This is a genomic window from Rhodoferax sp. GT1R46, assembly GCF_056521285.1.
Genome location: NZ_JBWMBC010000001.1, coordinates 227,624 through 284,652, shown reverse-complemented (window position 1 = coordinate 284,652; position 57,029 = coordinate 227,624). Strand labels below are relative to the sequence as shown.

54 protein-coding genes (2 of these 54 running past the window's edge) are annotated in these 57,029 nt (G+C 61.6%); 18 read left to right on the top strand and 36 right to left on the bottom strand.

What is annotated here, in order from left to right:
- Positions 1-1,620 carry the 5' portion of a long-chain fatty acid--CoA ligase gene (locus AC097W_RS01380; protein WP_479600458.1) on the bottom strand. Its footprint begins 69 nt before the window's first position, so the window shows 1,620 of its 1,689 coding nt (coding positions 1-1,620); it begins with the start codon at positions 1,618-1,620; the stop codon falls past the left edge of the window.
- Positions 1,621-1,988: 368 nt separating this feature from the next.
- Between AC097W_RS01380 and AC097W_RS01375 the strand changes: the two genes are divergently transcribed.
- The 4 genes from AC097W_RS01375 (at position 1,989) to AC097W_RS01360 (ending at position 6,183) form a co-directional block, all read left to right on the top strand.
- Positions 1,989-3,017 (top strand): amino acid ABC transporter substrate-binding protein, encoded by a 1,029-nt coding sequence (locus tag AC097W_RS01375; RefSeq protein WP_479601277.1) that lies wholly within the window; start codon positions 1,989-1,991, stop codon positions 3,015-3,017.
- Between the two features lie 115 nt (positions 3,018-3,132).
- Positions 3,133-4,308, top strand: a complete 1,176-nt coding sequence (locus AC097W_RS01370) for an amino acid ABC transporter permease (protein WP_479600457.1) — start codon at positions 3,133-3,135, stop codon at positions 4,306-4,308.
- An 18-nt stretch (positions 4,309-4,326) separates the two neighbouring features.
- Positions 4,327-5,430 (top strand): amino acid ABC transporter permease, encoded by a 1,104-nt coding sequence (locus tag AC097W_RS01365; RefSeq protein ID WP_479600456.1) that lies wholly within the window; start codon positions 4,327-4,329, stop codon positions 5,428-5,430.
- 9 nt (positions 5,431-5,439) lie between these two features.
- Positions 5,440-6,183: an amino acid ABC transporter ATP-binding protein gene (locus AC097W_RS01360; protein ID WP_479600455.1), complete on the top strand. Its 744-nt coding sequence runs from the start codon at positions 5,440-5,442 to the stop codon at positions 6,181-6,183.
- A gap of 12 nt (positions 6,184-6,195) precedes the next feature.
- Here the strand turns inward: AC097W_RS01360 and AC097W_RS01355 are convergent, their stop codons facing one another.
- Positions 6,196-7,671, bottom strand: coding sequence for a flavin-containing monooxygenase (locus AC097W_RS01355; RefSeq protein ID WP_479600454.1), 1,476 nt, complete (start codon positions 7,669-7,671; stop codon positions 6,196-6,198).
- Positions 7,672-7,717: 46 nt separating this feature from the next.
- A complete protein-coding gene (locus AC097W_RS01350; protein WP_479600453.1) occupies positions 7,718-8,536 on the bottom strand; it encodes a M14 family murein peptide amidase A in 819 nt (272 codons plus the stop codon).
- A 122-nt stretch (positions 8,537-8,658) separates the two neighbouring features.
- Here AC097W_RS01350 and AC097W_RS01345 point away from each other — a divergent pair, with 122 nt between their 5' ends.
- Both AC097W_RS01345 and AC097W_RS01340 read left to right on the top strand, forming a co-directional pair.
- Positions 8,659-9,177, top strand: coding sequence for a flavin reductase family protein (locus AC097W_RS01345; protein ID WP_479600452.1), 519 nt, complete (start codon positions 8,659-8,661; stop codon positions 9,175-9,177).
- A gap of 19 nt (positions 9,178-9,196) precedes the next feature.
- The gene (locus tag AC097W_RS01340; protein WP_479600451.1) at positions 9,197-10,108 is read left to right on the top strand and encodes a DMT family transporter; all 912 of its coding nucleotides are present in this window, start codon (positions 9,197-9,199) and stop codon (positions 10,106-10,108) included.
- Between the two features lie 53 nt (positions 10,109-10,161).
- On the opposite strand, the gene AC097W_RS01335 is transcribed toward AC097W_RS01340, so the two are convergent.
- The 3 genes from AC097W_RS01335 to AC097W_RS01325 all read right to left on the bottom strand — a co-directional run bounded on the left by AC097W_RS01335 (position 10,162) and on the right by AC097W_RS01325 (position 16,522).
- Positions 10,162-12,528, bottom strand: a complete 2,367-nt coding sequence (locus AC097W_RS01335; RefSeq protein WP_479600450.1) for a DUF1631 family protein — start codon at positions 12,526-12,528, stop codon at positions 10,162-10,164.
- Between the two features lie 23 nt (positions 12,529-12,551).
- Positions 12,552-14,213 (bottom strand): energy-dependent translational throttle protein EttA, encoded by a 1,662-nt coding sequence (gene ettA / locus AC097W_RS01330; RefSeq protein ID WP_479600449.1) that lies wholly within the window; start codon positions 14,211-14,213, stop codon positions 12,552-12,554.
- Between the two features lie 77 nt (positions 14,214-14,290).
- Positions 14,291-16,522, bottom strand: coding sequence for a DUF1631 family protein (locus AC097W_RS01325; protein WP_479600448.1), 2,232 nt, complete (start codon positions 16,520-16,522; stop codon positions 14,291-14,293).
- A gap of 289 nt (positions 16,523-16,811) precedes the next feature.
- Here AC097W_RS01325 and AC097W_RS01320 point away from each other — a divergent pair, with 289 nt between their 5' ends.
- Together AC097W_RS01320 and AC097W_RS01315 are read left to right on the top strand one after the other, a co-directional pair.
- A complete protein-coding gene (locus AC097W_RS01320) occupies positions 16,812-18,578 on the top strand; it encodes a DEAD/DEAH box helicase (RefSeq protein ID WP_479600447.1) in 1,767 nt (588 codons plus the stop codon).
- Entirely contained in the window at positions 18,490-19,149 is a 660-nt protein-coding gene (locus AC097W_RS01315; RefSeq protein WP_479600446.1) for a Rossmann-fold NAD(P)-binding domain-containing protein, read from the top strand. Before AC097W_RS01320 ends, AC097W_RS01315 begins: the two co-directional genes overlap by 89 nt.
- Here AC097W_RS01315 and AC097W_RS01310 read toward each other — a convergent pair.
- The gene (locus AC097W_RS01310) at positions 19,146-19,529 is read right to left on the bottom strand and encodes a cupin domain-containing protein (RefSeq protein ID WP_479600445.1); all 384 of its coding nucleotides are present in this window, start codon (positions 19,527-19,529) and stop codon (positions 19,146-19,148) included. The genes AC097W_RS01315 and AC097W_RS01310 overlap by 4 nt on opposite strands.
- A gap of 103 nt (positions 19,530-19,632) precedes the next feature.
- On the opposite strand from AC097W_RS01310, the gene gloA reads away from it, so the two are divergent.
- A complete protein-coding gene (gene gloA / locus AC097W_RS01305; protein ID WP_479600444.1) occupies positions 19,633-20,043 on the top strand; it encodes a lactoylglutathione lyase in 411 nt (136 codons plus the stop codon).
- Between the two features lie 10 nt (positions 20,044-20,053).
- Positions 20,054-20,881: a M90 family metallopeptidase gene (locus AC097W_RS01300; protein ID WP_479600443.1), complete on the top strand. Its 828-nt coding sequence runs from the start codon at positions 20,054-20,056 to the stop codon at positions 20,879-20,881.
- A 7-nt stretch (positions 20,882-20,888) separates the two neighbouring features.
- On the opposite strand, the gene AC097W_RS01295 is transcribed toward AC097W_RS01300, so the two are convergent.
- From AC097W_RS01295 to senB, 9 genes are all read right to left on the bottom strand, one after another.
- The gene (locus AC097W_RS01295; RefSeq protein WP_479600442.1) at positions 20,889-21,179 is read right to left on the bottom strand and encodes a DUF1330 domain-containing protein; all 291 of its coding nucleotides are present in this window, start codon (positions 21,177-21,179) and stop codon (positions 20,889-20,891) included.
- 33 nt (positions 21,180-21,212) lie between these two features.
- Positions 21,213-21,854, bottom strand: coding sequence for a bifunctional 4-hydroxy-2-oxoglutarate aldolase/2-dehydro-3-deoxy-phosphogluconate aldolase (eda, locus tag AC097W_RS01290; RefSeq protein ID WP_479600441.1), 642 nt, complete (start codon positions 21,852-21,854; stop codon positions 21,213-21,215).
- A 14-nt stretch (positions 21,855-21,868) separates the two neighbouring features.
- Complete coding sequence (gene edd, locus AC097W_RS01285) at positions 21,869-23,725, bottom strand: phosphogluconate dehydratase (RefSeq protein WP_479600440.1); 1,857 nt, start codon at positions 23,723-23,725, stop codon at positions 21,869-21,871.
- Between the two features lie 96 nt (positions 23,726-23,821).
- The gene (locus AC097W_RS01280) at positions 23,822-24,385 is read right to left on the bottom strand and encodes a nucleotidyltransferase family protein (RefSeq protein WP_479600439.1); all 564 of its coding nucleotides are present in this window, start codon (positions 24,383-24,385) and stop codon (positions 23,822-23,824) included.
- A gap of 4 nt (positions 24,386-24,389) precedes the next feature.
- Positions 24,390-25,427 carry an XdhC family protein gene (locus tag AC097W_RS01275; protein ID WP_479600438.1) on the bottom strand — a complete coding sequence of 346 codons (1,038 nt, stop codon included), beginning with the start codon at positions 25,425-25,427 and terminating at the stop codon, positions 24,390-24,392.
- Positions 25,428-27,551 carry a xanthine dehydrogenase family protein molybdopterin-binding subunit gene (locus AC097W_RS01270; RefSeq protein WP_479600437.1) on the bottom strand — a complete coding sequence of 708 codons (2,124 nt, stop codon included), beginning with the start codon at positions 27,549-27,551 and terminating at the stop codon, positions 25,428-25,430.
- A gap of 11 nt (positions 27,552-27,562) precedes the next feature.
- The gene (locus tag AC097W_RS01265) at positions 27,563-28,027 is read right to left on the bottom strand and encodes a (2Fe-2S)-binding protein (RefSeq protein ID WP_479600436.1); all 465 of its coding nucleotides are present in this window, start codon (positions 28,025-28,027) and stop codon (positions 27,563-27,565) included.
- 157 nt (positions 28,028-28,184) lie between these two features.
- On the bottom strand, positions 28,185-30,476 hold the full coding sequence (selD, locus tag AC097W_RS01260) for a selenide, water dikinase SelD (RefSeq protein ID WP_479600435.1): 2,292 nt from the start codon (positions 30,474-30,476) through the stop codon (positions 28,185-28,187).
- A gap of 5 nt (positions 30,477-30,481) precedes the next feature.
- Positions 30,482-31,477, bottom strand: a complete 996-nt coding sequence (senB, locus tag AC097W_RS01255; protein WP_479600434.1) for a selenoneine biosynthesis selenosugar synthase SenB — start codon at positions 31,475-31,477, stop codon at positions 30,482-30,484.
- A gap of 11 nt (positions 31,478-31,488) precedes the next feature.
- Here senB and senA point away from each other — a divergent pair, with 11 nt between their 5' ends.
- Positions 31,489-32,769, top strand: a complete 1,281-nt coding sequence (senA, locus tag AC097W_RS01250) for a selenoneine synthase SenA (RefSeq protein WP_479600433.1) — start codon at positions 31,489-31,491, stop codon at positions 32,767-32,769.
- A gap of 49 nt (positions 32,770-32,818) precedes the next feature.
- On the opposite strand, the gene egtD is transcribed toward senA, so the two are convergent.
- The gene (gene egtD / locus AC097W_RS01245; protein ID WP_479600432.1) at positions 32,819-33,820 is read right to left on the bottom strand and encodes an L-histidine N(alpha)-methyltransferase; all 1,002 of its coding nucleotides are present in this window, start codon (positions 33,818-33,820) and stop codon (positions 32,819-32,821) included.
- Between the two features lie 110 nt (positions 33,821-33,930).
- Between egtD and AC097W_RS01240 the strand changes: the two genes are divergently transcribed.
- Both AC097W_RS01240 and pdxH read left to right on the top strand, forming a co-directional pair.
- On the top strand, positions 33,931-34,572 hold the full coding sequence (locus AC097W_RS01240; RefSeq protein WP_479600431.1) for a glutathione S-transferase family protein: 642 nt from the start codon (positions 33,931-33,933) through the stop codon (positions 34,570-34,572).
- 37 nt (positions 34,573-34,609) lie between these two features.
- The gene (gene pdxH / locus AC097W_RS01235; protein WP_479600430.1) at positions 34,610-35,248 is read left to right on the top strand and encodes a pyridoxamine 5'-phosphate oxidase; all 639 of its coding nucleotides are present in this window, start codon (positions 34,610-34,612) and stop codon (positions 35,246-35,248) included.
- A 4-nt stretch (positions 35,249-35,252) separates the two neighbouring features.
- Here the strand turns inward: pdxH and AC097W_RS01230 are convergent, their stop codons facing one another.
- From AC097W_RS01230 to AC097W_RS01205, 6 genes are read right to left on the bottom strand one after another with little or no spacing between them, the layout of a single operon-like run.
- Positions 35,253-36,215 carry an AEC family transporter gene (locus tag AC097W_RS01230; RefSeq protein WP_479600429.1) on the bottom strand — a complete coding sequence of 321 codons (963 nt, stop codon included), beginning with the start codon at positions 36,213-36,215 and terminating at the stop codon, positions 35,253-35,255.
- Positions 36,216-36,227: 12 nt separating this feature from the next.
- A complete protein-coding gene (locus tag AC097W_RS01225; protein WP_479600428.1) occupies positions 36,228-36,755 on the bottom strand; it encodes a DUF3299 domain-containing protein in 528 nt (175 codons plus the stop codon).
- Positions 36,756-36,780: 25 nt separating this feature from the next.
- The gene (locus AC097W_RS01220; protein ID WP_479600427.1) at positions 36,781-37,029 is read right to left on the bottom strand and encodes a hypothetical protein; all 249 of its coding nucleotides are present in this window, start codon (positions 37,027-37,029) and stop codon (positions 36,781-36,783) included.
- Between the two features lie 21 nt (positions 37,030-37,050).
- Positions 37,051-38,253: an ABC transporter permease gene (locus AC097W_RS01215; RefSeq protein WP_479600426.1), complete on the bottom strand. Its 1,203-nt coding sequence runs from the start codon at positions 38,251-38,253 to the stop codon at positions 37,051-37,053.
- Positions 38,254-38,283: 30 nt separating this feature from the next.
- Complete coding sequence (locus AC097W_RS01210) at positions 38,284-38,946, bottom strand: ABC transporter ATP-binding protein (protein WP_479600425.1); 663 nt, start codon at positions 38,944-38,946, stop codon at positions 38,284-38,286.
- Positions 38,943-39,467 carry a Fur family transcriptional regulator gene (locus AC097W_RS01205; RefSeq protein WP_479600424.1) on the bottom strand — a complete coding sequence of 175 codons (525 nt, stop codon included), beginning with the start codon at positions 39,465-39,467 and terminating at the stop codon, positions 38,943-38,945. Before AC097W_RS01205 ends, AC097W_RS01210 begins: the two co-directional genes overlap by 4 nt.
- 108 nt (positions 39,468-39,575) lie before the next feature.
- On the opposite strand from AC097W_RS01205, the gene AC097W_RS01200 reads away from it, so the two are divergent.
- Genes AC097W_RS01200 through AC097W_RS01185 form a run of 4 tightly spaced genes read left to right on the top strand, consistent with a single transcriptional unit; the run spans position 39,576 to position 42,364 of the window.
- Complete coding sequence (locus tag AC097W_RS01200; protein ID WP_479600423.1) at positions 39,576-39,743, top strand: hypothetical protein; 168 nt, start codon at positions 39,576-39,578, stop codon at positions 39,741-39,743.
- Positions 39,744-39,748: 5 nt separating this feature from the next.
- Positions 39,749-40,525: a metal ABC transporter ATP-binding protein gene (locus AC097W_RS01195; protein WP_479601276.1), complete on the top strand. Its 777-nt coding sequence runs from the start codon at positions 39,749-39,751 to the stop codon at positions 40,523-40,525.
- Positions 40,525-41,424 (top strand): metal ABC transporter permease, encoded by a 900-nt coding sequence (locus AC097W_RS01190; RefSeq protein ID WP_479600422.1) that lies wholly within the window; start codon positions 40,525-40,527, stop codon positions 41,422-41,424. The genes AC097W_RS01195 and AC097W_RS01190 overlap by 1 nt, the downstream gene beginning before the upstream one ends.
- Positions 41,425-41,452: 28 nt before the next feature.
- A complete protein-coding gene (locus tag AC097W_RS01185) occupies positions 41,453-42,364 on the top strand; it encodes a metal ABC transporter substrate-binding protein (RefSeq protein WP_479600421.1) in 912 nt (303 codons plus the stop codon).
- A 49-nt stretch (positions 42,365-42,413) separates the two neighbouring features.
- On the opposite strand, the gene AC097W_RS01180 is transcribed toward AC097W_RS01185, so the two are convergent.
- From AC097W_RS01180 to AC097W_RS01155, 6 genes are all read right to left on the bottom strand, one after another.
- Positions 42,414-43,721, bottom strand: a complete 1,308-nt coding sequence (locus AC097W_RS01180; RefSeq protein WP_479600420.1) for a TAXI family TRAP transporter solute-binding subunit — start codon at positions 43,719-43,721, stop codon at positions 42,414-42,416.
- Complete coding sequence (locus AC097W_RS01175; RefSeq protein WP_479600419.1) at positions 43,718-44,329, bottom strand: hypothetical protein; 612 nt, start codon at positions 44,327-44,329, stop codon at positions 43,718-43,720. The genes AC097W_RS01180 and AC097W_RS01175 overlap by 4 nt, the downstream gene beginning before the upstream one ends.
- 39 nt (positions 44,330-44,368) lie before the next feature.
- Positions 44,369-44,911, bottom strand: a complete 543-nt coding sequence (gene msrA, locus AC097W_RS01170; protein ID WP_479600418.1) for a peptide-methionine (S)-S-oxide reductase MsrA — start codon at positions 44,909-44,911, stop codon at positions 44,369-44,371.
- 74 nt (positions 44,912-44,985) lie between these two features.
- Positions 44,986-46,281, bottom strand: a complete 1,296-nt coding sequence (locus tag AC097W_RS01165) for an acyl-CoA dehydrogenase family protein (protein WP_479600417.1) — start codon at positions 46,279-46,281, stop codon at positions 44,986-44,988.
- 69 nt (positions 46,282-46,350) lie between these two features.
- Positions 46,351-47,523: an AI-2E family transporter gene (locus AC097W_RS01160; RefSeq protein WP_479600416.1), complete on the bottom strand. Its 1,173-nt coding sequence runs from the start codon at positions 47,521-47,523 to the stop codon at positions 46,351-46,353.
- Positions 47,520-50,543: a PAS domain-containing protein gene (locus AC097W_RS01155; RefSeq protein ID WP_479600415.1), complete on the bottom strand. Its 3,024-nt coding sequence runs from the start codon at positions 50,541-50,543 to the stop codon at positions 47,520-47,522. Before AC097W_RS01155 ends, AC097W_RS01160 begins: the two co-directional genes overlap by 4 nt.
- A gap of 154 nt (positions 50,544-50,697) precedes the next feature.
- On the opposite strand from AC097W_RS01155, the gene AC097W_RS01150 reads away from it, so the two are divergent.
- Complete coding sequence (locus AC097W_RS01150) at positions 50,698-51,435, top strand: Crp/Fnr family transcriptional regulator (RefSeq protein WP_479600414.1); 738 nt, start codon at positions 50,698-50,700, stop codon at positions 51,433-51,435.
- Between the two features lie 26 nt (positions 51,436-51,461).
- On the opposite strand, the gene AC097W_RS01145 is transcribed toward AC097W_RS01150, so the two are convergent.
- The 7 genes from AC097W_RS01145 to AC097W_RS01115 form a co-directional block, all read right to left on the bottom strand.
- Positions 51,462-52,424, bottom strand: coding sequence for an extracellular catalytic domain type 1 short-chain-length polyhydroxyalkanoate depolymerase (locus tag AC097W_RS01145; protein ID WP_479600413.1), 963 nt, complete (start codon positions 52,422-52,424; stop codon positions 51,462-51,464).
- A gap of 127 nt (positions 52,425-52,551) precedes the next feature.
- The gene (locus tag AC097W_RS01140) at positions 52,552-52,734 is read right to left on the bottom strand and encodes a CsbD family protein (RefSeq protein ID WP_479600412.1); all 183 of its coding nucleotides are present in this window, start codon (positions 52,732-52,734) and stop codon (positions 52,552-52,554) included.
- A 159-nt stretch (positions 52,735-52,893) separates the two neighbouring features.
- The gene (locus AC097W_RS01135; protein WP_479600411.1) at positions 52,894-54,126 is read right to left on the bottom strand and encodes a beta-ketoacyl-[acyl-carrier-protein] synthase family protein; all 1,233 of its coding nucleotides are present in this window, start codon (positions 54,124-54,126) and stop codon (positions 52,894-52,896) included.
- Positions 54,123-54,410 (bottom strand): acyl carrier protein, encoded by a 288-nt coding sequence (locus tag AC097W_RS01130; RefSeq protein ID WP_479600410.1) that lies wholly within the window; start codon positions 54,408-54,410, stop codon positions 54,123-54,125. Before AC097W_RS01130 ends, AC097W_RS01135 begins: the two co-directional genes overlap by 4 nt.
- Positions 54,407-55,720, bottom strand: a complete 1,314-nt coding sequence (locus tag AC097W_RS01125) for an NAD(P)/FAD-dependent oxidoreductase (RefSeq protein WP_479600409.1) — start codon at positions 55,718-55,720, stop codon at positions 54,407-54,409. The genes AC097W_RS01130 and AC097W_RS01125 overlap by 4 nt, the downstream gene beginning before the upstream one ends.
- Entirely contained in the window at positions 55,720-56,457 is a 738-nt protein-coding gene (locus AC097W_RS01120; RefSeq protein ID WP_479600408.1) for a methyltransferase, read from the bottom strand. The genes AC097W_RS01125 and AC097W_RS01120 overlap by 1 nt, the downstream gene beginning before the upstream one ends.
- A 28-nt stretch (positions 56,458-56,485) precedes the next feature.
- On the bottom strand, positions 56,486-57,029 hold the 3' end of the coding sequence (locus tag AC097W_RS01115) for a type III polyketide synthase (protein WP_479600407.1). The gene runs 563 nt beyond the window's last position; the window shows 544 of its 1,107 coding nt (coding positions 564-1,107); its start codon lies beyond the right edge, outside the window; its stop codon occupies positions 56,486-56,488.

Here is a 57,029-nt window from a genome sequence, read left to right as displayed (position 1 = left end):
CACAAACTGCACCTGGCGCGGCACTTTGTAGACCGCCATGTTCTCACGACACCAGTCGATGATGTCCTGCTCGGTTACCAGGTCCTGGTGTGTGGACCGCAATACCACCACCGCCTTCACGGACTCGCCGCGGTAGCTGTCCTGCGTCGCGATGATGCAGGCTTCCTGGATGGCCGGGTGGCGGTACATCAGAGCCTCCACCTCGGCGGGCCAGACTTTGAAGCCCGACGCGTTGATCATGCGTTTGAGGCGGTCGGTCAGAAAGAAGTAGCCATCTTCATCGACCCGGCCCAGGTCACCCGAGCGGAAAAACGACTTTCCATCCATCTCGACAAATGCAGCCGCCGTGGCCTCGGGCCGCTTCCAGTAACCCCGAAACACCTCGGGGCCGTGCAGGATGATTTCACCCTGCTCGCCTACCGCCATCTCCTGCAGGGTGTCAGGGTCCACCACTCGCGCGTCGGTGCTCATGAAGGGGATACCCAGACACTGCTGCTTGGGCGCGTCGGGCGGGTTGCTGTGCGAGGGGGCGGCGGTTTCCGTCAGGCCATAGCCCTCCACATAACGCAAATCAAACTGCTCCAGCAGGCGCTGCGCCACCGCCTGCGGCATGGCTGCGCCGCCACCGCCGATGTAGACCAGACTGGACAGGTCGTAACTGCCGAAGTGGGGGCTGCCCATGAGATCAATCACCATGGTGGGGATGTTGGTCCAGTGGGTCACCCGCCAGCGCGAGATCAGGCGGCCTGCCAGATCGCGGTCCCAGCGCGGCATGACGATCAGCGTCGCGCCGCTGCGGATGCTGGTGTGCATCACGCTGACCATGCCAGTGATATGGAACATGGGCACCACGACCAGCACCACATTTTCAGCCGTACCGTTGCCCCACAAACCGCTGGCCACCGCGTTGTGCATGATGCTGCTGTGCGGGTGCATGCAGCCTTTGGGGAGGCCGGTGGTGCCGCTGGTGTAGGGAAGAATAGCCAGATCGGCAGGGCCGACCAGCAACGCGGGCAAGGCTCCGGTTGCCGCCATTGCCTGATGCCAGTCCAGCACCTGTCCCCCCAGCAGTGCGGGTGGTGTGTGCCGGGTCAGCAACCAATCGTTCCAGGCGGCTGGCGGCGCATCGGCGCCCGACACGGTGGCGTCAAACGCATCCGTGAAATGCGTGACGATCAGATGGGCCAGGCGGTCCTTCGCGTCCAGTGCGTCACTGGCACGGGCCAGCTCGGCGGCCAGGTCCGCAGTGGTGATGGCCACCTTGGCATCGGGGTCGGTGATGTAGTGCTTGAGTTCTTCGGAGCGGTTCATCGGATTGACCGGCACCACCACTGCGTTGGCCCGCAGAATCGCAAAGTGGGCAATGATGAGCTGTGGGCAGTTCTGCATGCTCAGCACGACCCTGTCACCCTTTTCGACCCCTAGCCCCCGTAAACACTGCGCAAGGCGCTCTGCTTTTTGTAGCAGACCGGCATAGGTCAAAACCGTTCCGAAGAACACCAGCGCCGCTTTGTCCGGGTAACGCCGTGCGCTCGTCTCCAGGTTGTCCCACAAGGACGTGGCCGGGACCGTGATGGCGTGGGGCAGCCGTTTTGGCCAAAACTTGAAATGTGCGCGCACAAAGACTCCTGAAACGAATGAACCCTGCAAGGGTATCGCGCACCGACCGGGGCCGCATCCGGGTCGGCCCCAACGCACCCACCTTTGAAGTCGCGTGTGCGACGCCGGAAAACCCGTATTTCACAAGGGACATGCAAGATGTTTGCGCACGAAAATGGCACGGATTGTGCATAGTCACTTGGGTCGCTCCAACAGGAACTGGGAGTTTCGTATTTAGATATGCAAATTCCGCATGGTATCCCCGTGCAAACCCGGGGGGGCGCCGCGACAATGCAGGACTAACATCCTGCCTGAGTTGACGCCCGGCCGAAACATGGCTGGCGTTATTTCCTAATATGAACATTGAAGTTGGAGAACGATTCATGACCATGAAACAAGCCAAATTGGCCGCCGCAGTAGTCGCATCTTTGGGCGCACTGCTGGCCATGCCCGCGCACGCAGGCAAAACGCTGGACGCCATCAAGTCGCGGGGGCAAGTCGTTTGCGGCGTCAATACCGGTCTGGCCGGTTTTGCCGCAGCGGACTCTGCTGGCAAGTGGTCTGGCATGGATGTGGACGTGTGCCGTGCACTGGCAGCGGCGACCCTGAGCGATCCCGAAAAGGTCAAATACGTGCCCCTGAACGCCCAACAGCGTTTCACGGCTCTGCAGTCCGGCGAAGTGGACATTCTGGCGCGCAACACCACGTTCACCCTGACCCGTGATGCGTCACTGGGCCTGAGTTCCACCGTGACCAACTACTACGACGGCCAGGGTTTCATGGTGCCCGTCAAGAGCAAGATCAAGAGCGCCAAGCAGCTCAAAGGCCAAACCGTGTGCGTGCAGTCCGGCACGACCACCGAGAAAAACCTGACCGACTACTCCAAGGCCAACGCGCTGGCGATCAAGCCGGTGGTGTTTGAAAAACTGGAAGCGGCAGAAAACGCCTACTTCACAGGGCGTTGCATTGCGTACACCACCGACGCGTCCGGTCTGGCGTCCACCCGCAACAAGGTTGCCAAGGACCCCAAAGAGCACATGATCCTGCCTGAGCTGATCTCCAAAGAGCCACTGGGCCCCATGGTTCGCCGGGGTGATGACGAGTGGTTTGCCGTTGTCAAATGGGTCATGTATGGCCTGATTGAAGCCGAAGAGTATGGCGTGACACAGGCCAGCGTGGAACAGATGAAAGCCAGCACCGACCCCGTCGTACAACGTCTGTTGGGTGGCGGCAATGAAGACACCGGCAAACTGCTGGGCTTGGACAAGGCATGGCTGGCACGCGCTATTGCAGCGACCGGCAACTATGGCGAGATTTTCGAGCGCAATGTAGGCCCCAAGTCACCGCTGGCTCTGCCACGTGGCCTGAACAACCAGTGGAACAAGGGTGGTTTGATGTACGCCTATCCGGTGCGTTGATTCTTCGCTGAACGCTAGCCGGGGCGAATGCTGCTGTTGGTACAAATCGTTTGTACTGGCAGCAGTTTTTTTTGTCCTTTTGACTGATCCAGTCCACTTTTGACACGGCACGACCATGACGCAGAAGTCCCCACCCAAAAAGAAAAACTGGTCCTGGCGCAGTGAGGCATTCAGAGGCCTGATCTACCAGGCCGTCGCCATCGGGCTGATTGTTGCGGTCGTCTGGTTTCTGGCGCACAACACACTGAACAACATGAAGATCCGCGGCATCCAGAGCGGGTTTGACTTTTTGAGCGGCCCCGCCGGTTTTGATATCGGGGAAAGCCTGTATCCGTTTGATTCGGCCCAGCCCTACTGGCAAGCTTTTCTTGTGGGTATTACCAACACACTGCGGGTGGCCATCCTTGGCATCATCCTGACCACCATTTTGGGCACACTGCTGGGTGTGGGCCGATTTTCGCGCAATGCCCTGGTACGCGGTGTTTGCTACGGCTATGTCGAGCTGTTTCGCAACGTGCCCGTGTTGCTGCAACTTCTGATGTGGTACCTGCTCTTCACCGAAGTCCTGCCCGCCTCTGCCGACGCCTGGGTAATAGGCCCTGTCTTTTTGAGCAAGGGCGGTCTGAGTTTTCCGGTACCCGTCTGGGCGATTGGCCACTTGTGGGCGCTGTTCGGATTGGTCGCTGGCTGCGCGCTGGCTGTTTTATACCGCAAATGGGCGTTCAAGCGATTTGAAGCCACCGGTCAACTCAGGAGCATGTTCTGGACTCCTCTGGCGATCGTATTGGCAGGTGGCGTTCTGGGCTGGCTGGCTGGCGGGGCGCCAAGCACTTTTGACTCTCCCATTAAAGGTGATTTCTCCATCGAAAACGGAGGCTCGCTGACGCCGGAATTTCTATCGGTTCTGATTGGCCTCACGGTCTACACGGCTGCGTTTGTTGCTGAAGTGGTTCGCTCCGGCATTCAATCCGTGGCGCGTGGCCAGGGCGAGGCAGCGGCTGCGCTGGGCTTGAACCCGAGCCAGTCCATGCGACTGGTGATGCTGCCGCAAGCCTTGCGCGTCATCATTCCGCCCATGACGAACCAGTTTTTGAATTTGACCAAGAACTCCTCACTGGCCGTCGCGATTGGCTACCCGGACGTCGTGTCCATTGCCAACACCGCGCTGAACCAGACCGGGCGGGCAGTGGAATGCATTGCCATCGTCATGCTGGTGTATCTGACCACTTCATTGAGTACCTCCCTGCTGATGAATTGGTACAACACGCGCTCCGCGATTCAGGAACGTTGATCGGAATACGGCCACACCATGACTGCACAAACATTCCAACCTATCGCCGCGCGACCGGCACCGGTCAAAACCGAGGGCCTTGTCGCGTGGATGCGCTTCAATCTTTTCGCCGACTGGGTGACCACGCTGATGACCGTTGTCATTGGTGGCACCCTGCTCTACCTGATCCCGCAATTTCTCGGCTGGGCCATTTTCCGGGCCTCCTGGCAGCCCAACTTTGATGCCTGCCGTGTGGAAGGCGTGGGCGCCTGCTGGGGCGTGGTGGCAGAGAAGTACCGCATTATTTTGTTCGGACGGTATCCCTTTGAAGAGCAATGGCGCCCGCTGGTGGCCACCGGGTTGATGTTGAGCCTGTTGATCGCCAGTTGCATGCGGGCCTTCTGGCGTTCGTGGCTGGTGATCCTGTGGGCCATTGTGCTGACGGTGTTTTTTGCGCTCATGTACGGCAACACAATGGGCCTGAGCAAGGTGGAGACCGACCGCTGGGGTGGCTTGCCGTTGACCCTTCTGCTGGCATCCCTGTCCATGGCTATGGCCTTCCCCATTGCGCTGGTGGTGGCGCTGGGGCGGCGGTCCAAACTCCCCGCCATACGCACGTTTTGCACCATTTACGTCGAGTTGATCCGCGGAGTGCCATTGATCTCGGTGCTGTTCATGGCGTCGTTCATGTTCCCGCTGTTCATGCCGCAGGGCTTCAACATTGATGTGCTGGTGCGGGTACTCGTGGGCATCACCCTGTTTGCAGCCGCCTACATGGCCGAAGTGATACGTGGCGGACTTCAGGCCCTCCCCAAGGGGCAAATTGAAGCAGCAGCCACACTGGGCCTGTCTTACTGGCAAACCCAGCGCAAGATTGTGCTGCCGCAGGCGCTGGCCATGGTGGTGCCCAGCATCATGAACAACTTCATCTCGACGTTCAAAGACACCTCGCTGGTAACCATCGTGAGCCTTTACGAACTCACGGGCGCCCTGTCACTGGCCTTGAATTCGGACTCTGACTGGCGCCCTTTCAAAATTGAAGGCTATCTGTTCATTGCCCTCATCTATTTTGTTTTCTGCTTCTCCATGTCGCGCTACAGCCAGTGGGTAGAAAAACAAGTCAACAAAAGCAAACTTCGCTGAGATCCCAATATGTCTGAACCCATCATTACTTTCGACAAAGTCAACAAGTGGTACGGTAATAACTTCCATGTGCTGCGCGACATTGACCTGTCGGTGGCCAAGGGCGAACGCATCGTCGTTTGCGGCCCGTCGGGCTCGGGCAAGTCCACCCTGATCCGCTGCATCAACCGGCTCGAAGAGCACCAGCAGGGCCACTTGACGGTTGATGGCGTGGAACTTACCGATGACGTCAAAGCCATCGACGACATTCGCAAAAAAGTCGGCATGGTGTTCCAGCAGTTCAACCTGTTTCCCCACCTGACCGTGCTGGAAAACCTGACGTTGTCGCCCATGTGGGTGGGCAGGATGCCCAAGAAAGAGGCCGAAGAAAGAGCCATGGAGCAACTCAAGCGCGTGCGCATTGCCGAGCAGGCCAGCAAATACCCGCTGCAACTCTCCGGCGGTCAGCAGCAGCGCGTGGCCATTGCGCGTGCCTTATGCCTCACGCCCAAGATCATGCTGTTCGACGAGCCTACCTCGGCACTGGACCCCGAGATGATCAAGGAAGTGCTGGACGTGATGATCGAGATGGCCAGCCAGGGCATCACCATGATTTGCGTAACGCACGAGATGGGCTTTGCCAAAGCCGTGGCCGACCGGGTGATCTTTATGGACCAGGGGCAGATCGTCGAGCAGAACAACCCGCACGACTTCTTCAACAACCCGCAGAACGAACGCAGCCGGGACTTCCTGTCAAAGATCCTGGGGCACTGAACCAGCGCAGGCTTACAGGTAGTCGCCGACCTGAAAACGGCGCGTCTTGAGCCAGTATTCCCACGTGTAACCGGGCCATAGGGTGTCGATGTGACCATCGGCATTCTGGTACCAGCTTTTGCAGCCGGAAGACCACACGGTGCCCTGCATCTTTTGCTGCATCCGTACATAGTCGTCACGCTGCACATCCGGACGCAGGCGCAACGCTGTCTGACCCCGGCTTCGTAGTGCTTTTAGAGCCCGCACAATGTAGTCGACCTGGCACTCGATCATGAAGATGATGGAGTTGTGCCCCAGCCCCGTGTTGGGCCCCACCAGCATGAACAGGTTGGGGAATCCGGCCACGGTAATGCCCAGACGGGTTGCGGCAGGGTTGCTGCGCCACCAGGCGCCAAGCTCGGGCACCGGGGCCGCGGCGCCAGCGCCTTTAGCCGGTTCACCATGGATTTTCATGGGCGCGACAAACTCGGTTGCTTTGAAGCCGGTACCCCACACGATCACATCGCAGGGGTACAGCGTGCCGTCTGCCCCCACAACCCCATTCGGTGCAATGCTGCCCACAGCCTGGGTGACCAGGCTGACGTTCGGGCGTTGCAGCGTGGGAAACCAGGTGTTCGAAATCAGCAGGCGCTTGCAACCGGGATTGAAATCCGGGGTCAATGCATCACGCAGCGCAGGGTCCGCCACCTGGCTGCGCAGGTGGTGCCCTGACAGACGGCGCAGCATGGATTGCATACGCGCAGACCCCATGAAGCCCATGCCGATCCACTCGTTGAACCAGTACACCCGCCAACGGCTCAGGCGCTGCAACCCGGGTACAAAGCGATAGGCCCACCGGCGCACCGCGCCATAGGGTTGATCCCAGCGCGGCAACACCCATGCCGCCGTGCGCTGGAACACGTCCACATGCGCCGCATCGGGTGCAATCTCGGGCACAAACTGGATCGCACTCGCACCCGTGCCCACCACGGCGATGCGCTTGCCTTTCAGGTCAATATCGTGGCGCCAGTGGCTAGAGTGAAACGACTGGCCGGCAAAGCGGTCCACACCGGGAATATCGGGGATAGCCGGTTTGTTCAAGGGCCCGGTTGCCAGAATGACGTGGCGCGCCAGCAGGGGCGCTTGCCCCTGAAGTTCAATTTCCCAGCATTGCTGCTCTACCAGCCAGCGCAGGGCCTGCACATCGGAGTTGAATCGGATCAGGGGCCGCAGCGCATAGGTGTCGGTCACGCGCAGGATGTAGTCCTGAATCTCCTGCTGTTGGGGGTAAGGCCGTGTCCACCGCGTGTTGGGCTCAAATGAGAAGGAATACATGTGCGAGGGCACATCGCAGGCGCACCCCGGATAGATGTTGTCACGCCAGGTACCGCCCACCTCGGTGCTGCGCTCCAGAATGACCAGTGCATCCACACCACTCTGGCGCAAGCGGATGGCGGCACACAAACCACCAAAACCCGCACCAACAATTGCCACATCAATTTGCTTCATCGGGCAAAGTTAACACAGCACCCGTGGGCGCCCAAGCCCCTTGATGCTACTTGGGTAACTCGTGTGACGCGGTCGAAAATCCGGGCCCCAGACGGTCGGATGTCCATCGCAACAGATCGAACCACATCTGGTGAATTTCGGCATCCTGCGGCGTTCGCGACGCGCTGGTCAGCTCGATGGTGACCACCGGCACCCCCTTGTGGACGCCACCGTAGTTGCCCAGTGAGCCCGGGTAGATGCCCACCTGATCCAGATACAGGCGACCCAGTTTGCTGGGCGGTGTCGAAGGGCCGTCAAAATCGAGCACGCCGTAGGGGGCGTGCACACTCACGATCAGGTTGGGTTTGAAACTCTCCATCTGCTCCAGCAGAAAACGCGACTCCGGCTCCGACAGAGGCTTGTTGCCCGGCCAGCGGCGCGGATCCCGACGGGTGCGGGTTTCCCAATAGACCTTGGCATCACGCGCCCAATTGGGCGTGGGAAAGTTGCGGTTCAGGTCCACTCCGTGGGCATTGACGCGACGCGCGGGTCGGGCAAACAGTCCATCGGGGTTAAGCGCCGGAATGAAGCGCCAATGAATCGGTTCGGGCATGACCGCCATTGGCACCTGGGCCAGGGCGATCCAGTGAAACACCAGTGAACTCGATGACATCTCGTCACCATGAATGCCACCCAAAACCAGCACCCGCAGACGTGCACCAGCGGGGTGGATGTCGCGGCTCCAGATGGCGCGCCCCAGCACCGAGCGGGCATGCGTATCCTGCAACTGGGCGGCATTGCACAAAACCGGCTGGACATTCGGTATTTTTGAAGAAAAGTCCCGGCAAGCCCTTATGGAATCTGCCTGTGCAGCTATGTTTAGCATAGCAACAAGGGCACAGAGAAACGATCGAAATACCATGCACCGATTGTAGGGCGACCCGGCCTTAGTGCGGGTTGTTCACGCAGGCGACTGGCTGTGTCATCTATTTCGGGTAAATTCAAAGCATGTCTTTGCAAGCCAGCCCCGATCGGGCCCTCCCCCCCAACTTCTCCCCCACCGAATTTCGACAGGCTTTGGGCATGTTTGCCACCGGCGTCACCATCGTGACGGCCCGTAGCGCCGATGGCACGCTGGTTGGGCTCACCGCCAATTCGTTCAACTCGGTGTCCATGACACCCCCGCTGGTTTTGTGGAGCCTGGCGCGCGCCGCCGGGTCCATGGCGGCCTTCAGCACCGGGTCGCATTACGCCATCAACATTCTGGGTGCGGACCAGCAGGACCTTGCTCGGCAGTTTGCGTCACGCGACGGCGACCGGTTTGCCGGCGTGCGCTTCATTCCCGGCAGTGGCGGGGCCCCTCTGATAGAGGGCGCAGTGGCCACTTTTGAATGCTTCAACCGCAGCCGCTACGAGGAAGGCGACCACGTTATCTTTGTTGGAGAAGTTGAACGCTGTACGCACCGACCGGGCGCTGCACCCCTGCTGTTTCATGGGGGCAAGTTTTACGCGGAACATCCGCTGTGAGCAAACGGCTGGCGGCCCCATGACCCAGCGCAAGGAGCATCTGGACCCCCTTGCGATCGGCCTGCTGCTGGCCTGCTTTGCGTTCTGGGGATTTCAGCAAGTGCTGGTCAAGGCAACCCTGGCCGAGGTGCCGCCCGTGTTTCAGGCGGCCCTGCGTTTTGCCGGGGCGACGGTACTGCTGGCCGGGTGGTGTCGCTGGCGTGGGGTGCGTTTGTTTCAGCGCGACGGAACGCTGGCCGCCGGGCTTCTGGCGGGAACGCTCTTTGCTCTGGAATTTGCCTGTCTCTTTGTCGGTCTCCAGTATTCCGCGGCATCGCGACTGACCGTGTTCCTGTACACCTCACCCTTGTGGGTGGCACTGGTGCTGCCCTGGGTCGTGAAATCCGAGCGACTCTCGCCAGTGCAGTGGCTGGGTCTGGCATTTGCCTTCAGCGCGATCGTGTTCACCCTGCGGGAAGGTTTTGTTGTACCGGGCCAACCCCTGCAGTGGCTCGGAGACCTGCTGGGGCTCGTCGCAGGCATGTTCTGGGGACTGACCACAGTCATCATTCGCAGCAGCTCGCTGTCGCGCACGTCCCCGGAAAAGCTGCTTTTTTACCAGGTTGCCTTGAGCACCGTGGCGTTGCCACTCATTTCGCTGGCGATGGGCGAGCGCTGGCTTTGGACCTTCAGTGCCTTTGCCACCACATCGCTGGTGCTGCAAATGGCCGTCGGCGCATTTGCCAGTTATCTGGTGTGGATGTGGGTTCTAGGGCGCTATCCCGCGACCAAGGTCAGTGCATTTGCATTTCTGACACCGGTCTTTGCGCTGTTGTTTGGCGCCTTGTGGCTGGGGGAGGCCGTCACGCCGGCGCTGCTCGCGGCCCTGGCGCTCGTAGCCGTGGGCATTGTGCTGGTGAACCGCCGCCCCGGTCCGCTATCAAATAAGTAGCTACCTGCGCAGGTTCTACGGGGGCTAGAGGCCTGAATGGCTTATAAATTCCGCTAGGGTGCGTTGTCCATGCTGTTGCGCATGGCAATTTGGGCCACGGCGTCCAGCGCCCCGTCCACCACGGGCTGGCCCGAGATGATGCGCAAGCTGCCTGCTGCGACCAACTTGTCGAGGGAGCGCCGCGTCATGGATTGGCTGGCCCCCAAAACACTGGTAAACAAAAATAGCGTGCCATGGGGACTCGCCCAAATGAGCTGGGTGCGAACCCACTGGTCATTGGCAAGCAATTCCACCCAGGATCCCAGTGGCAGATCGCTCGCAGCGCCCTGCGGTACCTGACTTGCAACTGCGTCCACTGCAGTCGCCGATTCAGCAGACACCGGGCGCTCCGCCGGCACAACGGAAGGAGACACTTCCTGTTCCGAGGCATCAGGCAATTCGATAAAGTTGGAGGCTTTGGCCTCTTCGGGAGCGACCCAGGGGTCACCCGACTCCACACGGTGCGAGCGCGGGCTTGCAACGGCGTCCAGCACAGGCGCCACCGGAACCTCGGCAGGCCTTTGCGCTGCCTTGAACGCCATCTGGTGGAAACCCATCAGCGCTTCCAGGAAGACGCTGGTCTTCACCGACGGGTATTGGATGGTTTCCAGGCCGTCGCGCAGGGTACCCAATAGAAGCGGAACCAGCCGCGTCAGCTTGGCAATGTTTTTGCGCGTGAGCTCAGGGTGGGTACTCCACAGCAGGGCAGAAATCAACGCCTGGTATTTGTCCGCCGCACTGGAGCCCGCTCCGCCCGCAATGCGCGCCTGCGCTACGACTTGTGCCCACGGTCCGCACAGAAAATCAATCACTACCGGTGGCACGCGCGCTCCATCCGGATGGGCATCGATTTCACGGGCAATTTTTTCGGCCAGGATGTTGCGTTGCTCGGCATGCTGCAGGGCTTTGACAGCGGCTTCCCGGTCGCGCGCCTTGACCGTCTCGGCACGACTCCATGCGGCCCGCAGACGCCCTAGGACTTGCTCAAACGGCTCGGAATTCTCAAGTGTTGCGCTGGCCAAGACCGCCAAAGCCTCTTCGAGTTCGCGGACAAAATCCGGAAAACCGCGGGCCTGCACCGAACCGTAGGCCAGGCTGCGATGCGTTATCTCCTGCAGCAGCGCGCGCGCGGGGTGCCCTTTATCAGAGAAAAACCGGGGGTCCACGAGCGCCAGACGCAGCATCGCAGGCTCGAGATTTCTGATTAGCCTTTGCACGGGTTCCAGCAAACGCGGATCCATCGCGATGTTGTCCACCATGAGTTCCACCACTTCAAGACTCAATGCCTGAGCCACTCCGCCGGCACTGCGCCGCAGGGACTGCCGCACGGCATCGATCGACGTGTCACCCGCGATGGCCTCACTGGGCGCCATTCGCCTGCGTTGTTCCAGGCGTTGCACCACCTGGTCCACCTGCTGCATTTCGGCCAGTGCTTCAAACGCTGCCGGCACCGTGGCTGCAAAATCAGAGACGGGCACCTCGGCGGCGCCCGGTCCCCCTTCGAATTCACGCGAGAACTGGCGGGCGAACGACTCCAGGTGGCTACCGTGTGGGGCATCCTGACCCAACTCGCCAGCGAGAAGGCTGCGCAGTTTGTCGAGCGTAAAAAAGGCGCCCTGGCCTGCGCCCTCGGCAGCAAGGGGGCGGGAGGTCCGGTTCGCGGCGACGGGCTGCGAAGGGCGCGTATCGCCTTGTAACGCACGTACAGCGGCACTGCTCGGCGTTTGCACCACCGCATAACCGGCCGCGGCGACACCCTCACCGATCAATCGGGCTGAAAAATTGAGGTAGAGATCCCGCAGCTCCGGTCCCAGAGTCGCGCTCATCACGGCCATCCAGTCCAGACGAATTGCCGGAGCGACCTGCATCTGCTCCAAAACGTCCTTCAGGGCATTGACATAGACCTCTGGGCGCAAGGGATTGCGCTCAGGGCGAACGGTCGCCAGACCCAATGCGGTACTGATCAACGTGTTGAGTTCCGCCAGGCTGGCGTCGGCGGCCAGCAAGGCCACCTGTTGCGCGCGGGCCAGGGTCACGCTTTCCTGGACCTGCCATTCATCCATCAGTTCCAGCTGGTCAAAATGCAACTCGGTCACGACCAAAGGCACAATCCTGACCGCCCGTTCAGGACTGGAAAAAGCGGCCAGCAAAGCCTTGGGGTACTGGGTACGCAGCTCCGTTTGTTTGCTTTGCAGCAGTTTGATGGAAGCGGCCAGTGCATCGCGTTCCCGTAAGTCACGCGCCGCCTTTTCACGGGCATGCAAGGCCATGCCGGTAGCGGCCACCAGCTTGCCCATCAAAATACCGCCGCCCGCAGCGGCCTCATCAATGAGGGCCCGATACAGGGTTGCGTATCGGGCAGGGGGCTGCGTGTGCGTCATCGGCCGGGCGTCTTCGGAGCGTGTTACTTGAGCGCCTTGAAGCGCATGCGCTTGGGCTTGGCGCCTTCTTCGCCCAGACGCTTCTTCTTGTCGGCTTCATATTCCTGGTAATTACCGTCAAAGAAGGTCCACTGGCTATCGCCTTCGGCGGCCAGGATGTGGGTGGCAATGCGGTCCAGAAACCAGCGATCGTGGCTGATCACCATCACCGAGCCGGCAAACTCCAGCAAGGCATCTTCCAGGGCGCGCAGGGTTTCCACGTCCAGGTCATTGGATGGCTCATCGAGCATCAGCACGTTTCCGCCCGCAATCAGGGTCTTGGCCAGGTGCAGGCGTCCACGTTCACCACCCGACAGTGTGCCAACCCGCTTTTGCTGGTCGCCGCCGTTGAAGTTGAATCGGCCGCAATACGCACGGCTGGGCATCTGGAACTTGCCCACGTTCAGAATGTCGAGGCCGCCAGAGACGTCTTCCCAAACTGTTTTTTCGTTGGCCAGGTCGTCACGGTGCTGATCGACAAACGCCATCCGGACCGTGGAACCAATCACCACTTCGCCGCTATCGGGCTTTTCACGGCCCGCAATCAGCTTGAACAGCGTCGATTTACCGGCCCCGTTGGGACCAATGATGCCGACGATCGCGCCTGCGGGAACGGTGAAGCTCAGATTGTCGATCAGCAGGCGATCGCCAAAGGACTTGCTCACATTGTGGAACTCGATCACCTGGGTACCGAGTCGCTCGGCTACCGGAATGAAAATCTCGTTCGTTTCCACGCGCTTCTGGTATTCAAAATCGGACAGCTCCTCAAAGCGTGCCAGGCGGGATTTGCTCTTGGCCTGGCGGGCTTTGGGATTCTGGCGTGACCATTCCAGCTCTTTCTTCAGGGCTTTTGCACGGGCCTCTTCACCCTTTTGCTCTTGCGCCAGGCGCTCGCCCTTCTGGTCGAGCCAGGAGCTGTAGTTGCCCTTCCACGGAATACCGTGGCCGCGGTCGAGTTCCAGAATCCATTCGGCGGCGTTGTCCAGGAAGTAGCGATCGTGGGTGATAGCCACCACGGTGCCGGGGTAGCGCTGCAAAAACTGCTCCAGCCAGTCCACCGATTCGGCATCCAGGTGGTTGGTAGGCTCGTCGAGCAGCAGCATGTCGGGCTTGGACAGCAACATGCGGCACAAGGCCACACGGCGCTTTTCACCACCGGACAGCACGCCAATTTTGGCGTCCCACGGTGGCAGGCGCAGTGCGTCAGCCGCAATTTCGAGCTGGTGCTCTGAGTCGGTTCCGGATGTGGCAATGATGGCCTCCAGGCGGGCCTGTTCGGCAGCCAGGGCATCAAAGTCGGCGTCAGGCTCGCCGTAGGCGGTGTACACCGCTTCCAGCTTGGCCTTGGCCGCAAATACCTCGCCCATGCCGTCTTCCACACTCTCGCGCACCGTGTGCTCGGGGTTGAGCTTGGGTTCCTGCGGCAGGTAGCCGATGTTCAGACCCGGCATGGGGGTGGCTTCGCCCTGAATCTCGGTATCCAGACCGGCCATGATCTTCAACAGGGTGGACTTGCCGGAACCGTTGACGCCCAGGACGCCGATCTTGGCACCGGGGAAAAAGCTCAGGGAAACGTCTTTGAGAATCTGACGTTTGGGCGGCACAATCTTGCCGACCTTGTTCATGGTGAAAACGTATTGGGCCATTGCTATGCTAATTTAGGTGGGTGTAAATACCCCATTATCGACTGCAGCACCCCCGAGCGGGAGTTGGTAGCCCACAATTAGGAGAGGCCACCTGCTTTTGCAAGGTCGTTCCGCAAGGCGGTCTGGGCGACTGCATCCAGGGCGTTGTCCATGACCCGGCCGTCCGAGACCAGCCGGATCAGCCCCATCCCGCGCAACCGGTCCATGGTGCGCCGGGACATGGAGTGGGCCATTCCTCCCGCAGAAATGAACATGAACAGAGTGCGGTGGGGACTGGACCAAGTCAATTGGGCTCGAACCCAAACGCCACCCAAGGCCAGATCGACCCAGGAACCGGTGGTCAGGCTTTGCGACGTCCAAGCCTGCTGGTCCACCGGATCGGGGGTCTCCGGCTCTTCGATGAAATCCGGCGCAAGTTCCTTTGAACCTTTGAGGTAAGCGGCATCGGCCGCTTCATCATCGGCCATCCAGAATGCGTCAGGAGAGACGTCGACCTCACTCTCCACTGCCTCCGCATCCTGCCCGGCTGTTGTGTTGACTGCATCTTCAACCGGTACGGCTCGGGCACCTTCAAATGCCTGTTCATGAACCGCAATCAGCGCATCAAAAAACACAGGTATGCGCTCTGGCGGGTAGGAAATCAGATTCAACCCCTGACGCATCTTCACGAGCATGCCAGGCACCATTTCAACCAGCCGTGCACGGTTGCGCCGGGCCAGCCGCACCTGCACGCTCCAGATCAGATCGTCCACCAGTCCGAGATATCCGTCGGCATCCACGGTACCATCGACGCACAGGAGCTGCGATTCCGCCACCACCTGAGCCCAAGGACCCCGAAGGAATGTGGCGACGATTTCCGGTACCTTTTTGCCTTGAATTCGTTCTCCAAAGTCTTGCGCCAGGCGCTGCGCCAGCAGGTTGCGTTGCTCCGCATGCAACAACCCGCGGGCGGACTCTTCGGCGCGCTGGCGCTGGTCGAGCTCTTCACGAGCCCACCCCTCCTCGAGCTTGCGCAAGACGCGCGCAAAGGCAGCCGCATCACCCTCACCGCTGGCAAAAATGCTGATGGCGTTGTCGAACAACTTCTGGAATCGGGCATAGCCCGGCTCATCTTCAGAAGAAAAAGCCAGGCTGCGGCTGGTAATTTGATCCAGAAACAGGCGGGCTGGGTGTTTGCGTTCGCTGAAAAACCGGGGATCTGATTGAGACAGCGCGATCAGTACAGGCTCCATCTCCTTGAGATTCTTGCGAATCGCAGGCAACAGGCGCCGGTCCTGCATCAGATTCTCGAGCATCAGGCGGACTACTTCCTCACCCAATTCGCGACCCAGTCTTTTGCTCTTGACCTGTTTGCGCAGAGCGGGCATATCACCCCGAACCGTCGTTGCCGTCCCGGCTTGTGAAGCGACCGACCGCGTGGCCCGCTCGGTCAGGCGCTTCATCATCGGCTCCATCAAGTGCATGTCCTCCAGCGCCTCGAAGGAGGCGGGCACGGTGTGCATGAAGTCCTTGCCCCCCCCCGCCTGGGGCCCCGGGTCCAGTTCACCCGACAGCAGTCGGCGCAATTTGTCGAGCGTGAGCATCGTGCGGGTGATTGAATTTTCTGGTGGCTTTTTCTGTGCGCCGAAACCGCCCACCAACGTGCCTGCAGGGACCACGGGCTCCACGCCCTGGGAACGCAGCCAGTCTGTCACCTCCTTGTACAGCTGCCGCAAGCTCACGCCCAGCAAGCCCGCCGCAGGCCCCATCAGGGCTGATCGGGCTTCTTCACTGCCGACATGCTCCTGCAAACTTTCACGCAAGGCATGTACAAAGGAGTCCGGCTTGAGTGGATTCAAATGCCCTTGGACCGTAACCCACCCCATCAGGCTGCTGATCATGGCGTTAAGGGCTGGCAAAACATCATTCACTGCCAGAACAACCTCTTGCTGCGTCAGTGCAAATTCGATGTTGGCATCAATCTGCTCTTCTTCCAAAAACTGAAAATCATCGAAGCGCACCAGGTTTTTTTCCTGCTTGCGAAGCGCATCGCCGCTATACACAGCCTCACGCAATGCTGCGGCAAACGTCTTTTTCAGCGCATCCTGATGCGCATAGAGATGCTCAATAGCGGCCTTCGCACCGGCATGGGTCGGCGTACGAAGATTCTTATTCTTCACAGGTAACAGCGACGCTTGCAGCCCTGCAACTACCTCGCTCACCAAGGTATCGCTCTGGTCAAGAACGGCCTCCAGGCAATCCTGCAAAGAAGGCTTGAAACTACCCGCCTCATGGGCCACACCAAAACGCCGCAGCATGAACTTTTTCATTGTGTGAACATTGTCCCCGTTGTCTGTGTCTATGACCACCGCACTGACACATTGTTACCGACCGGCCTCCCCAAAAAATACCGCTGAAACCGTTTTTTTGCACGCAAGCGTCCAACGTGCGACAATACTCGGAGTTGCGGTGCGTCAGTTGCCCGCTACGCCAGCACCTTGCTGGGGGCCAGAGAGACACTCTGCGTCCTACTTTTGCATCTATCTGCCTTTGACTGACTGGTGGCGAAAGCCCTCAGACAGGCCGATATCCCTAGCGCCCTGGGTGGGCGCCATACTCATGAACTTCGAAGAATTGAACCTGGCCCCGGCCATCGTTAAGGCCGTGCGCGAGCAGGGTTACGAAACGCCTACCGCCATTCAGGCGCAGGCCATCCCCCTCGTGCTGGAGGGCCGCGACCTGCTGGGCGGAGCCCAGACCGGCACCGGTAAAACCGCAGCTTTTACCCTGCCCATGCTGCACCGCCTCTCCATGAGTCGCAGCGCACAAAACAAATTCGGCGGCGTCGGCATCCGTGCCCTGGTGCTGACCCCCACCCGCGAACTGGCGGCCCAGGTGGAAGAATCCGTTCGCACCTACGGCAAATACCTGCAACTCAGCAGCACCGTGATTTTTGGCGGTGTAGGCATGAACCCCCAAATCTCCAAGCTCAAAAAAGGCGTGGACATTCTGGTGGCCACACCCGGCCGTCTGCTTGACCTGCTGCAACAAGGCATGCTGGACCTGGGCCAGGTGCAAATGCTGGTGTTGGATGAGGCCGACCGCATGCTGGACATGGGCTTCATCCATGACGTGAAAAAAGTGCTGGCCGTGGTGCCCAAAGACAAGCAAAGCCTGCTGTTCTCGGCTACCTTCAGCGACGAAATCCGCGAACTGGCCGCCGGCCTGCTCAAAGACCCACAAAGCGTGCAGGTCACCCCACGTAACACCACGGTGCAACGCATCACCCAGGTGATCCATCCCGTGGGACGCGGCAAGAAGAAAGCCTTGCTGGCCCACATCATCAACGAGCACAACTGGAGCCAGGTGCTGGTGTTCACGCGCACCAAGTTTGGCGCCAACAACGTGGCCGAATTTCTGGAAAAGAACGGCATCACCGCCATGGCCCTGCACGGTAACAAGAGCCAGGCCGCCCGCACACAAGCCCTCTCCGGCTTCAAAAGCGGTGACGTGCGCGCATTGGTTGCGACCGACATTGCGGCACGCGGTATTGACATTGATGACCTGCCACACGTCGTCAACTACGAAATCCCCAACGTCAGCGAAGACTACGTGCACCGCATCGGCCGCACCGGTCGTGCGGGCAACGACGGCGCAGCCGTGAATCTGGTGTGCCTGGACGAAGAAGGCTTCATGCAGGACATCGAGCGCTTCACCAAGCAAAATATTCCTGTGCAGATCGTGGACGGTTTTGGTCCTGAGCCAGGCGAAGTGGGTGAACCCATCGCCATGGGTCGCCAGACCATCTGGGGCGGCGCGGGCAAGCCGCCAAGCCGCGACGTGATGCAGGCAGCCGCCAAGGCCGCCCGCACCGAAATGCTGCAACGCGTACGTGACAACCGCGCCGGCCAGGGTCAACCTGCGGGACGCGGCCCCAGCAATGGCGGCGGCAACGGGGGTGGTCGTGGTGGTCAAGGTCAACGTGCTGGCGGTGGCGGTGGTCGTGGTGGCGAACAAGCGCCCCGCCCGCAAGGTGCACGCGGTCCCCAAGGTCAAGGCCAAGGACGTGGTCCACGCCCCCCAATGGGTGATGCACAACCACGCGGTGACGCACAGCCACGCAGCCACGCGGGCGGCTTTGCTGGCGGCGGCTATAGCGAGCCCCGCGCACCCCGCTCGGCACCCGGTGGTCAACCTGACCCGATGCGCACGAGTGTCGATATGATGGCTGAACGCGGCGCACGCCGTGGCAATTTCGGCGGTGGAAACCGCGGTGGCTCAGGCAACGGAGGCGGCAATGGCGGCGGTTCACGGTCGGGTGGCTTTGGTGGCGGGAGCAACGGGCCTCGTGGGTCGGGAAATCCTCGCGGCCCTTTTAGCCGATAAAACTTATAGCGCGGTCCACAGCGTGGGCCGACGTTCGCTGCCGATGCAGCACCCCAAGCTGGTACTACACATAGTTGACTTCAAGGCCATGCCGGCTTTGCCCAAGGTCGATGATTGTTTCATCGCGCTGGGAACCACCATCAAGGTGGCTGGCAGCCAGGCGGCCTTTCGGGCCGTTGATTTTGAAGCCGTTCAGGCTGTAGCCCGCGCCGCACTTGCGACAGGCGCTACAAAAACAGGAGTGGTCAGCGCCATGGGGGCTGACCCCGAATCCTCCATTTTTTACAACCGCGTCAAAGGCGAGATGGAAGCAGCACTGTCTGCCATGGGTTTTCAGACTCTGGCGTTTGCGCGCCCCTCCATGCTGGCCGGTCACCGGGAAGCGCTGGACCAACCCGCGCGTCCGGGTGAGCGCATCGGTTTATGGCTCATGCAGGGCCTCAAACCCCTCATTCCCTCCAACTACCGCGCGATTGAAGCCAGAGACGTAGCCCACGCACTGGTGCAGGCCCTCAAAAAGGGCAAACCTGGCGTACACACCCTGTTATCGGGTGCGATGCAGCCTGCCTAAGCGCGCAAAAACAGCGTCACAAGCGGGTCCGGCCCCACTTGTCGGCTCCAGTGGCCGTGGATGGCGGGATCAAACGTCGCGCCCTCGGGCAACAAATCGGCCGAATAAAAATGCTCACCCGGCTTGAAGACGCGCGAGACGCCGCCCTGAATGCCAATCTCCATCTGCCCACCCAAAATAAACACCCACTGGGTGTAACCGGAGCAATGGAACGGGCTACGAAAACCCACCGGACTGGTGCGCAACTGGTAGCCGCCCGAGGGGAATAGCCCGGACAGCCTGCTTTGCGGTGAACCCTGTTCGAGCGGCACAATTTCCTCGCGGAACTGCGCGCGTCCATCGGTGTCGGTAAACAAGACTACTTTGGTAAACGGTGTCATCGGTTTTGCCTGGTTGAGATGGCTGGATTATTCCCCACTCCGGTGTGCAGGATTGCAAAAAGATAGACCCATGAACCTGCGCAGTGGAGGCACAATCTGGCGCATGAGACTTCTACACACCATGCTGCGCGTTGGCAATCTTCAGCGCTCAATCAATTTCTACACCGATATTCTGGGCATGAAGCTGCTGCGCACATCGGAAAACCCCGAATACAAATACTCGCTGGCGTTTGTGGGCTACGGCAACAACCCGGACCATGCCGAGTTGGAGCTCACCTACAACTGGGGCGTGGAATCGTATGAGATGGGTACCGCCTATGGCCACATCGCGCTCGGCGTGCCAGATGCCTATGCCGCCTGCGAAAAAATCAAAACCGCCGGTGGCAATGTGACCCGGGAGGCAGGTCCGGTCAAGGGCGGGGCCACCGTCATCGCCTTCGTGACCGATCCGGATGGCTACAAGATTGAGTTAATCCAGCGCGCCGAAGACGCTCCTGGCGCGGGTCTGCGTTAAGGCCCGGCGTTTGGCTTTTTACCTCTTTTGTGGCTTTGCCCTGCTACTGGTTCTGGGGCTCCTGGGACAGCCCCGCTGGCTGGCCTACCGTCGCGGTCGTGTGGGTGGACAGGCGTTTCCCGCAGCCTGGCGCAAGATTCTGCAGCGCCGCGTGCCACTGGTGCGCAAGCTCCCTGCGGATTTGCAGCTGCAGCTGAAAAAACACATGCAGGTTTTCATTGCCGAAAAGACCTTCATTGGCTGCGCGGGTCTGCGCATTACGGATGAAATGCGGGTGGTCATCGCTGCACAAGCCTGTCTGCTGCTGCTGAATCGGGTGACCGATTACTTTGGCCAGGTGCGGCAAATTCTGGTGTACCCAGGCGCCTTTGTGGTTCAGCGCACCACGACGGACGGTGCCGGCGTGCAACAGGAACACCGCCATGCGCTGGCGGGTGAATCGTGGTCCGAGGGACAGGTCATTTTGTCGTGGCAGGACACGCTGGAAGGTGCCGCAGCAGCCGATGACGGGCGCAACGTGGTCATTCATGAGTTTGCCCACCAGCTGGATCAGGAAAACGGCGCGGCCCACGGCGCTCCGCCCCCGGCTCCCGGAGACACGCACTACAGCGCACAGCGCTGGTCCCAGGTATTTCATGCGGCCTATGCGCAGCTGCAGGACGAGTTGCACCGGGGACACGAAGGCCTGCTAAGCCACTATGGCGCAAAAGATCCCGCAGAGTTTTTTGCAGTTGTGTCCGAAGTGTTTTTTGAACAAGCCCACGCGCTCGCAGAAGCGTACCCGGCGCTGTACCGCGAACTGAGTGGCTACTACAAAGTGGACCCGCTGAGCTGGTAAGCCCCGTCTACAAACCGTCCAGAACAAAAATGGTTCTGCGAGCCGACTGCTTGCTGATCTTCAGCAACTCCTGGTACGGTGCCGAATCATAGAAACGGTTGGCCGACGCGGCATCCGGGAACTTGACCAACACCATGCGCGTTGGCGTCCACAAGTCGTCTTCCTTGATCGTCATCTCACCACCGCGGGCCAGGTACTCGCCACCAAATTGCTCCACCAGCGGCTTGGCCTGCACTTTGTATTCCTCGTACAAAGCAGGGTTGTCGAGCAAGGTATCAACGACCAGATAAGCTGCCATGGGCACCTCCAAAGGAGAATCAAAGGCGCCAGTCTACTGCTTCAAACCTTGCGTATCCCGGGCCAGTTGTGTGATGCGCGCCCAGTCGCCCTGCGCCAATGCATCGGCAGGCACCAGCCATGAACCACCCACGCAGACGACATTGGGCAGCGCCAGAAAATCAGGGGCGTTTTGCAGCGTGACACCGCCCGTTGGGCAAAACTTCACATCAAAGAACGGGCCGCTCCAGGCCTTGAGCAGGGCGGGACCACCGGCTTGCATGGCCGGGAAGAACTTCAGCTCGGCAAAACCATCTTCCTGCGCCATCATGATTTCGCTACCCGTAGCGACGCCGGGCAGCAAAGCCAGGCCCGCATCACGGCAGGCCTGCCCGACCGCGCGGGTGTAGCCCGGGCTCACGGCAAACAATGCGCCAGCCATGGCGGCCGCCTGCGCATCCGACTTGCTGCGCACGGTGCCCGCACCGACAACGGCCTCTGGCACTTCACGGGCAATGGCCTCAATGCAGGCCAGCGCCTGGGGGGTGCGCAGTGTCACCTCCAGCATGCGAATGCCACCGGCCACCAACGCACGCGCCATCGGCACGGCGTGGGCCACATCGTTCAACACAATGACGGGAATGACAGGGGCATCCTGCATGACTTGCAGGGACGTAAAAGTTGGTTTCGTGGTCATGAAAATCTCCGGAATTACAGCCAGGTACAAGCGCCTTCTTCGGCGGTCAGGGCATTGCGGCGCATGCTGGCAAACAGTTCGCGACCCATGCCAATGCCGTTGGCGGTGCGCAGTTCATCGGGCATGGGGGACAGCAGGCGCGCATTCCACTCAGTCTCTGGCACCAGCACTTGCAGCGTGCCGGCATTGGCGTCGAGTCGAATACGGTCGCCGTTCATGACTTTGGCCAGTGGGCCACCTGCAGCTGCCTCAGGCGACACATGAATGGCGGCTGGCACCTTGCCGGAAGCACCGCTCATGCGGCCATCCGTCACCAGCGCCACCTTGTAGCCCTTGCCCTGCAACACGGCCAGTGGCGGCGTGAGTTTGTGCAGCTCGGGCATGCCATTGGCCTGCGGACCCTGCCAGCGCACGACGCAGATGATGTCCTGATTCAACTCGTCGGCGTTGAAGGCGTGGTGCAGTGCCTCTTGGGAATCAAACACCCGGCACGGCGCTTCGATGATGTGGCGGTCATCCGGTACCGCGGACACCTTGATCACACTGCGCCCCAGGTTGCCCTGCAACAGCTTCAAGCCCCCGCTGGCGCTGAACGGTGCACTGACGGGACGCACGACGCTATCATCCTTGCTGGCGCCAGGATCGGCCCATTGCAGCCCTCCCTCGGCGCGCGCCGCCGGAATGCCGGTGAACTCGCGCAACCCGCCGGCCCGCACTGTCAGCACATCGGCATGCATGAAGCCAGCGTCCAGCAGCTCACGAATGACATAACCCGGGCCACCTGCCGCCTGAAACTGGTTCACATCGGCGCTGCCATTGGGGTACACGCGGGTCAGCAAAGGCACGACATCGGACAGATCCGAAAAATCGTTCCAGTCAATGGCGATGCCTGCGGCGCGGGCCACCGCCACCCAGTGAATCAAATGGTTGGTGGAGCCGCCTGTGGCAAGCAAAGCCACCATGGCGTTGACGATGCACCGTTCGTCCACCACACGGCCAATCGGTGCAAAACGCCTGGCTTTGGTGATACCCAGCACGGTGCGAACAGCCTCGCGGGTGAGCTCGCTACGCACGTCGGCACCGGGGTTGATGAACGCCGTACCAGGCACATGCAGGCCCATGGCCTCGAGCAGCATCTGGTTGCTGTTGGCAGTGCCGTAAAAAGTGCAGGTGCCTTGGGCGTGGTAAGCCGCAGACTCGGCCTCCAGCAACTCGGCCCGGCCCACCAGACCCTGGGCGGCCAGCTCTCGCACCTTGCCTTTGGCATTGTTCGACAAGCCCGATGTCATAGGCCCTGCGGGCACAAACACGGTCGGCAAGTGGCCAAAATGCAGCGCACCAATCAAAAGACCGGGCACGATCTTGTCACACACACCCAGCATCAGTGCCGCATCAAACACATCGTGGCTCAGCGACACGGCTGTGGCCATGGCGATGGTGTCGCGTGAAAACAGGCTGAGTTCCATGCCCGCCGTGCCCTGGGTCACGCCATCGCACATGGCTGGCACACCGCCAGCCACCTGGGCGGTTGCTCCCAGACGGCGCGCCTCGGTCTTGATGAGGTCCGGGTAATGCTGCAGCGGCGCATGGGCTGACAACATGTCGTTATAGGCATTGACGATGCCGATGTTGGGGCCCTTCTCGGCCACCACACGGAATTTGTCGATGCCGGTGACGCGGGCCTTGTCGCCGTCGGGCATGGCCGCAAACGCGTGGGCAACATTGGCGCAGCCCATGCGCTCGGCCCCGGGCGCCCGGTTGGCGGTCGCGTCCAGCTGCGCCAGGTAAGCTTTGCGGGTAGCGGCACTGCGCTCGGTGATGCGGCGGGTAACCGCCTGCACAACGGCATGGATGGGTGTTTGGGTTTGCATGGTGGCCTGTAACCTTCTATGTAACTTTATTACATGGCGGATGGTAACTGGGAAACCCCCTCTTGCGTCGATACGCAGTTACCAACCGGGTACGAATCACTGCCCGGTCAACAATAACGTCCGGGCACGCTGCAAGTCGTCGACGGTATCGATATCCATCACACAACCCGGGTCATTCACTATCATTTTGGTAGCTGATCGCGCAGCAACGACGGGGGCTGCGCCCTGATTTCCTTCCAAAGCAGCCAGCGCATCGCCACAGCTGCCAGCAAACCGTACGGGATGTCCACGCTGACCCTCAAAAACCGGTACCAGCACGTCCGCCAGCATGGGCTCCCTGGCCATGTAACGCAGGGTCTGGGCTTGTATCAGTGGCAGGTCTGCGGGCAATACCAGCCATCCCGGCGCAGCACGGGTCGCCCGCACCGCGGCGGCGATCGAGTCACCCATACCGGGGTGGCCTGCGTCCTCCAGATGCCAGCGCAAGCCACTGGCGCGCACAGCGTTCAAGGTGCGCTCCAGAACGGTCATGCCTCCAAGGTCCGCTTGCAGTTTGTGGGTGGTTCCACCTGAGGCCAGAAACCGCTCGCCGCGGCCCGATGCCAATACCAGCACGACTGGCAACCCTTCGGCCTCCTCAGCGGAAGGCCTTGGCAGCACAGGTCTAGCCAACGGCACAGCTGGAGGTGGAAGACCGCACCACCGGAGTCGCCGTCGTGTTTTTGACCTGAATGATCTGCGCCAGAATGGAAATGGCGATTTCTGCCGGCGTGCGGGCCGAAATGCGCAGGCCCACGGGCCCATGCAATCGCGAGAGCTGTTCCACACTCAAATCAAAATGCTCCGCCAGGCGCTTTTTGCGTGCGTCCTGGTTGCGCTGCGAACCCAGTGCGCCCACATAAAACGCGTCAGACGCCAGCGCCTCCAGCAGTGCCATGTCGTCCAGCTTGGGGTCATGGGTCAGCGCAACCACCGCGGTGTGGGCGTCCACCTGCAACTCCCGCACCACGTCGTCCGGCATGCCCTTCACGCGCTGCACGCCCCGCATGGACGCATCTTCCAATGTCGATGCGTACTCTTCCCGCGGATCGCACACCAGCACTTCAAAGTCCAGCGCAGTGGCCATGGCTGCCACCGCCTGCGACAACTGCCCTGCGCCAATCAGCAACAAACGCCAGCGCGGTCCAAACAAACTGGTCAGGGTAGACCCATCAAATTGCATGGCTTGCCCGCGCACGGCATCCCCCAAAGTCACGACTCCCGTAGCCAGTGTCAATGTCCGCGAAACCAGCTGGTGATTCGCAGTCCGGTCCAGCACAGCCTGCACCCAGGCGGTGTCGAGCAACGGCTCCTGCACCAGGCGCAGGGTGCCGCCGCACGGCAGGCCAAACCGCGTGGCCTCTTCTTTCGATACGCCATAGGCCAGCATGGCAGGCTTTGCGGATTCGGATTCGGATTCGGATTCGGATGCGGACTCGCCAGACCGATTCAAGGATGCCTTGGTGCGGGCGATCAGATCGTCCTCCACGCAGCCTCCCGAAACGGAACCACTGACCACACCATCATCCCGCACGGCCAGCAGAGCGCCAGGTGGGCGCGGAGCGCTCCCCCAGGTTTCCACCACCGTTACCAGGCTCACCGCGTGCCCCGCCTGCTTCCAGGCGAGGGCGTCTGCAAGTACCCGAAGGTCCAGACTGTCCATTCAGGCCTGCTTGATCGCGTCACCCGTGATGGGCAATTTGCGAACCCGTTTGCCGGTGAGGGTAGCCACGGCGTTGGCAATAGCCGGCGCTATCAGGGCCGTAGCAGGCTCGCCGATGCCGCCGGGCTTCTCGGTACTCTCGACCAGAATGATGTCAATCTGGGGCGACTGGTTCATGCGCACAATCGGGAAGCTGTTGAAGTTCGTTTGCTGCACGCGGCCCTTGTCCAGCGTGATTTCCTGCATGACGGCGGCTCCCATGCCGAACACAATGCTGGACTGGATTTGCGCCTCCACCGTGTCGGGATTGACCATGCGCCCCAAATCGGCAGCGACCGTGACACGGTGCACCTTGACATCGCCGCCCTCCAGGCTGATCTCGGCCACTTGTGCCATGTAGGTGTCATAGCCTTCCATGATCGCAATGCCGCGCGCACGACCAGCCGCCAGTGGCTTGCCCCAGCCGGCTTTCTCGGCCGCCAGCTTGAGCACGTTGGCAATGCGTGGCTGCGTCTCCAGCAGGCTCAGGCGGTAGGCCAACGGGTCTTTGCCCGCCGCCGTGGCCAGCTCGTCCATAAAGCTTTCATTGGCAAACGCATTGAGCGCATGGCTCACCGAACGCCAGTAGCCCACGCGCAGTCCGGCATCGTGTTTGACGATGTCATGCTTGGTCGCGGGGATGTCGTACAGAGCCACGGCAGCCTCGGTCATCAACGGGTCCTGCACCGGTCCAGGCAGGCCAAACACACGACCGGTGACGGACTGCGAAGTCAACCGGTATGTCATGGCGGTAGGCTTGCCATCGGCGCCCAGTGAAGCCGCCAGGGTGTTCACGGCCTGCGGGCGATAGAAGTCATGCGTCATATCGTCTTCACGCGACCACACCAGCTTGACGGGTTTGTTCACCGCCTTGGAGATCTGCGCGGCCTGGATGATGAAGTCGATGTCGATCCGTCGACCAAACCCGCCACCCAGGAAGGTGGTCTTCACCGTGACGTCTTCGGGCTTGACCCCCACCGCCGCCGCGATCTGACCTTGCGCAGCGTCTTGCCACTGGGTGCCACCAATGAGGGTCACCTTGCCGTTGTTGTAGTGGGCGGTGAAATTCATGGGCTCCAGAGGCGAGTGCGACAGCAGCTGGCTCACATACTCGGCGCGCACGACTTTTTGTGATGCTGCAATCACCGCATCGGCATCACCCACGGCCTTGAGCGGAAGCGCCGTTCCCGTTCGGGACGCCACGCGAATGCTCTCCAGCATGGTTTTTTCGGTCAGTGACGCACCAGCGCCTTCGTCCCAGGCAATCACCAGTGTCTTGCGTGCCATATTGGCCCGCCACCAGCTGTCGGCGACCACCGCGACACCATCCGGAATCTCAACTACAGCGATCACGCCGGGCATCGTTTTGGCCTTGGTCGAATCCACCGACTTGACCTTGCCGCCAATCACCGGGCACTGCTCCAGCGCGGCGTAGACCATGCCGGGCAACTTGACGTCAATTCCGAATTCGGCCTTGCCATTGACCTTGGCAGGTGAGTCCAGACGCGCTGTGCGCTTGCCCACAATGCGGAAGTCTTTGGGGTCCTTGATGGTCACTTTTTCAGGTACTGGCAATTTGGATGCATCTGCCGCCAGCGAACCATAGGTGGCCTTCTTGCCATTGGGGCCCAGCACCATGCCGTTGTCGGCCTTGAGCTCGCTGCGGTCCACATTCCATTTGGCAGCCGCAGCGCTGATCAGCATCTCACGCACCTGGGCACCCCCGATACGGAGCTTCTCCCAGCCATCGCGGACCGACGTCGAGCCGCCGGTCAACTGGGGGCCACCCAGCAAAGGATTGCCATATAGCTTGGCGTTGGCCGGGGCATTCTCGACCTTGATTTTCTTGATATCCACGTTGAGTTCTTCGGCAATCAGCATGGGCATGGAGGTGTACACCCCCTGCCCCATCTCGGAGCGCGCAGAAATCAGCGTAATGGTGTTGTCATCGGCAATATGCACCCAGGCATTGGGCGTGTACACGGTCCCTGCAGCCTGCAGAACACCCGGAAGGGCAATGCCCATGAGCAAGCCACCGCCAGCCAGGGTAGTGGTTTTGAGAAAGTCGCGACGTGATGTGGTCATGGTTATTTTCCTCAGGCTTTGCGCATCATGATGGCTGCATCCTTGATGGCAGCCTTGATACGGGGGTAGGTCCCACAACGGCAAATATTGCCACTCATCGCCGAGTCGATGTCGGCGTCGCTGGGGTTCCTGTTGGCGGACAGCAGAGCGGCCGCACTCATGAGCTGACCCGACTGGCAATAGCCGCATTGCGGCACATCGTGCTTGATCCATGCCACTTGCAGGGGGTGCGTGTTATCGCGCGACAAGCCTTCCACGGTAGACACTTTTTTTCCAGCGACTGAGGCCAATGGCGTCTGGCACGAGCGAACCGATGTGCCATTGACATGCACCGTGCACGCGCCGCACAGGGCCGCACCGCAACCGAACTTGGTGCCGGTCATACCCAGCTCATCGCGGATCACCCACAACAACGGGGTATCGGGTTCGGCATGCGCTTCAACCGCTTTGCCATTGACTTGAAACTTGACGCTCATGGGTGACTCCTGGAAAGTGAAACGATCGGGTTGCAACCACAACCGCAGGACCGCAGCTTAGATCCAAGTCAAACAAAGCCTATTCGGGTAAGCCCTAGAAAAATATCGTTTTCTCAAATTGAGACAGCCGCTTGTCGCCACAGAGACACCGACGCCATCATGCCGCCAGAGTGACCGGCTCCAGCGCGTCGGCTTGCGGCAGCACCCGGCCAATGATGGCTGCCTGCGGGTAACCGCAAAGGTGCAATGCACCAAGGCAGGCCTGTGCGCGGTCCGCCGGCACGCTGGCCAGCAGCCCACCCGCCGTCTGCGGATCAAAAACCAGGGGGTAACGCGGGTGGTTCACAAAATCTGCCTGGTTGCGCAGCGCGCGGCGCAAGCGCACGTTGGCGCTCTGCAGCGAACTCACAATGCCCGCCGCCACCGTCTCCACCGCACCATCAAGCAGTGGCAAGGCCGAGAGACTGATCTGCGCATCCACACCCGAAGGCCGTGTCATTTCGACCAGATGACCCAGCAGGCCAAAACCGGTCAGGTCGGTACAGGCCGTGGCACCGTGATCGCGCAGGCACTGCGCGCCCTGCCGGTTGGACTGCACCATGCTGGTCAGGGCTGCATCGATCCAGCGCCCCTTGGCCGCCAGCCGGGCGTGCGCCGCAAACAGCGTTCCGGTTCCAATGGGTTTGGTCAGAATGAGCACGTCGCCGGGCTGCATGCCGCCCTTGCGCAGGATGGCGTCCGGGTTGTCATCAATCAGTCCGTTGATGGCAAAGCCCAGCGCCAGCTCGGCGCCCTCGCCCGTGTGCCCGCCCACCAGCGCGCAACCGGCTTCATTGAGCACCTCTACCGCACCGGTCATCATCTGGAACAGCAGGTCTTCCACCTTGGCGTCCAGCCCCGGGGGCACCGTGGCAATGGCTGTGGCCGACTGGGCCTCTGCACCCATGGCAAAAATATCACCCAGAGCGTGGTTGGCCGCCACCTTGCCAAACAGGTAGGGGTCATCCACAAAGGATCGAAAGAAGTCCACGCTGTGCACCATCGCCTTGCCTGGTGGCACGCGCACGACCGCGGCATCGTCAGGGGCATGCAGGCCAATCAGCACGTCCTCCCGATCGACCACGTGCAGGCTTCCCAGTGCGCGCGACAACACGGTGGCCCCCACCTTGGCGCCACAACCACCGCAACGCATGGCAATGGCCGAGAGGGCCTCCAGCGATTCGCTTTGGCTCAGCGCAAGCTGGCTGGGCGATGCACCGGGCGCAGACACCGTGTTGGCCGACATAGCCGGAAACTCCGAGAAGCTGCGCATGAAGCGCTGGTCGATCCAGTCTTTCCAGCGCCAGACCCACTGTCCCGCAAAACCCACCGCGCCGCGTGAGGCCACGGCGTAGCGGTCGCCGGTGCTGATGAGTGCCAGCCAGCGGGTCTGCGGACGGTAGGGTTTGAGCGCACGCCCCTGCACGCTCAGGCGCAGGTTATCCGCCAGCGGGCGGCCCTGGCGCACGGCAAATACGCCGGCTTTCTCCAGCGGGTAATTCTGCATGGCTGCAACGTCACCCGCCGCAAAAACAGCGGGGTCGGTGATGCTTTGCAACTGGTCATTGACAACCACAAAGCCACGGGCATCCAACGCCAGACCGGTCGTTTTGAGCCACGCAGCGCCACCGGCCTGGGTCACCCACATGATTTCTTCGGCATCAACAAACGAGCCATTGGCGCACAGCAACTGGCCTGCGTTCACCTGCGTCACCTCTGCGCCCAAATGCACCACGACACCCCGCTGGGTCAGCACCTTGGCAAATCGCTGGCGCACCCCGGGGTTGTGGGTGGGCAGCACTGTGTCGTCCGCACTCAGCAAGTGAAACTGCAGCAGCTCAGGGTTGCGCCCCCGCGTTTGCAACTCTCGCCGCAGGCGGTATTGCATGGCCAGCAACAACTCCACACCCCCAGCACCCGCACCCACCACAGCGATGCGCAGCAGCCCCGTCGTGTGGTGCTGCACCCGGTCGAGCAGCGCCAGCCAGCGCGCGTTGAACCGGGTGATGGGTTTGACTGGAACCACATGCTCGGCAGCACCCGCCACCCCGCCCAGCTGGGGGGTGGAGCCGGTGTTGATGGAGAGCCGGTCATAGACCACCGGCGGTCGATTGCGACACAGCACTGTGCCCGCTGCACGGTCAATGCCGATCACCTCATCGCGGTACAAGCGCGCACCGGCAAACACGGCCAGACGGCTCAGGTCAATGTGCACATCGTCATAGCTGTAATGGCCCGCGATGTAGCCCGGCAACATGCCCGAATACGGTGTGTGCACATCGGTGCAGATGACGGTGAGCCGCACGCCCGGCTCGGGCTGCATGCCAAAGCGCTTGAGAACACCCACATGGCTGTGGCCGCCGCCAATCAGAACAATATCCCGGGCAATGGGTTGGGAAGAAGATTGCATCAGGTTCAGGAATTCAAAAGCGGGTCACGTAACAGGTCATGTACCAGCGCCTGCAGCCTGGCCTGTTCGACTTCTGGGCTGAACAGGGGGGCACGCACGGCACATTCGGATTGCAGTTGCGGGTAGAGGGGCCCACTGCGGCATTGGCGCAGCAAGTGCACCAGCCCCACGGCGTCGTTCCAGTCAAAATAGCCCGCATAGTCAGTACCCAGCATACCGATGTTTCCGGCAATGCTTGAGGCCAGCACGGGCGTGCCCGAGCGAACCGCTTCCATCACCACATGGGCTCCCCCTTCCATGCGACTCGTGTGCACCAGAACGTGCGCGCGCTGGATGCGCCGACGGGTCTCCTCGTGGGCCAGCGCCCCAAGCCAGCGGTAATGAGGGCACGCCCGTGCGGTTACCTCGGCCTCTGCGCCCAAAGCAGGGTCCAGCGCCTCGCCAATATGGTCGATAAAGATGCCCTCGTGCGGATCAAGTAGCCGCGCTGCGGCGAACAGGGTTTGCGGCGATTTTTCCTCCCGTAAATGCCCCACCATCACCGCGCGAAACTGGTGCTCCGGTTTGGCCAGGGTCGGTCTCGCACTGGTGGACTGCAGGATGACGACGGCACGCTCCCGCAATGCGGGTGGCAGTGCGTCCGGCCCTCTCTCCTGCAGCACCACCAGCCGCGCTGCCATCTGGATGGAAGCCTGTGCCGACGCGTCACTGAGGATGTCCCGGTACAGGTCGGTGCCGGTGAGCACCACGGCCAGACCCGGCGCGAGCGACCCGTCGGTACCCCGCGCGTACGCCCAGGCGGCGATGGAATCAGCCGAGCGCCTGGCGTGCAAGGCCAACATGCAGGCATCGTCCTGCGCCGCAGGCCCATCGGGCCACTGGCGTACGATGCGCACCTGAAATTCCGCCTGCAACATCTGCTGCCAACGCTGCGCCGTTTGCCAGTTGCCATTGTTGGCATCGGCCAGCGCGGGGCTGACAATGACTATTCTTTTCTTCATGGGGCCTTGCAATGACGCAGCGTGACGTGCAACTTTTGTCCGATGGATCGGGCCCGCGCTGGCAGGCTGCGCAGGCGGCCCGAACTGCGGGTGCCGAGGCGCTGGCTGGCCTGCTGCGCGCCACCCGTGCCCGCACACAGGCCTGGCTGGCCGCGTACGAGGCGGCACTGGGCCCGCAGTTGCGCGTGCCCCTGTCGCCGCAATGCAATCCGCCGCTCTGGGAACTGGGCCATATCGGCTGGTTTCAGGAAACCTGGATTGGCCGCAACCGGCAGCGCACACGCGGCGTGGCATGCGACCCGGCGCATGCACGCCATCCCTCGCGCCTGCCGCAGGCCGACGCCCTGTACGACTCCAGCCAGGTGCCGCACGATAGCCGCTGGAACCTGGACTTGCCCGATGTGGCGGCAACGCAAGCCTATTTGCAGGCCACGCTGGAGGACACCCTTGCGGCACTCGCGCTGAGCCCCGAAGACGACGCCAGCCTCTACTTCTACCGCCTCGTGCTGTTTCATGAAGCCATGCACGGTGAAGCGGCGGTGTACATGGCGCAGGCTCTGGGCGTTGCCCTGCCCGACGCCCTGTCCGACGCCCTCTTTCCCGCAGTAGCCGCTAACCACGGCCGACCCGGACAGGTACTGGACATCGATGCAGGCGCGTGGCAACTGGGCTGGCCGGGCGGCGGTTTTGCCTTTGACAACGAATGCGCCAGCCACCCGGTCGACTTGCCCGCGTGCCAGATCGACAGCCTGCCTGTGAACTGGGAGCAGTTCCTGCCTTTTGTGGAACACGGCGGCTACGCCGAGGCGCATTTCTGGTCGCCTGCCGGCTGGCAATGGCTGCAAACCCAGGCCGCCCAGTGCCCCCGCTACCTGCGGCGAAGCCACCACGAGCCGGGCTGGGAATGCCAGTATTTTGGTCAATGGCTGCCGCTGGATCTGAATGCCCCCGCCGTACACCTCGGCGCCTACGAGGCCGAGGCCTGGTGCCGCTGGGCCGGTCGAAGCCTGCCCGATGAAGCGCAATGGGAACGCGCCGCCATGACCCGACCCGACTTTCATTGGGGCGACGTGTGGGAGTGGACATCCAGCACGTTTGCTGCGTTTCCCGGCTTTGTAGCCCACCCGTACCGCGACTACTCGCAACCCTGGTTTGGCAGTCGCCCCGTGCTGCGGGGCGCCAGTCGGGCAACCGCTGCGCACCTGGTTCATCCGCGCTACCGTAATTACTTTACGGCGGAGCGCAACGATATTTTTGCAGGCTTTCGCAGCTGCAAAATAATGACGAAATAGGGCTCCAGCCCCCGTCTGCATTGCGCAAAAAGCTATAAAAACCATAGCATCAAAGCGTTTGAGCGGGAGCCCACATCACGGCGAAGCGGCCCCGCGCGGTAGTCTGCGCATCGGTCCACACGCTGGGGGTTGCAAACCCGGCCTGCTGCAGCAGGTCGGCAAAGCCTTCAACCGTCCACTTGTAGGAGTTTTCCGTGTGCATGCGCTCACCCGCCACAAAGGCGCGGTGGCCGCCGGGCCAGGTCACCGTGACGGCACGACGCGTTTCCAAGTGCATTTCGATGCGCGACTGGGCGGTGTTGTACAGCGCCACGTGCGACCAGTCGGCCAGGGCAAAGTCACTGCCCACCAAGCGGTTGATATGCAGCAGAAGGTTCCGGTTGAAGGCGGCTGTCACGCCCAGGGCATCGTCGTACGCAGCCTCCAGCTCAACTTTGCCTTTGACCAGATCCACGCCGATCAGCAAGCCGCTGCCGGGCACCGGTCCACAGGCCGCATGCGCCTGGCGCAAAAAGACCAGCGCCTCATCCGGCGTGAAATTGCCAATGCTGGAGCCCGGGTAAAACAGCAGGCGCGGACTGCCATCCTTTGCACCGACATCTGGGGGCAGCTCCAGCGTCCGGGAAAAATCCAGCCCGACACCTACCATGTCCAGCGCCGGGTACTGGCGCTGCAGGCATTCCAGCGATCCCCGCAAAAAGTCCACCGAAATATCAACCGCCACATACCGCGTGGGTGCAAACCGATCAAACAGGCTGGCTGCCTTGCCACAATTGCCCGCCCCCAGATCAATCAGGGTCGCACCCTTCGGGATCTGGCGCGCCATCGCGTCCCCATGGATGCGGAAAATGGCCGCCTCGGTCCGGGTGGGGTAGTACTCCGGCAGCTCGGTGATCGCCTCAAACAGCCGTGACCCCAAAGCGTCGTACAGAAATTTCGGCGAGGTAGTCGCCCCGCCATGCGCCGGGTTGGAAGCCAGGCCCTGCACCAGTTCCTGCTGAACCGCCTGGGCGTTGTCCTGGTAAATCTGGATGAAGCGGGGAGTTTTCATGGGCATGGCGTCCGGGTGGGTGTCGCATGGTAGCGCCTGTCTCCCGTGTGCCACGACCGGCAGCCGGCTCCCCCTAGACTTTGCCCCATTCTTACTCAGGAGATTTACCCATGTTGACACTCTGTGGCTTTCCCATCTCGAACTATTACAACAAGGTCAAGCTGGCTCTGCTGGAAAAGGGCGTGGCGTTCACCGAAGAGCATGCTGCCACCCACAGCACCGATGAGGCCATTCTGGCCGCCTCCCCCTTGGGAAAAATCCCTTTTCTGCGCACACCCGAAGGCGGCCTGTGCGAGAGCCAGGCGATTCTGGAATACATCGATGCCGCCTACCCCAACCCGCCCCTGCTGCCCGCCAACCTGTTTGCCGCGGCCAAGGTGCGCGAACTGACGACTTTTCTGGATCTGCACCTGGAGCTGGTGGCCCGCGAGCTGTACACCCAGGCCTTCTTCGGCGGCACCGTCAGTGAAAGCGCGCAGGCCCGCGTTCGCAAACAGCTGGAAAAGAACATTGCCGCATTCAAACGCCTGGTCAAATTTGCACCCTTCGCAGCGGGCGACACCTTCACGCAGGCCGACTGCTCCGCGTTTGTGAATCTGCCACTGGTGGGTATGGCCACCAAAGCCATCTATGGTGAAGACCTGTTGATCGCGGGCGGCGTGGACTACAAGGCCTATGTCAAGTTCATTGGCGAGCGCCCATCCGCGCAGAAGGTGCTCGCCGACCGCAAGGCCGCTACAGCGAAACCCTGAGTCGTACTCCGGGTTAGCCACTGCCTATACTTGCGCGATGACCAACATCGCCGACCTCCGCAAAAGCTACGAACGGGCCGAACTCGACGAGAGCGCCTCGCACAGCGACCCGATGCAACAGTTCGACCAATGGCTGCAAGAAGCCATTGCGTCCCAGGTGCCCGAGCCCAACGCCATGACCGTGGCCACCGTGGCCAGCAACCTGCGCCCCTCCACCCGGGTGGTGCTGATCAAGGGCTATGACGCACAGGGCATCACCTGGTACACCAACTACGAAAGCCGCAAGGGCCACGAGCTGGCGGGCAACCCCTTTGCCGCGCTGCAGTTTCACTGGGTGGAGCTGGAGCGCGTGGTGCGCATTGAAGGCGTGGTGGAGAAAGTCAGCGCAGAAGAAAGCGATGCCTACTATCACAGCCGCCCGCTGGACTCGCGCCTGGGCGCCTGGGCCTCGCCACAAAGTGAAGTGATTTCAGGCCGGGGTGTGCTGGTGGCCAATGCCGCCAAATACGCCGCGCAGTTTTTACTGCAACCCCCACGCCCACCGCACTGGGGCGGCTACCGGTTGAAACCGGACAACTGGCAATTCTGGCAGGGTCGAAAAAGCCGCCTGCATGACCGGCTGCGCTACACGCTGGCGGCGGATGGCCAGTGGGTGCGGGAACGGCTGGCGCCCTGAGCGCTCACCCCAGATACGGCACCAGCGTCATCACCAGCGTGACGCTGAGCAATGCCAGCAGCGTGGACACGGCCACACTGGCAGTCACCAGATCTTCCGCCTTTTGGTAGCGCTGGGAAAACAGGAACACATTGGCCCCCACCGGCAGCGATGCAGCCACCACCAGCACCGCCAGCGTTGGCCCCCGCAACCCCATGGCCCAGCCCGCCAGCGCCATCAATAAGGGATGCAGCAGCGTCTTGATGCCCGCAATCACCAGCGCGCCCTTGAACTCCTTGCCAATGGCGGCATAGGACAGCGTCACCCCCACCAGCACCAGCGCCACCGGGCCAAAAGCGTTACCCAGCAACAGCAACGGGCGGTCCACCACGCCCGGCAGGGTCCAGCCGGTTTGCGCAAACAGCAAGCCCGCAATGATGGGCATGGGCACCGGGTGGATGATGGCGCTGCGCACCGCCTGCGTCACAGTGGCCACCGGGTGGCGGCGCGGGCCGGTTCCCGTGGCGGCCTGCTCATGCGCCATCAGCAGTTCCATCACCACCGTAGCGGCGGTCAGCAACACCAGCGCATGCAGGGAAATGAGGGTGAACAGCAATACCAGGGCGCTCTCGCCATAGGCCAGCCCGATCAGCGGAATGCCGATCATGATGGTGTTGCTGAAAATGCTGGACAGTGCGAGTATGGCGGAGCGGCTGCTCAGGCCCCGCGCCACCACCAGCGCCGCAAACAGCACCCCGGCCACCGCAAAGTAAAGCGACACCGGCCGAAAATCGAGCTGCTCGATATGCACCGAACTCATGGTGCGAAACAGCAACGCCTGGGTCAGCACCAGGAACACGAGGTTGGAGAGATCGCGCACCGCCTCGGCCCGGATCAGCCGGGCGCGCCCGGCAACCCACCCGGTCAGGATCAGAAAGACGACGGGCAGCAGCGAAGAGACGACTGGATGGTCCAGAGGCAGAACCAACGGATGCCCGGCTTACTTGACGGCTACGGCGTCCGTCATGCGGTAGTACAGGCCGTAGGGGTCATCGCCCAGCACCAGAAACTGGCCTTCCACCACCACCGGCTCCAGCGAATACTTGACCGGGGTTTTGGTTTTGACTTCCACCATGCTCTCAGGCCCGCCGGGTGTGCAAAACGAGCACGTCAGCGGAACAGAGCTGAGCAAAAAGTGCTTCTGCTTTTCGCCCGGCTCCAGCGGCATCATGAAACCCTGCACCCGCTGGCTCTTTTTGTTCAGCGCCTGAATGTCGCTGGGGAACACCGGCAGGATGCGGTTTTTGTCCACTTTGGTCTTGACCGCCGTCAGCACCGACCAGGGCAACACATCGCCACGCTGCGGCAGCGGCGCAAACGGGCTGTTGGGGCTGTGCACCCCCGCACCCGTGCCCGCGGGAACGCCGCCTGCAATGGGCGAGCTCAATTGCGCCAGCGCGCCCAAGGGAAGCAGGCAGGCGCACAGCGATGCAACAACCGCACTGCGGAATAGGGTTCGGCGTTTCATGGGAAATTCCTCAATCTTTCTGTTCTTAGTGCTCGTGCTTCATGCCGCAGAACTTGCCAATGGCCAAGCCCTTGCAGGCGGCCTGTAGTTCTTTCTCGCACACGTCGTCTTTTTTCCCCGCCTCGATGCATTTGGCTGCGGCCTCGTGGGCGGCGGCCATGGCACGGTGGCGGGCAATGTCCTGCTTGGCATCGGCGCTCAAAGGTGCTTCGGCTGCTATGGAAATGGTAGCTATCAGCGCAATGAATACGTGGGCTAGAAGCAGTTTTTTCATAAATTTACGCTTGTCTTTGATCTATCGGGATTGAAGAAGTTCCAGCACGCTCACACGGTAGGCTCCCACTGCCGGCAGCAGCGCCGCGCCCAGAGACACACCCAGTGCCAACGCAGGCACCACGGCCAGCTCCGGTGGCCAGACCGTGCCACCAATGAGCAAGGAATTATCCAACTGCAAAAACCAGCCCAGTGCCGCCGTAAAGGCCTGGCCCAGCGCCAGCCCCAGCACGGCTGCCAGCAGCCCCAGCCACAAGGCCTCGCATAGCAGCAAGGCGGCCACTTTGGCCGGCGGCGCACCCAGCATGCGCAGCAGCGCCAGGTCCGCGCGGCGCTCGCGCACCGCGCTCCACAGCGCAATGAACACGCTTAAGCCCGCCGTGAGCAGCAAAACGCCAGCAAAGGCGCGCAGCACGTCGGTGCCCAGCCCCAGCATGTTCAGTAGGCGCGAGATTTCCAGTGCGGGGGCGGCAGCCTGCATCTCGGTACTGGCGTTCACATAGCGCGGGAAGGTCAACGCCGCCATGGGGGTTTTGTATTGCACCAGTGCCATGGTGATTTCGCGCTCTTCTTCCATGACCTTGCGGTCTTCGGCGTCCACCGCGGTGTAGTCCTCGTGCACCTTCCACACCGATGCCGTGTCGGTCAGGATGAGGCGGTCCAGCACGCTGCCACTGGACGCCAGAATGCCCACCACGGTGTAGGTGCTGTCCCCGTGCGCATGACCGCCCGTGCCCAGACCGTGCGTGCCGACAAAGGTGTTGCCCAGCGCCGCGCCCAGCTTGCGGGCGGTGGTGGCACCCAGCACCACCTGCATGGGAGCCGTCCACAAGGCACCCTGCGCCAGCGTCGCCTGGTAATGGCTGATGTAGTCGTGCGACGTGCCCACGATGCGATAACCCTGGAAGTTGTCGCCCAGGCTGATGGGAATGATGCGGGCTACCAGCGGGTTTTTCTCCAGCGCACGCACGGCGGCCAGCGGCACATTGCCCGGTGGCACGTCGATATGCAACACCCCGCTCAAAATGAGCTGCATGGGGCTGCCTTTGGCCCCCACCACCACATCAATGCCCGCCAGATCGCGGTCAAACGCGGTGCTGAGCTGGTGCCCCACCAGCAGCAAAAAGGTAATGGATGCCAGCCCCAGGCTGAGCAACAGCACATTGAGCGCCGCACCCAGGGGACGGGCCCACAGGTAGCGCCAGGCAAAGGACAAGGTCTTCATGCAAGCGCCTTCATGCTATTTTTTTCATAGCTACTTGCGCAGCAGGCGCAAGGGCTGGAAGCCCATTTGGCCATCAATACCCGCAGGAATGAGCGTTGCAATCCGGGCGTCGTGGGTGGCAATCACCAGCGTGGCGTGGTGGGTTTTTGCGGTGCTCAGCAGCAGGCCGACCGCATCGGCAGCGGCTTCGTCGTCCAGACTGGCAGTGGGCTCGTCGGCCAGAATCACCTTGGGCTGCAGCAAGACCGCGCGGGCCAGCGCCACCCGCTGCGCCTGCCCACCCGAGAGCTGCCCGGGTTTGCGCCCTGCCAATTCTTGCACTCCCAGCGATTGCAAGGCGGCCTGAATGCGCACGGCATCTTCAGGCTGCCCGGCCGCCCACTGCGCCAGCGCCAGGTTTTGCTGCACGGTGAGCGCGGCACTCAGGTGCAATTTTTGGGGTAAAAACCCGATAGCCCTCGCCCGCCAGGCGTCAGCAGCTATCTTTTTAAGAGCAGCCAGCGGCTGGTTTGCCACCGTCAACGCGCCTGAGGCCGGAGCCACCAGGCCCGCCACCAAGGCCAGCCAGGTGGATTTACCACAGCCCGACGGGCCGCTCAGCAGCAGCACGGCGCCTTGGGCCACGTCCACATCCGGAAACACCAGCGCGGGGCCATCGGGGTAGCGGTAGGTGAGACCGCGCGTTTGAATCACGCCGCGTCTCCAGCCGCGGCAGCAGCAACAGGGGGCGAGGTCGCGCAGTCGACGCACACGCCGCGCACGGCAAAGTCCATGCTCAGGCCCTGGTAACCCAGCGCCTTGAGGGCTTCCAGCGCGGTCTGCGCGGCGCGCTCCAGATCCTGCGCGTTGGCTTTGAGCGCGCCCGCCAGGGGGCTGTCGCGGTGGCAGCTTTGGCACTCAAAGTGCGGAATGGCGTGCACGCTGGACGGCATGGCCTGGTAGCGGCGTACCCGGCTGGCATCCACGCGGCACAGCAGCAGCCCGACCTGCGTGAGACGGTCAATCAGACGGTACAGCGTGACGCGGTCCAACACCGCCGAACTGTCGCCAGCCAGAGCCTCCTGCAACTGCGCATGGGTGTAGCTGGTGTCCGGGTGGGCCAGCAGCCAGCCCAGCACCAAGCGTGCAGCCACCGTGCGGCGCAGGCCGTGGGCCGAGAGCAGCGCATCAATGGGGTCGGCAGCGGCCAGTTCAGCCAGTTTGAGGGATGCCATGGGCTAATGTTATTTATTGCAACTTGGTTGCGTTATACTCAATCGCAACAGGATTGCATTATTACCGAGCTTGCGGACTGCGACATCCCATTTTTGTAAAGACATTCCATGCTTTTTGTAAAGACGACCCCTCGGCCGGGCGGGCCAAGCGCCCGCAGCGCCCCCTCCAGCGTGCTGGCCTGGCCTGCCTGGCGGCGGGTCTTGGCCGTGTTGCCAGCCATCGCCCTGCTATGGCTGGCGGTGGCCTGGGCCAGCGTGGAGGTGGCACCGTGGTAGCTGGCATGCGCGCACCCGCGGTCACGCTCAACAACCTCACGGTGAGCTACCGCCAGCACCCGGCCTTGCACCACATCAGCGGCAGTTTTGCACGCGGCTCGCTCACTGCGGTGGTGGGACCCAATGGCGCGGGCAAGAGCACCTTGCTCAAAAGCATCGCAGGGTTGTTGCCCTTATCTGGTGGCGCGCTGCTAACCCCCATACCGCGCAACCGCATCGCCTACCTGCCCCAATTGGCAGAGATTGACCGCAGCTTCCCCATCGCTGTGCGCGACTGCGTACTGTTGGGCCACTGGGGCACCAGCGGAGCCTGGGGCGCGGTCACTGCTGCCATGCTCCAGGGTGTGGATGCAGCCTTGCAGGCCGTGGGCCTGCAAGGTTTTGGGTACCGCAATGTAGGCAGCCTCTCCAGTGGGCAACTGCAGCGGGTCCTGTTCGCCCGCCTGCTGGTGCAGGACGCCGAGCTGATTCTGCTGGACGAGCCGTTCAACGCCGTCGACAGCAAAACCACCGCAGCCCTGCTCGCGCTGGTGCAGCAATGGCACGGCCAGCAACGCACCATCATCGCCGTGCTGCACGACGACACCCTGGTGCGGCAGCACTTTCCCCAGACCTTGCTGCTGGCCCGCGAACTGGTCGGCTGGGGCCCCACCGATCAGACCCTCACCGAGCCCACGCTGCGCCGCGCGCGCGCCATGGCCGAGGCCTGGGACGAAGCCGCCGAGCGGTGCGACATCGACACACCCGCACCCCCGGCGAGCGCACAGAAGAGGGTGGCGTGATGGACATTGCTGCCCAACTGTGGAACACAATCTTGGCCCCGTTTGCCGAATTCGCCTTCATGCGCCGCGCACTGGTGGCCACGCTGGCGCTTTCGCTCAGCGCGGCACCGCTGGGCGTGTTTTTGACGCTGCGGCGCATGAGCTTGCTGGGTGATGCGCTCAGCCACGCCGTCCTGCCGGGTGTGGCGATGGGCTTCATGCTCAGCGGCTTGTCGCTCACCGCCATGGCGCTGGGCGGTGTGCTGGCCGGCATGCTGGTGGCGGGCATCGCCGGGCTGGTGACCCGTTTCACGGCCCTCAAGGAAGACGCGAGCCTGGCGGCCATTTATCTGGTCGCACTGGCCCTGGGCGTGATGCTGATCTCGGGCCACGGCACGCAACTGGACTTGCTGCACATCCTGTTTGGCAGTGCGCTGGGCGTGGACTCGGCCGGCCTGCTGATGGTGGCCAGCGTAGCCACGGTCAGCGTGCTGCTGCTGGCGGCCATGTACCGTGGCCTCGTGCTGGAGAGTTTTGACCCGGTGTTTCTGGGTGCTGCCGGGCGGCGCGGGTGGGGTGGTTGGCGTACTTGGGGTTGGCAGCAAGGCTTCCTGATGTTGGTCGTCATCAACCTCGTGGCGGGCTTTCAAACCCTGGGCACGCTGATGGCAGTGGGGCTGATGATGCTGCCCGCTGTGTCCAGCCGCCTGTGGCACAACACCCTGCCCGCGCAACTGGTGAACGCCAGCGTGCAGGCCATGCTGTCCAGCGTGGCCGGGCTGCTGCTGTCCTACCACCTGGACACGCCCTCGGGCCCGACCATCATCGGCTGCGCAGGTGCGCTGTATTTCACGTCGCTGCTGGTCGCGCCGGGCGGCTGGCTGCCCCATGTTTGGGCCACCTCCCACCGGGTGGCCTGAACTGCCCGATCTTTCTCAAGGCTTACCCATGTACCCTCTCTTTCGCCAATTCCTTCTGGCAAGCACTGCAGTAACTGCACTGCTATCGGGCGCGTCGCACGCGGCCGACAAGATGCCCGTTACCGCCAGCTTCAGCATCCTGGGCGACCTGACGCGGGTGGTCGGCGGCGACCGGGTGACGGTGACTACGCTGGTGGGCCCCGATGAAGATGCCCATGTGTTCGAAGCCAGACCCTCCGACACCAGGACCCTGTTGGCCAGCAAGCTGTGGGTGACCAACGGACTGGGGTTTGAACCCTGGGCCACCAAATTGGCCCAGTCAGCGGGCTACCAAGGCGAGTCCGTTGTCGCGTCAAACGGCGTGAAAGACGTGAAGGGCCGCACCCTGACCGCAGAGAAGAGGCTGATCGAAGGCGATCCGCATGCCTGGCAGAACCCCGAAAACGTGGTCCTGTATGTGCGCAACATCGCTGCCGGCCTGACAAAAGCGGATCCGTCCGGCGCAGGCGTCTACCAGGACAACGCAGCGGCTTATGTGAAAGAACTGCAAACCGTTGACGCATGGGCGAAGGAGCAGTTTGCCGCCATCCCCGCGAACAAGCGCAAGGTGATCACCTCGCACGACGCGTTTGGCTACTTGGCAGCGCATTACCAGATCACGTTTCTGGCACCTCAAGGTCTGAACACCGACGCCGAGCCCAGCGCAAAACAGGTGGCGCAGCTCATCCGGCAGATCCAGAGCGAAAAGATCAAGGCGGTGTTTGTGGAAAACATGAGCAACCCCAAGCTGCTGGCCCAACTGAGCAAGGACGCAGGTGTCACCTTGGGCGCCAGCCTGTATTCCGACGCCCTCTCCGCTTCCGACAAGCCCGGCGCGACGTATCTGCACATGATGCGCCACAACGTGACGCAACTGGTGGCGGGAATGAAACGGAACTGAGTGCAACCTGCTATCAAAAAAATAGCTGTCTACGCATATTCCACGAGGGCTACACCCTATTTAACCTCTTGCGTACCAACTGGATGTTGCTGCGCAGCGCGTACAGCTCATCGGTATACGACAGCGGCACGCTGATCTTTTCGGCGTGGCCCTCCATCTGGTCCAGTTCATCCAGCAGCGGCTGCGTGTCGGGATTTCCCTCGGCCCGCTGTTCAATGTCCCGCAGCTGGGCATACCACCTGAAAATGCGCGACCGCACCCGAAACTCATAGAGCGGCGGCACGACGCGCGACACAGGCAGCAGCACCGCCAGGATGATGCCCATCACCAGCCACATGCGCTCCACCAGATTGGCCACCCAGAACGGCAGGTACCGCTGCAGCAGCGGGGCGCCGGTTTGAATGGCGCGCTCGGCCTCTTTGGAAACCGGCAACTCGTTGTTGTTGACGTTGGGGTATTCGCGGGCATGCTTGAACCAGCCGGCGCTTCCATGGATCTCGTTGCCTGCCAGCGCAAACAGCTGCAGCAATGCCGGGTGCGTGGCGGTGCGCGTGAGCAGCGTGGTGGTAGGCGCCACCAGGTGCACGTCCCGGGGTGGAATGTTGCCCGCCAGATCAACCACGCCTTGCGGCAGCACGGCTGGGCTCAGAAACGCAAACCGCCGTGAATAGGCCTCGCTTTGCGCAAAGTCCATGAGCTTGACGCCGGGCGTTTGCAGCAGCATTTGCACCATCAGCGATTCAGGGGCCGAGGCAAACACAATGGCATCCAGCTCACCCCCTAGAAAGGCCACCGTGGCAGGCGTTTGCTCCAGCTCTGAAATCTTCAGTGCGCTGCGCTCAATGCGGTTGCTCTCCAGCAACTTGGCCATCAGGTTGGGCACACCGCTGCCGGGCGTTCCCACGTTGACGCGCAGGCCTTGGAGCTGTGTGAGCGAACTCAGCACCGCATTTGGCGCCGCGCTTTCGCGGTAGAACAGCCACACCGGCTCCAGAAACAAGCTGCCCAGCGACTCCAGCGGCGCTTCGCCTTCTGCACGGGTTTCACTGGTGCCACCCTGCACAAAACCAAGGTCCGCCTTGCCTTCACGCAGCAGTTGCAGGTTGGCAGCCGAGCCCTCGGACGGCAACAGCACCACGGTGATGCCTTCTTTGGCCAGAATAGTGGCGTAGCGCTTGCCGAACTCTTCATACGCACTTTGGGCCGGGCCGGTGGCCAGCGTCACCCGCTTGGGTGGGTTGGGGTCCAGCCACGCATAAGCCACCACCAGCAGTGCGATGGCCAGCACCACAAACGGGCCGGCAGACACCGCCAAGTCCCGCAAGGACAGCAGGGTGTAGCGTATGGTTTTGCTCACTTCTGGGTCAGGGCCAGATAGGCCCTGCGCGTGTCGGGGGCCACGGAGTCAAGCACCAACGCATACGCGGTCTGGTGGCGAACCAGCAAGCGAGCGGAGGCCACGGTTTTGGATTTGCAATACCAGTGGCAGGTGTGCTGCATCAGAAACAGCTCGGCCATCAGGGTGAACGCCTTGTCCTTGGGTGAGCGGTTAAGACTGTTTTTTGCGGCATTGGCGATGCCGCTGGCATGCACGGCCAAAACCTTGCGCACATCAAACGTCGCTTGCGGAAACAGCTTGGCAGCATACGGAATGGGGATGGGGAGCGGCAGCGTGCTGACGCGTGCATCCGCCGCGTCAACCTTGGCGAACTCGGCCACAAAACTGTTGAACTGCTCCGAGAGCTTGAGCCCGGACGGGTCCAGCAGGTTCCAGACCTGCTCCTGGCGCGCCGGGTCCGACTCCCCCAGCGCCCGCATGGTGCCGTGGGTCAGGCTTTCCATCAGTTTTTCAATCTCGTACTTGCCAAGATAGCTGCCCAGCAGGGCAATGCGCCTGCTTTCGTCCCGTGACTTGAGGAGATAGCCGCCAACCGCGATCAGGATCGCCCATATCAAAATATCCATTGCAACTTCAGAGGGTGTTTCAGTAGCCCCCAAGTGTAGTCACCCCTTCTGGAACCGCGCAAAGGTCTTGCGGAATTTGGCAACCTTGGGCGCGGCCACCGCCATGCAGTAACCCTGGTGCGGATTGCGCTCAAAGAAATCCTGGTGGTAGTCCTCAGCGGGCCAATAGTTGTCCAGCGGCACCACCTCGGTGACGATAAGTCGGTCATAGACACCGCTGGCGGTCATCTCGGCTATTACCTCCCGGGCCACCGCTGCGTGTTCGGGATTGGAGAAGTAAATGCCACTGCGGTACTGGGTGCCCGCGTCATTACCCTGTCGGTTCAAGGTAGTGGGGTCGTGGATGACGAAGAAAATTTCCAGCACCTCGCGGGTGGAAATGTCGGCGGGGTCATAGACCAGCTTGACCACTTCATTGTGGCCGGTGGTGCCGGTGCAGACGTCTTCATAACTCGGCTGGCGCACCTGGCCGTTGCTGTAGCCGGACTCGACGTCCACTACGCCGCGCACCTGCACAAACACCGCCTCGGTGCACCAGAAGCAGCCTCCACCCAGGGTGATGGTTTCAACAGAATTGGACATGAGAGATCTCCAGACAATCGGTTTTACTGGAACCCAATGTAACCCGGCGGACCTGCCTGTGTCAGGCAAAGGGGCTATCGAATGCGCGGCAAGGCCCGCAATTGCTCAGGCGTCGTGAAGTAGGCAGCAGTGGCGCCCATGCGGCTGCGCGCCTGTGTGAGCTCGTGGCGCGCCACGGTGCGCAAGTGCACTTCATCGGGCCCATCCATCAGGTGCATGGCACGGCCCCAGGTCCAGAAATAGGCCAGCGGGGTGTCGGGCGACAGGCCCATGGCGCCAAAAGCCTGCATGGCGCGCTCGACCACGCGCGTTTGCAATCGGGCAGCCACCACCTTGATGGCGGCCACCTGTGCACGCAACTGCGCTGTCGGTTGAGCGGGGTCCCGCGTGCTCTGGTCCAGCGCCCAGGCTACCTGCAGCACCAGCAACCGGGCCTGATCGATCTCGATGCGGGACTCGGCAATCCAGTCCTGCACATTGGAAAAATCGGACAAATACTTGCCAAAGGCCTGTCGCTCCAGCGTGCGCTCGGTGGCCAGCTGCAGGGACAGCTCGCACTGGCCAATGGTGCGCATGCAGTGGTGCACCCGCCCCGGCCCCAGCCGTGCTTGCGCCATGGCAAAGCCTTCCCCCCAAGCGCCCAGCAGATGGGCTGCGGGCACGCGCACATCGCGCAACACAATTTCGCAATGCCCTTCGGGCGCATGGTGGTGCACCACGGCAATGTTGCGCACCACCTGCACGCCGGGGGTGTCCTGCGGCACCAGCACCATGCTGTGCTGGTGGTGGGCAGTGCCCTCGCCTTCAGCCGCATTGCGGCACATCACGATGAGTAGCTTGCAGTGCGGGTGCGCCGCCCCGGTGATGAACCACTTTCGGCCATTGAGCACCAGTTGTTCGCCATCACGGCGCACCGTGGTTTGCAGGTTGGTGGGATCACTGGACGCCACATCGGGCTCGGACATGGCAAAGGCCGAGCGAATCTGCCCTTCCAGCAGAGGTGCCAGCCATTGCGTACGCTGTGCGGGTGTGGCAAAGCGATGCAACAACTCGATGTTGCCGGTGTCGGGTGCGCTGCAATTGAAGACTTCCGCGGCCCACGGCAGGCGGCCCATGATTTCGGCCAGAGGCGCATAGTCCAGGTTGCTGAGGCGCGTGCCGGGTTCGTCGGCACCCAGGCTGGGCAGGAACAGGTTCCACAGCCCTTCTTCGCGCGCGAGGGCTTTGAGGTCTTCCAAAAATGGCGGCGGGTACACACCGTCTTGCACAGAAGCGTGCCACGCTGCGTTGTAGGGCAGCAGATAGCGTTGCATGAACGCTTCAAGGCGTTGGCGCAGGTCTTGCGCCCGGGGAGAATGTGCGAAGTCCATGGACGCATTGTCCACCTCGCGCTGTCGACTGTCAGAACACGGGGGACATGCCCAATCCGGCACGACAGACTAGGATCCCAGAAACTCTCCGATTGGCTTCAGGTCGTCGACCCGATCACAGGTGGACTTGACGATCATGAGAATAGGGATGCCCAGCAGCAGGCCCCAAATGCCCCATAGCCAGCCCCAGGCGAGCAGACCCACAAACACCGCAACCGGACTCAGACGGCTGGCGCGGCTGGTCAGCCACGGCGTGAGCAGGTTACCGACGATGGTGTGGATGCCCAATGACGCACCCGCTACGACCAAGGCCATATTGAGAGAGCCAAACTGCAAAAATCCGACCAGCCCCACCGCTGCGGAGGTAGCCAGGGAACCCACATACGGAACCAGATTCATGACCGCTGCCGCAATGCCCCAGACCGCAGCGTTCTCAAGCCCGATGGCAAAGAGCACCAGCCCGGTCAACACCCCCACCAGCGCACTGGTGAGCAACTGCACCTGCAGATAACGCTGGATCTGGCCGGTGATTTCATTGAGTGCCTGCAATGTGATTTTTTTCTTGCTTAATGTAGGGCCTGCGAGCTTGATCAGCTTGCGACGAAAGGTATCGCCAGAGAGCAGTAGAAAGTAGGTGAGAAAAACGACAGCCGTCCCTTGTCCGATCAAGGTCACCAGACCGATAGTGCCCGACCACAAATAGTCTTTGACATTGAATCGCGCAGGCTCAACCACCACGCGCATGGCACCGCGACTCGTACTGGGTGGTGCCCCGTTCTCCTGCGCAGCCTGCTCAATCTGCGTCGCTGCTTTCTGCACGGTATCCAGAGCGCTGGCGGGTTGGTCGCCGCGTGGTTTGACGGACTGCCTGAACTTCTGTGCGGCCGCTGGAAGCGCCTCTACCATTTGCGTGGCCTCGTTGCTGAACGAGTAGGCGGTTGACCCGATCCCGCCACAGATTGCCACCAACAGCACGGCTGCGCCCAACCAGCGTGGCACGCGTTTGAACTCCATCCAGTTAACCCAGGGAGAGAGCGCATAACTGAAGAGCACGCTGAGCATCACGGGTATAAAAACGGCCTTGGCCCAATGCAGTACAAAGAGGCTGGCGAAGAAAGCCAGTATCACCAGTGACATGCTTCGAATATCAACCGGCATATGCAGTAGCACCCGCTCGGCGTCCTGCACGACGACCGGTGCAGGCTCGGCGAGCGGCACTTCTGGAAGAATTTCTTCAGTCATCGTTTGATTATGGGGCCAGCATTGTCACGGGCCCCTTGCGTCTGTGAAAACTCCAGCGCGCGGTCCAGCGCATCCATGAACCCGTTAATTCTGATGGGCTTGGTGAGATAGCGGAAGAACCCTGCCGCCAGGCCTTTTTCGATATCGCGTGGCATGGCATCGGCACTGAGGGCCAGAACGGGAATATGCTGGGTAGCCGGATCTTCATGCAGGATTTTCAGTGCCTGGAATCCATTGATGCCAGGCAGGTTGAGGTCCAGCAGAATCACGTCCGGTTGATGGGTCTGCGCCAGCACAATGCCACGCTCAGCATCCCTCGCGCTCAGAAAGTGCAGGTCGGGGCGACGCGCAACCAATTGCTCAACCAGCATCATATTGGCCTCGTTGTCTTCGACATACAGCACCGTGCGTACCGTTGCACCCGGCTGATCGGGCGCAGGATGCGACGCAATCAACTCCTGCATTGGCCCCGCGTCAAATTGGGGTGCGGAAACACTGTTGAGTTCAAGCCAGAACTCACTGCCCACACCGACCGTGCTTTGCACGCCGATTTCGCCTTCCATCAACTCAACCAGCTGCTTGCTCACGACAAGACCAATGCCGGTGCCCTGCTCAATGCCGTCCTCCTGTCCGAGACGGTTGAACGGCTGGAACAGTTGCGCCAGCTTCTCCGGGGACAGGCCTTCACCGCTGTCCTGCACGTGAATGCGCAACCGTTGACCCGGGCGCTCGCTGTAAGTTACCTGAACGCTCCCACCGACACGGTTGTATTTGATCGCGTTGGATAGAAGATTGACCAGAACCTGCTTCATCCGGGTGCGATCGGCATGGACGAAGCAAAGGTGATCAAGATGGGCGTAGGAAATGCGGATGCCACTGCGCTGTGCCTGCGGCTCCATCATGGTCTGGCAATCACTCAGCAGATCCGGCAAGGACAGGGGTTCCAGCGACAGCGACATCTTGCCGGATTCGATCAGCGCAAGGTCAAGAATTTCGTTGATCAGGCTCAGCAAATACCATCCCGCACGCAGTATCTGGTCTATGGCTTTTGTTTGCGCCGCTGTGGGTGGCGGTGTCCCGGCCGCCATCAGCTGCGCGAAACCCAGCACGGCATTCAGCGGGGTGTGCAACTCGTGGCTCATACTTGAGAGAAATTCCGACTTCGCCAGATTGGCTTTTTCAGCGACCACCCGGGCGGCATCCAGCGCAATATTCGCGCTCTGCAGCTTTTGCTCGAATTGCCTGCTATCGGTAACGTCGCTAAACACCCCGACGTGCCTCTCCCAGGCGCCTTTGGGGTTTCTCTGGCATGCGCTTCTGCTAAGGACGTGCCGGATCTTGCCATCTGGCCGTTCTATTCGGTATTCGGTATTGACAAGGCCGTTGCCCGCCAGTGCCACACCAATCTCTGCCTGAACCCGGCTGAAATCATCGGGCAGGATGCGATCGAAATAGTCTGTCGCCAAGAGACCTTGATCAGAGGCAAACCCAAAGATCTCGCGGGTCCGCTGCGAGCACTGCACCCGACCGTCGAGAATACTCCAGTCAAAGGTTCCGATCTGTCCGATTTCCAATGCGTCATCGGAGCTAATCTGGTTCAGTTGCAACGCAATTTCGATGTTTTTGCGTTGCGTTATATCTCGAAAAAACACCGCCAAACCGCCGTCAAGCACTCGGTGGGTCAGTACTTCCAGCCACGCGGCGTGCTCGTCTGAAATTTGAACATGCATCTCCAGCGATTCGCTGTTTCCGCTTTCGCGGACGCGCCGATACAGTGCTTCAACTTCCGTGCCGACCGTTTCCGGCCAAACTTCCCAATGATTGCGTCCGATCACTTCCGCGGCGGTGCGTCGGCCGATGCGCAAGCCCGCTGCATTCATTTGTTGTACGCACCAGTGGCGATCAACGAGACCAAAGCCGTCTTCCATGCTGTCAAAAATGTAACGACTCTGGTCGCGCTCGGCCTTCAGTTCGGCCTGCGCCCGAGCGCTCTCTGCCGCTGACCAGGTTCGCTCGGCCATGTCTTGCGCCAGAACAATGTCCTCGTCAGTCCAGTGGTAAGGCTCAATTTGATGCAGATTGAGAATCGACGTGAGTTCACCTGCTTTGATCAGCGGTATGGCGAGACTTGCACGTATATTGACCTTGGCATCGGAATCCGTAGGTGTGGCAGTCCGGAGGTCCACGGCGACGTCATCATTTGCATACACATTCCCGCAGCGCAGCTCAGCTAGGCTGGCTGCGCCAAAACTATCCAGTAATCGGGTTTCGCCTGCTACGCTGACCAAGCCATTGCATGTCCAGTCGCTGCGGATGGAAAGGGTGCTTTTGGCGTCATCCACCTCGCAAAAAAACACACGCGATACGCCCAGGTACTCGCCCAGCAACGCGCATGCCGCCGCCACAATATTTTCGGGGGTGCGTATGGGACGCAAACGTTCAGCCAGTTCCAGTTGAAACCTATTGCGCCTCTCGAATGCTTCAAGGCGGTGAACCTGCGCAGACAATCCATCCAGATGTTCCCGATCCAAGGTGTGGCGCCGCTTCAGCCACACCGGGTTGGCCGTCTCCGCACACAAGCCAAAGACGCCAACTACGGACCCATCGTCGTCGCGAATAGGACTGACGGAAACCGTGAACCAGGTCTGTTCCATGCGTCCAGAACGCAGCACGTCCTGGGCAACGTTTTGCAAGAGACTTGCTTCGCCACATAATGCACGCTCCACGGCGGAAACCAAGTCATTGGGCACCCCGGACCAGACATACCGAAAGGGCTGTTTCAGGGCTGCCGGATGCCGTGGGCCGAGGACTTCTGCGTACCCATCGTTGTACAAGAGGAGCAGGTCCGGCCCCCAGCACAACCACATGGGCATGTCCGCATCGAGCATGAACCGAACCGTCGTTCGCAAGCTTGATGGCCATGTTTCCGGCAGACCCATCGGTGTTTCAAGCCAATCCCCGTCTCCCATAAATGCGTCCACCTTCCCGCCAGGGGAAAAAAGTTCGAACGAAGGCGGCATCTGGAAATCCTGGGTTTGAGCACACTGGGTAAGATCAGTCGCGTGCCGACATACGGCACGCGCGGTCGCACTGTAGTTGTTTTGTTCGACTTTTCGTATGTAAAAAGACATCACACAACGCGCACAAGTCGTCATGAGGCAAAAAGGAAACTAAATGCATGAAATTCACTGTAGCGCGTGCCCTCTCCGGGCGCTTCCACTTTTTTTTGCGCACAGTGCCGACGAACTGCAGTTGGTTCAGTCATTGAAGCGGCGCGAGGTTCGGCTGGGCGCCGGTGAGACACTGATTCAAGAAGGGCAGACCGATGCCCCGCTCTACACGCTGCACAGCGGCTGGGCCTTTCGCTTCAAGACCTTGAGCGACGGACGCCGCCAGATCCTGAGCTTCCTTCTTGCGGGTGATTTCATCGGCGTGCAACAGAAGATGGGCGATGCCGCCGCCCACGGTGTCATCACATTGACGGACACCCTGTTCTGCGTCTTCCAGCGGGACTCCCTGTGGGAACTGCACCGGCAGTCCCCTTCCATGGGATTCAACGTGACCTGGCTTACGGCGCATGAAGAGTCCATGGTGGACGACACATTGTTGTCCGTTGGGCGGCGTAGCGCCGAGGAGCGCATTGCCACGCTGCTGATTCTGCTGTTCAAACGTGCGGCGGCTCTCCAAGCGGATGGCGGTGCCGCAGGCGTGCCGTTCCCGCTGACACAACAGCATGTGGCAGATGGCTTGGGCCTGTCGCTCGTCCACACAAACAAGACGCTGCGTAAGCTGGAACAGCGCGGCCTGCATCGCATTATTGATGGGCGCTTGTTTTTGAACGATGTCAAGGCGCTCGCGCGACTCGCCGACCTGTACGGCGATGGTCGCCCGCCACAGCGCCCTTTGGTCTAGCTGTCGTTTCGGCTACCCATCAAGGGCTACGCCCGCACCGCGGCGAATTGCCTGGCTATGAACGCCCAGATCATGCGTGACGCGTCAGGGCCATTGGGGTCGCTATAGGCTTGCCCGGCGGCACCTCCGCTCCATGCATGACCGAGACCCATGACCTCGCAGAGCGTCGCCACCAGCCGCCTCTGGACCCGATAGTCGGTGACCTTCATGGAATAGCGCGCACCGCGCTGCACAGTTCGCGTGGCGCCCGCCGCAGCTGACGTCGCCCCTTCGCTGGCGGCCCACGACCGCGCGGCCTCAGCGCCGTTGGGGGGTGCGACGACGTGGTCAGCACTGCCCTGAATAACCAGCAGCGCAGGCAGGTGAATGCCGGCTGCTAGCGGCGCGGCAGGCACTGCCTTTACCCTGCGTCCAAACATGGCACTGAGCGCGGTGGCGGATGAATGGGCAACGCCTGGCGCAATACCCGAATGCATGGCGACCGCCCTGAACCGCTCCGGATGGCGCATCGCCAGCAACGCCGCCATGCCAGCGCCCGCCGAGAGTCCGGCCACTGCAATGCGGTTGCGGTCCACAGGCTGCGTCAGGCAGACCTGGCTGATCGCAGCGTCAATGGAGTCGGCCTCAGCCTGGGCTCTGCCCGTGCGGGTGTCGTACCAGTTCCAGCAGCCCTGGGCATTGGCCATTCGGTCTTGCTCCGGGTAGAGCACCAGAAAGCGTTCACGCTCGGCAACACGGTTCATCCGGCTGCTGGCGCTTAAACCATGAGCGTCCTGTCCACAGCCGTGCAGCATTACGACCAGCGGCAGTTGTTCGTTGCGGCGCACACCAAGCGGCTTGAAAAGCCGGTAGCGGCGTGCTCCCGTGGTACTGATGGCAACACCAGAACGCCCCTGTGCAGCGGGTACGCGCTTGGCGGGCTTGGCGGGCTTGGCGCGCAATGTCTGGGTCATCGCCTTGGTACCGGTGCGCATTGCGGACCGGGTCATGGCCGAGAGGGTCCGTTGGAACGCCCTGCTCAAAAAAAGGTTGCCTGCACGTTTTGCCATGTTTTCTTCTACAAAAAAATAGCCGCAAACTGCGGCCACTTTTCCATTGGCGTGAAACCGCCAAAGTTTAGATTTTCTTGGCGTCCTTGACCAGTTCCTTGACGTTGCCAACATGTTGTTGTGCTTTGCCTTCTGCCTGGTGAATCAAGCCCTTGGCTTGCTGGGTTGGGTTACCCACCAGCTTGCCCGCTTCTTGCTGGATTTTCCCGGCGATGTCTTTGGCAGCGCCTTTAACTTGGTCTTTGTTCATGGTGAATTCCTGTTTGTGAGGTGTACATCTGATACCCCACCTGAATGGGGTTCAGCCTACGGATCGCACAACCCGTTCGTCGTGTCGATACACAGAAATTAATCAAAAGCAACGATTGAATCTGTGCGCTTCCCAACATAGCGGAATTCGGGTATCCAGTCAGGGCGCAGCGCGCAACGCGAGAACCGCATTCGTTCCGCCAAAGGCGAACGAATTGGACAACATCGTGCGGCCCGCCGCGCCCTCGCGTGCGATGTTGGGAACATAGTCCAGATCACATTCCGGGGCGGGCACACGCAGGTGCATGGTGGGAAGGGCTACGTTGTTTTGCAAAGCCAGCAACGTCAGCACGAATTCCAGTGCACCAGCTGCGCCCAGCAGGTGGCCGTGCAACGCCTTGGTGGCGCTGATCGGAATGTGGCGCGCGCGCTCGCCAAAGACACGCTTGATGGCTGCAGTCTCTACGCCGTCATTCGCCGGAGTTCCGGTACCGTGCGCATTGATGGCGTCCACCTCCTGAGCGCTGATGCCCGCCGCAGTCAGCGCTGCGCGCATGGCGGCCGCCTGACCATCCACACTGGGTCGGGCAATGTGACTTGCATCGGTGGTGAGACCGTAACCAATGAGTTCGCCGTGGATGAATGCGCCGCGTGCCTTAGCGCGATCCCAGCACTCCAGCACCACCAGTGCCGCACCTTCTCCCAAAACCATGCCGCTGCGATTCCTGGAAAATGGTTTGCACGAGGTGGCGGGGTCATCGGCGTCCATGCTAGCCAGCGTGTGCATGGCCTCCCATGCCTTCAGCGAGCCCAGCGAAAGCGGGGCTTCGGAACCCCCGGCGATTGCGACGTCCAGTGCGCCGCAGGCCAGACGCAGCCAGGCCTCGCCAATGGCTACGCTGGACGAGGAGCAGGCCGTGGAATAAGTCATATTGGGCCCGAGAAGCCCATGCTCGATGCCGATCCACGCCGCGGGTGCGTTGTGCATGCCTTTGAGGATCATCATCGGCTTGATGCGGTCGGACTGCTCCGCATACAGCGTCTGGTAACCCTCATCCATACTCAGGGTGCCGCCCATTCCGGTGCCCAGAAAAACGCCGGTACGCTCACGCTCGATATCCGTCAATTTGCATTGCGCGTCAGCGATGGCCCGCCTGGCCGCTACCACCGCGAATTGGCTCACGCGATCCATCAGACGGTACTGCGGTGGATCGAAGTGATCGGCACCGTCGAATTGCACCGTGGCCGCCAGTGGCACCGCCAGTCGGTGCACGCCCGGGATGTCGAGCCTGCGTATGGCTGAGCGCCCCGAGCGCGCGGCCTCGAACACCTCCTGCGCATGATGACCCAGGGGCGAAACAACGCCGACGCCCGTGATGGCGACCCGCTTCATGTCGCTGGGTGCGAATGCTCCGTCGCCGCAGTGGAATGACCCGCTTCAACGCCCTGGGCTGCGACCAGCTTTTCGATAAACTGGACGACATCGCCGAGGGTCAGGAGTTGCACCGCCTGATCGGGCACCTCCAGTTTGAATTCGTCCTCGATATTGAATATCAGCTCGGCCATTCCAATGGAATCAATGCCCAAGTCTTCGATCAATGCATCGGGTGTGAGTCTGTCAGGATCGAGCTTGTAGTCCTTCACAAGCAAGGCGCGAATACGTGCTTCAGTGGTCATGGAACTTCTCCTGGTAATAGTTTAAAATCCTGGCGAAGATGCGCGCGGCTCAGGCCAACACCCCCACTGGCGCTGGATGCCAAGGCCGCCAGCATGGCGGTGTCGGCCGCAAAGTGGACCTTGCCACTCCATGTGGCAGCCCGGGTCAACAGCGTTGGCCGCCAACGGACCAGCGCCATCAACGCCGCTGAGGTGGTTGGCCGCATGGCCAGCTGTGCAAACGTGGCGGCCAGGCGAAGGCGTGGTGCAAAGTGGCGCCGCCACTCAGCAACGTACTGTTCACGCACGCCACGTTGCCATGCCGTCCCGGCGCCCGAGCCATGCCGCTGGCGGGCGCGTACCAAGCCTGCGCATAGCAGCCAGGCCGACTGCAAGGCCATACTCATGCCTTCGCCGATGATGGGATGCGCCTCCCCGGCCGCGTTTCCGATGCGAAAGACCTTTTCGTCCGGTTGAAATCGTATGCCCGGCGCCATCGGGCCTGACGCCAGCCAGGGCGCAAGCCGCTGTGCACCCTGCAATGCATCGGCCACACCCTGGCATTCACGCTTGAGCATGGCTTCCACTACCTCACCCGCGGACCTGCCGGGCTCTGCCTGGCGCAGCACCTCAAGACGGTCGGCGCGGATGCAGCAGGCCAGCGTAACAATGCCGTGATCTGCCAGCACGATTCCGCCATAGCCGCCGTTGAACATCAGTACAGATAGAAGCCTGGCGGCCAGTGAGGCCCCCTGAAAGTTCGCCTTGAAGGCGAGCAGATCGCTACCGCTGCGCGCCCGGCGCTGAATCGCGCGCTCCTGCGGCAGCGGCTCCCATGACCCGTGGGCGAGGATAGCCACCGGGGCCTGCAGAACCATCAACCGGTCGGACACCGCTTCGCGCACCGTGCAATCGTGAAAACCGCCGACACGGTTGATTTTCTGTACCGCCCAGGGCTGCAGCACCACCGCACCTGCTGAGCGGGCACGTTGCAGCAATAAGGTGTCGAGCACTTCCCGGCCGAGAGCACGACCCCACAGGTATGGAGAGCCTACCGCCGGTGGCAGATCCGTCTCGACGGTGCGCGCGCCCCGCGTCAACGCCAACCGGTGGAGCTCTGGCCCGGCCTGGGACAGAAAATCAGCACCAATACCCAACGCTTCAAGTAGCGGCAGGTTAGTGGCCGCCAGGCATTCTCCGCATACCTTGCGTCGCGGAAAGACCTGCTTCTCAATCACGCACACGGACCACCCTGCCGTGGCCAGCAGGATGGCAGCACTGGAGCCGGCGGGACCCCCGCCGATGATGATTGCATCAAATCGGGTTTGCATCAGCGTGCATTTGTACGCTTGCGTTCTGCACGCGCAGCAACAAGACAATGACTGAAGAGACCCGCAGAGTGCTCGGCCAGCGTCCAGCCAGCGTTCTGTGCGGGCCAGAGCGCCTGCAGTTCCTTCCCACGAAAACCGGCGTGCACACTCAGCACCGCGTCTACGCGTGTAACCGCGTTGGCCCCTATGGCACCAACCAGGTGACTGCCCGCCAACGCCAGCCATGCACGGCGTGGCTCACAGGCGAAGAAATAGTCCGTGCGCGCCTCCACCGCGGCCAGCAACAAGGCCAATTGAGGGCCCTCAAAATGGTGCAGGAAAAGGTTAGCAACAATCACGTCCCAATGCGGCACAGCACCAGCGTCATCAGCCCAATCCAGCGCATCGGCCACCTGCGTTTTCACGGACCAGCCGGCTGCGGCGTAATGGGCCACGGCACTAGGTAGCAGCAGGTCCTGGCGGTCCAGCAGCGTCAGCTCCACAGCAGGCCACTGGCCCTGCAGAGCGCGTGCGACGCCCAGCATCAGGCTACCGTCGCCAGCACCCAGTTCGAGCAATCGCAGCGGTGACTTCCGCGCGTGCAAGCCGGGCAGCGCGCGCAATGCCCTGAGCACGGTGGCGCGGGTACCCATCGCGCGGTGGATGCGCTGCAGGTCGCGGCGTGAGCGCTTCGCGGCGGCATCGTGCGCGTCCATGCCGTCCAGAAGCTCAGGGACCACTTTTCTGGGAAAAGCCAAGGGTACTGTTGCGATCAAATCGGCTCCATCAGCCCACCTGGAGCAAAGCACCGTGACAGCTAAAACCGGCACCAAACGCCGTCAGCCACCACCAGCCACCCGGCGCGTCGTCAGCCAGTGCCGCCTGCAGCACAAAGTAGACGAATGCACTGGAGAGGTTGCCGTATTCGCGCAACATTGCGGCGCTGTAGCGCAGATCAGTGTCATTCAGTTCGAAGCGCCGTTCCACGGCTTGCAGCACGTCACGCCCGCCTGCATGCAGGATCCAGGTACTCACATCGTCAGGGTGCAGGTCCGCCCGCTGCAGCACGGTGTGCAGCACCCGCAGGGCATAGTCCGAGGCCAGTTCTGGCACGGCGCGCGTGAGCACGTTGCGCAGCATTCCCCCGCGCGTCTCAAACTTGAGCACGTCGCGTTGCGCAGGCTCCATCAGCGAGCTGCTGTCCATCCATTCGATGCGGCGTCCAACGGAACCCGCCGATGAAGAGAGCACGGCAGCCCCAGCGCCGTCGCCGAAAAGGCAGGCGCTGATCAGCACACCGGGGTCATTGTCCAGGTACATCGCGGCGCTG

Coding starts and splice junctions, on each gene's coding strand:
- AC097W_RS01375 (WP_479601277.1), top strand. CDS start 1,989: ATGAAACAAGCCAAATTGGCCGCCGCAGTAGTCGCATCTTTGGGCGCA.
- AC097W_RS01370 (WP_479600457.1), top strand. CDS start 3,133: ATGACGCAGAAGTCCCCACCCAAAAAGAAAAACTGGTCCTGGCGCAGT.
- AC097W_RS01365 (WP_479600456.1), top strand. CDS start 4,327: ATGACTGCACAAACATTCCAACCTATCGCCGCGCGACCGGCACCGGTC.
- AC097W_RS01360 (WP_479600455.1), top strand. CDS start 5,440: ATGTCTGAACCCATCATTACTTTCGACAAAGTCAACAAGTGGTACGGT.
- AC097W_RS01355 (WP_479600454.1), bottom strand. CDS start 7,671: ATGAAGCAAATTGATGTGGCAATTGTTGGTGCGGGTTTTGGTGGTTTG.
- AC097W_RS01350 (WP_479600453.1), bottom strand. CDS start 8,536: ATGCTAAACATAGCTGCACAGGCAGATTCCATAAGGGCTTGCCGGGAC.
- AC097W_RS01345 (WP_479600452.1), top strand. CDS start 8,659: ATGTCTTTGCAAGCCAGCCCCGATCGGGCCCTCCCCCCCAACTTCTCC.
- AC097W_RS01340 (WP_479600451.1), top strand. CDS start 9,197: ATGACCCAGCGCAAGGAGCATCTGGACCCCCTTGCGATCGGCCTGCTG.
- AC097W_RS01335 (WP_479600450.1), bottom strand. CDS start 12,528: ATGACGCACACGCAGCCCCCTGCCCGATACGCAACCCTGTATCGGGCC.
- ettA (WP_479600449.1), bottom strand. CDS start 14,213: ATGGCCCAATACGTTTTCACCATGAACAAGGTCGGCAAGATTGTGCCG.
- AC097W_RS01325 (WP_479600448.1), bottom strand. CDS start 16,522: ATGAAAAAGTTCATGCTGCGGCGTTTTGGTGTGGCCCATGAGGCGGGT.
- AC097W_RS01320 (WP_479600447.1), top strand. CDS start 16,812: ATGAACTTCGAAGAATTGAACCTGGCCCCGGCCATCGTTAAGGCCGTG.
- AC097W_RS01315 (WP_479600446.1), top strand. CDS start 18,490: ATGGCGGCGGTTCACGGTCGGGTGGCTTTGGTGGCGGGAGCAACGGGC.
- AC097W_RS01310 (WP_479600445.1), bottom strand. CDS start 19,529: ATGACACCGTTTACCAAAGTAGTCTTGTTTACCGACACCGATGGACGC.
- gloA (WP_479600444.1), top strand. CDS start 19,633: ATGAGACTTCTACACACCATGCTGCGCGTTGGCAATCTTCAGCGCTCA.
- AC097W_RS01295 (WP_479600442.1), bottom strand. CDS start 21,179: ATGGCAGCTTATCTGGTCGTTGATACCTTGCTCGACAACCCTGCTTTG.
- eda (WP_479600441.1), bottom strand. CDS start 21,854: ATGACCACGAAACCAACTTTTACGTCCCTGCAAGTCATGCAGGATGCC.
- edd (WP_479600440.1), bottom strand. CDS start 23,725: ATGCAAACCCAAACACCCATCCATGCCGTTGTGCAGGCGGTTACCCGC.
- AC097W_RS01275 (WP_479600438.1), bottom strand. CDS start 25,427: ATGGACAGTCTGGACCTTCGGGTACTTGCAGACGCCCTCGCCTGGAAG.
- AC097W_RS01270 (WP_479600437.1), bottom strand. CDS start 27,551: ATGACCACATCACGTCGCGACTTTCTCAAAACCACTACCCTGGCTGGC.
- AC097W_RS01265 (WP_479600436.1), bottom strand. CDS start 28,027: ATGAGCGTCAAGTTTCAAGTCAATGGCAAAGCGGTTGAAGCGCATGCC.
- selD (WP_479600435.1), bottom strand. CDS start 30,476: ATGCAATCTTCTTCCCAACCCATTGCCCGGGATATTGTTCTGATTGGC.
- senB (WP_479600434.1), bottom strand. CDS start 31,477: ATGAAGAAAAGAATAGTCATTGTCAGCCCCGCGCTGGCCGATGCCAAC.
- senA (WP_479600433.1), top strand. CDS start 31,489: ATGACGCAGCGTGACGTGCAACTTTTGTCCGATGGATCGGGCCCGCGC.
- egtD (WP_479600432.1), bottom strand. CDS start 33,820: ATGAAAACTCCCCGCTTCATCCAGATTTACCAGGACAACGCCCAGGCG.
- AC097W_RS01240 (WP_479600431.1), top strand. CDS start 33,931: ATGTTGACACTCTGTGGCTTTCCCATCTCGAACTATTACAACAAGGTC.
- pdxH (WP_479600430.1), top strand. CDS start 34,610: ATGACCAACATCGCCGACCTCCGCAAAAGCTACGAACGGGCCGAACTC.
- AC097W_RS01225 (WP_479600428.1), bottom strand. CDS start 36,755: ATGAAACGCCGAACCCTATTCCGCAGTGCGGTTGTTGCATCGCTGTGC.
- AC097W_RS01220 (WP_479600427.1), bottom strand. CDS start 37,029: ATGAAAAAACTGCTTCTAGCCCACGTATTCATTGCGCTGATAGCTACC.
- AC097W_RS01215 (WP_479600426.1), bottom strand. CDS start 38,253: ATGAAGACCTTGTCCTTTGCCTGGCGCTACCTGTGGGCCCGTCCCCTG.
- AC097W_RS01205 (WP_479600424.1), bottom strand. CDS start 39,467: ATGGCATCCCTCAAACTGGCTGAACTGGCCGCTGCCGACCCCATTGAT.
- AC097W_RS01200 (WP_479600423.1), top strand. CDS start 39,576: ATGCTTTTTGTAAAGACGACCCCTCGGCCGGGCGGGCCAAGCGCCCGC.
- AC097W_RS01195 (WP_479601276.1), top strand. CDS start 39,749: ATGCGCGCACCCGCGGTCACGCTCAACAACCTCACGGTGAGCTACCGC.
- AC097W_RS01190 (WP_479600422.1), top strand. CDS start 40,525: ATGGACATTGCTGCCCAACTGTGGAACACAATCTTGGCCCCGTTTGCC.
- AC097W_RS01185 (WP_479600421.1), top strand. CDS start 41,453: ATGTACCCTCTCTTTCGCCAATTCCTTCTGGCAAGCACTGCAGTAACT.
- AC097W_RS01175 (WP_479600419.1), bottom strand. CDS start 44,329: ATGGATATTTTGATATGGGCGATCCTGATCGCGGTTGGCGGCTATCTC.
- msrA (WP_479600418.1), bottom strand. CDS start 44,911: ATGTCCAATTCTGTTGAAACCATCACCCTGGGTGGAGGCTGCTTCTGG.
- AC097W_RS01165 (WP_479600417.1), bottom strand. CDS start 46,281: ATGGACTTCGCACATTCTCCCCGGGCGCAAGACCTGCGCCAACGCCTT.
- AC097W_RS01160 (WP_479600416.1), bottom strand. CDS start 47,523: ATGACTGAAGAAATTCTTCCAGAAGTGCCGCTCGCCGAGCCTGCACCG.
- AC097W_RS01155 (WP_479600415.1), bottom strand. CDS start 50,543: ATGCCGCCTTCGTTCGAACTTTTTTCCCCTGGCGGGAAGGTGGACGCA.
- AC097W_RS01150 (WP_479600414.1), top strand. CDS start 50,698: ATGCATGAAATTCACTGTAGCGCGTGCCCTCTCCGGGCGCTTCCACTT.
- AC097W_RS01145 (WP_479600413.1), bottom strand. CDS start 52,424: ATGACCCGGTCCGCAATGCGCACCGGTACCAAGGCGATGACCCAGACA.
- AC097W_RS01140 (WP_479600412.1), bottom strand. CDS start 52,734: ATGAACAAAGACCAAGTTAAAGGCGCTGCCAAAGACATCGCCGGGAAA.
- AC097W_RS01135 (WP_479600411.1), bottom strand. CDS start 54,126: ATGAAGCGGGTCGCCATCACGGGCGTCGGCGTTGTTTCGCCCCTGGGT.
- AC097W_RS01130 (WP_479600410.1), bottom strand. CDS start 54,410: ATGACCACTGAAGCACGTATTCGCGCCTTGCTTGTGAAGGACTACAAG.
- AC097W_RS01125 (WP_479600409.1), bottom strand. CDS start 55,720: ATGCAAACCCGATTTGATGCAATCATCATCGGCGGGGGTCCCGCCGGC.